The organism is Streptococcus vestibularis (assembly GCF_900636445.1).
In the GTDB taxonomy this organism is placed as follows: domain Bacteria; phylum Bacillota; class Bacilli; order Lactobacillales; family Streptococcaceae; genus Streptococcus; species Streptococcus vestibularis.
On the sequence record NZ_LR134275.1, the window covers coordinates 692,058 to 748,853 of the forward strand.

Below are 56,796 nucleotides of genomic sequence, written 5' to 3' on the forward strand. Positions count from 1 at the left end.
TAGGTGCCATCTAGCCCGTTAGTCTGTTTAGAAGCTTCAGAACTTTGTGAAGGTGAAACCTTACTTGAACTTTGTTGGGTACTAGCAGAGCTTTCAGGTGTTTGAGCTTTCTGGTTTGAGCAGGCTGCTAAAAGACCAAGAACTGCCATAGAGGCAAGAGAAAGTGTGAGTTTTTTGGACAATGTCATAGGCTTTGTCTCCTTTCTTTGATACCTTAAGTATAGCAAACGTTTATACATAAACCAAGCAAAACCCTTTTTCTGAAAATAGATACAACTATCCCTAGCAAATGACTCCCCACTAGCAAGATCATACTCTATTATCCCCATTTAAACTATGCTATGCTGATAAAAAACTATTAAGGAAGGTCCCTAATGACAACAAGCAATCCACGTCGCCAGTGAGAGCGACTTTGGGCAGTAAATAAGTACCTGGTGTTCAGTCATTCAAACAAGATTTACTTAGAAATCCGGAACTATCTCAAGAATGATGAGGTTAGTTTGGATTAGGCTAAGGCCTACATTGACAAATCCCTGGACTTTCCTGAAAAACCTGGTCAATTCGTTAAATCTGGGGCTATTTTAAGAAAAAATCGACTGTCAGCGAAAAGGAAATGTTTATGGTCCAGATGGATAGCTATAAGGTTGCAAGGGAAACTAGGATTTCTAGGGGCTAATCTCGTCCAGTCTCTATTATTTGGGATCATCCATGCGCTTATGTTTATCCAACTAATTGGCGCCCTAAAAGCCATGGCTACTTTTTACCTTCTCACTCATTGAGATAAATATAGCAGAAAATTATCATGGATGAATTAAAAGAAATCAAACTTAAAAACTATTAGTACTTAAATGAGGTCGCCATCAAGGGAGAGATATTCTTCACCGGCTTCTCTCTCATGGAGCTTTTTCCCATTTGTGAAATTGCTAGGAGTAGAGGTATTGACGATATCATCTATAATCGAGTCATCAGTGGTTTGAATACGGATGAATTTCTCCAGCATATCCTTCCCCTGATTTTGGATTTGCAACCGGCCAAGCTTTTCATCAATATGGGTACTAATGTTATGACCTAGGAGACTTATGGAGAGCATTGTTTCCACCATATGATGGCAAATATCAGACAAATTCTGGAGCAAATACTAGCTATATTGCTAAATACCAAGATTTACCTGATAGCTTTTTATCCAGCAAATCTTCATCTGCCTTGTCAGACCCGGGCATCTATCCAGTGGATGAAACTGCGGACCCCTGAAAACCTTGACCGTTCTAATAAGACTCCTGAGGAAATCGCCAAAACCTATGGTTGCCACTTCATTAATTGTAATGCTGAGCTGGTCGACGATATAAAAGAGCAGAAAGCAGAGCATAACTATGACGGCGTTCACCTATATGCCAATGCTTACTGAAAGGTCTATGAAGCTCTTGAGCCCTACCTCTTGGATTAAGAAAATATGATAGAATTTCCAGTTCTTACTCGCTTTTTTCCCTTGATTACAGTACAATAAACGTCAAAAGTGAAAAATTGAAATGGGGTATCCCTATGTGGAAGTGGTTTAAACGACTCATTGTCCTTGTCACTGTGCTCTTTTTTGCAATGGTGGCTCTACTTATTCCGGACAAGATTGACAGTCAAGACCAATTAAAAAATGTATCAACACAAACATCTCTTGTTGATTTAGTCCAGGCTGGTATTGGTGAGACATCCCTATCATCAGGGGACCTTTCAACCGAGATTAATCTGGATAGTAATCAGTTTCGTCAAGTCCTAAAAGCAAGCATAGCTGAATCTAATGATGAGACCCTGAAAAACAGTACCGTAGAGTTGAATGATTCCTATCTAACAGCTAAGGTTCCCGTATCTCTTGGCCCTATCGAATCAACATTTAGCCTTGATTTTACGGTCAGCACTAACAAGGAAGTCATCCTACTAGATTTGTCAGGAGCCCACCTGGGTCGCCTTCCAGTTCCAAAACCACTGGTTCTGCCTTACCTCAAGAAGAGCATTGCCCAGTCCAGCAGTGGTGTTCGCGTGGTTAACAACCAGATTCAGCTCAAGCTTCCTGAAATCGGCTACGAAATTGAGCAAGCCACTATTAACAATAGCAAGATGAAGGTGAAGCTTAACATTCCGATTTCCTTGCCAACAAGTTGGTAATTTAAACTCCTTTGTTCAAAAATGAAATCCAAGACCAAGTCCAATTTGACTTGGCTTTTTACATGAGCAAAGTCGTTAAAGGGAGTAGTATTTATATTTTTTCTAGATTTCGGAATGAAGTGAATAAAGTTGTTTAGATAAAAATAATATTAAATTGATTTTTTAAAACATAGATTATAGCGTTTACAAACACGGTTGTGAATTTTCAGATATTATTGTAAAATATTAGAAAAAAGCATAAGGAGATTCTTAAATGAGCGACTTAGTTTTAGGACTTGATATCGGTATAGGTTCTGTTGGTGTAGGTATCCTTAATAAAGTGACGGGAGAAATTATCCATAAGAATTCACGCATTTTCCCAGCAGCCCAAGCGGAAAATAATGTAGAACGTAGAACAAATCGTCAAGGAAGACGATTGACACGACGTAAAAAACATCGTAGAGTTCGTTTAAATCATCTATTTGAGGAAAGTGGATTAATCACCGATTTTACGAAGGTTTCAATCAATCTTAACCCATATCAATTACGGGTTAAGGGCTTGATCGATGAATTGTCTAATGAAGAATTGTTTATCGCTCTTAAAAATATGGTGAAACACCGTGGGATTAGTTATCTCGATGATGCCAGTGATGACGGAAATTCATCAGTAGGAGACTATGCACAAATTGTTAAGGAAAATAGTAAACAATTAGAAACTAAGACACCGGGACAGATTCAGTTGGAACGCTACCAAAAATATGGTCAATTACGTGGTGATTTTACTGTTGAGGAAGATGGAAAAAAACATCGCTTAATTAATGTCTTTCCTACATCAGCTTATCGTTCAGAAGCCTTAAGGATACTGCAAACCCAAAAAGAATTTAATCCACAGATTACAGATGAATTTATTAATCGTTATCTCGAAATTTTAACTGGAAAACGGAAATATTATCACGGACCAGGTAATGAAAAGTCTCGGACTGATTATGGAAGGTATACTACTAAGAAAGATTCTGAAAATGAGTACATAACTTTAGACAATATTTTTGGTATCCTAATCGGGAAATGTACATTTTATCCAGAAGAGTATAGAGCAGCAAAAGCATCCTACACGGCTCAAGAATTCAATTTGCTAAATGATTTGAACAATCTAACAGTTCCTACTGAAACCAAGAAGTTGAGCGAAGAACAGAAGAATCAAATCATTAATTATGTCAAAAATGAAAAGGCAATGGGGCCAGCGAAACTCTTTAAATATATCGCTAAACTACTTTCTTGCGATGTTGCGGATATCAAGGGATACCGTATCGACAAATCAGATAAGGCTGAGATTCATACTTTCGAAGCCTATCGAAAGATGAAGACGCTTGAAACCATTGATTTTGAGAAAATGTCAAGAGACCAACTTGATAAGTTAGCCTATGTCTTGACATTAAACACTGAGAGGGAAGGTATTCAAGAAGCCTTAGAGCATGAGTTTGCTGATGGTAACTTTATCCAGGAGCAAATTGACGAATTGGTTCAATTCCGCAAAGCAAATAGTTCCATTTTTGGCAAAGGATGGCATAATTTTTCTGTCAAACTGATGATGGAGTTAATCCCAGAATTGTATGCGACGTCAGAAGAGCAAATGACTATCCTGACACGACTTGGGAAACAAAAAACAACTTCGTCTTCAAATAAAACAAAATATATAGATGAAAAACTATTAACTGAAGAAATCTATAATCCTGTTGTTGCTAAGTCTGTTCGCCAAGCTATAAAAATAGTAAATGCAGCAATCAAAGAGTATGGAGACTTTGACAATATTGTCATCGAAATGGCTCGTGAAACAAATGAAGATGATGAAAAGAAAGCTATTCAAAAGATTCAAAAAGCAAACAAAGATGAAAAAGATGCAGCAATGCTTAAGGCTGCCAACCAATATAATGGAAGGGCTGAATTACCACATAGCGTTTTCCACGGTCATAAGCAATTAGCGACTAAAATTCGCCTTTGGCATCAGCAAGGAGAACGTTGCCTTTATACTGGTAAAACAATTTCGATCCATGATTTGATAAATAATCCTAATCAATTTGAAATAGATCATATTTTACCTCTTTCTATCACCTTCGATGACAGTCTTGCTAATAAGGTTTTGGTTTATGCAACTGCTAACCAAGAAAAAGGACAACGAACACCTTATCAGGCTTTAGATAGCATGGATGATGCATGGTCTTTCCGTGAATTAAAAGCTTTTGTACGTGAGTCAAAATCACTTTCAAACAAGAAAAAAGAATACCTTCTTACAGAAGAGGACATTTCAAGATTTGATGTTCGCAAGAAATTTATCGAACGAAATCTTGTAGATACAAGATACGCTTCAAGAGTTGTCCTCAATGCCCTTCAAGAACACTTTAGAGCTCACAAGACTGATACAAAAGTTTCCGTGGTTCGTGGTCAATTCACATCTCAATTGAGACGCCATTGGGGAATTGAGAAGACTCGTGATACTTATCATCACCATGCCGTAGATGCACTGATTATTGCTGCTTCAAGTCAGTTGAATTTGTGGAAAAAACAAAAGAATACCCTTGTAAATTATTCAGAAAACCAACTACTTGATATTGAAACTGGTGAACTTATTAGTGATGATGAGTACAAGGAATCTGTGTTCAAAGCCCCTTACCAACATTTTGTTGATACATTGAAGAGTAAAGAATTTGAAGACAGTATCTTATTCTCATATCAAGTGGATTCTAAGTTTAATCGTAAAATATCAGATGCCACCATTTATGCAACAAGACAGGCTAAAGTAGGAAAAGATAAGAAGGATGAAACTTATGTCTTAGGGAAAATCAAAGATATCTATAGCCAGACTGGCTATGATGCCTTTATAAAGATTTATCAGAAGGATAAGTCAAAATTCCTCATGTATCGTCACGACCCACAAACCTTTGAGAAAGTTATCGAGCCAATTTTAGAGAACTATCCTAATAAGGAAATGAATGAAAAAGGGAAAGAAGTACCATGTAATCCTTTCCTAAAATATAAAGAAGAACATGGCGACTATATTCGTAAATATAGTAAAAAAGGCAATGGTCCTGAAATCAAGAGTCTTAAATACTATGATAGTAAGTTAGGTAATCATATTGATATCACTCCCAAAGATAGTAACAATAAAGTTGTCTTGCAGTCAGTTTCTCCATGGAGAGCGGATGTCTATTTCAATAAGACTACTGGAAAATACGAAATCCTTGGATTAAAATATGCTGATCTACAATTTGAGAAAGGGACAGGAACATATAAGATTTCTCAGGAAAAATACAATGTCATTAAGAAGAAAGAGGGTGTAGATTCTGATTCAGAATTCAAGTTTACACTTTATAAAAACGATTTGTTGCTTATCAAAGATACGGAAACAAAAGAACAGCAGCTATTCCGTTTCTTATCTCGTACTAAACCTAATGTTAAACACTATGTAGAATTAAAACCTTATGATAAACAGAAATTTGAAGGAAATGAATCGTTAATAAATGTACTAGGAGCTGTAGCTAAAGGTGGTCAATGTCAAAAGGGAATAAACAAACCCAATATTTCTATTTACAAAGTAAGAACGGATGTTCTAGGAAATCAGCATATCATCAAAAATGAGGGTGATAAGCCTAAGCTAGATTTTTAATATTAATTGTTAAAAAGTGTTGCAATTATAGTTGTCATATACTATAATAATCGTGTAAGGGACGCCTTACACAGTTACTTAAATCTTGCAGAAGCTACAAAGATAAGGCTTCATGCCGAAATCAACACCCTGTCATTTTATGGCAGGGTGTTTTCGTTATTTAAAAAGGAGAAGAAATGACTTGGAGAGTTGTACATGTCAGTCAAAGTGAGAAGATGCGCTTAAAGCTTGATAACTTATTAGTGCAAAAGATGGGACAAGAGTTTACGGTGCCACTTAGTGATATTTCGATAATAGTTGCAGAAGGTGGAGATACCATTGTTACACTTAGATTATTAAGCGCCCTAAGTAAATATAATATTGCCTTAGTCGTTTGTGATAACGAACATTTACCAACAGGAATTTATCACTCACAAAATGGGCACTTTAGAGCTTACAAACGCTTGAAAGAACAGATGGATTGGTCTCAGAAACAAAAGGACAAGGCATGGCAGATTGTAACTTATTATAAAATCAATAACCAAGAGGATGTCCTAGCCATGTTTGAAAAAAGTCTAGATAACATTAGACTACTTTCAGACTATAAAGAGCAGATAGAACCTGGTGATAGAACGAATAGAGAGGGACATGCTGCCAAGGTCTACTTTAATGAGCTCTTTGGTAAACAATTTGTCAGAGTAACTCAGCAAGAAGCTGATGTCATCAATGCTGGCTTAAACTATGGCTATGCTATTATGAGGGCTCAGATGGCTAGAATAGTGGCGGGTTATGGTTTAAATGGTCTATTAGGGATCTTCCATAAAAATGAATACAATCAGTTTAATTTGGTTGATGACTTGATGGAGCCATTTAGACAGATTGTAGATGTTTGGGTTTATGATAATTTACGAGATCAAGAATTCCTTAAGTATGAGTATAGGTTGGGATTGACAGATTTACTCAATGCTAAAATCAAATATGGCAAAGAGACTTGCTCAGTGACAGTTGCTATGGATAAATATGTCAAAGGCTTTATCAAATATATTTCGGAAAAAGATAGTAGTAAATTTCACTGTCCGGTGGTATCAAGTTTAGAGTGGAGAAAATAAGATGAGGTATGAAGCATTGAGATTATTATGTTTTTTTGATTTGCCCATGGAATCCAAGGATGAAAAAAGAATCTATCGTAATTTTCGTAAAGAATTAATTTCAAATGGGTTTGAAATGTTACAATTTTCGGTCTACTATCGCACTTGTCCTAATAGAAGTTTTGCAAATAAATTTTATAAGAAGTTAAAGATGAGTAATCTACCTGCTGGAAATGTGAGACTTTTGGCGGTTACTGAAAAGCAATTTTCAGAAATGACGTTAATCATAGGTGGCAAAACTAAGCAAGAAGAAATCGTCAGTGATAATAAGTTGGTGGTTATATGAAATTTTTTGTACAACATCCTTACAAAGAACGTATTGAATTGAATATTGGGGTAATCACACAAATTGTTGGTCAGAATAATGAACTCAAATATTATACTTGGCAGATTTTGAGTTGGTATTTTGGTGGAAGAAAATACTCAAGTGAGGACTTAAGTATTTTTGATTATGAAGAGCCTACTATACTTGATGAGACTGGAGAAATAGTGAAGCGAAGTAGCTATCACTATATCGACATTTCAAGTTTTAAGGATTTACTTGAACAGATGGAATATAAGAAAGGCACACTTGCTCACGATTACCTTAGTAAAGTTGTCAATCAAGTGGATATAGTAGCCCATTTGGAGAGAATTAATGAACAAGTAGAGCTTATAGAAGAAACCATGAATCGGCATATAAACTTAAACTGTGGTCAGGTGGAATACCATTTAGAGAATCGCCCTCTAACACTAGACCAACTACTCACAAAAAATTTTAGTCCATTTTTTACCATTGAGAATATGAATCTATCTTTCGAATGGGTTTCAAATACTGATAAACTATCCCTCTTTTTAGAAATGTTAGACCGTCTTCTGTCACAAACAACAGAGAAATATCTCATCCTGCTAAAAAATATTGATAGTTTTATTTCAGAGGACTCATATGATAGTTTTTATAAGCAAATTGATCAGCTAGTCAAAAAGTATCCAAACCTAACCTTTATTTTATTTCCAAGTGACCAAGGCTATCTAAAGATTGATGAGGAAAATAGCAAGTTCGTCAATATTTTATCTGACCAGGTGGAGCATTTGTATGATGTTGAGTTTATGTATGAAAGTGTAGCGAAACATTATCCAAGTAATAATTTTCCAACGAGAGAGGATTTTAGGATATCCTTAGAGACCGTAACGCCTTATTTATTGACAAAAATGCTGAGACAACCTAGTCTCTCAGTTGTTGATTCAGTAATATTGAATATCCTAAATCAGTTGTTTCATTTTAGTTACCGTATAAGATATTCCCAAACATCTGATGAAAAACTTTTACAGAAATTTTTAGAAAGTAAGGATTGACAAGGACAGTTATTGTTTTTATAATCACTATGTGGGTATAAAAACATCAAAATTTCATTTGAGGTTTTTGTACTCTCAAGATTTAAGTAACTGTACAACTTCCCAGTCGTTGATTTTTATTGAATACCCGTTTTTGTACTCTCAAGATTTAAGTAACTGTACAACGGACATCGAACAAGTCAATGCCGTAAGCTTGTTTTTGTACTCTCAAGATTTAAGTAACTGTACAACAATCTTTAACCGGATTGTAGAACCGTTCGGGTTTTTGTACTCTCAAGATTTAAGTAACTGTACAACTGCCTTTAAAATAACTAGATTTTACCATCAGTTTTTGTACTCTCAAGATTTAAGTAACTGTACAACGAGCAAGCACAAGCAAGCTTTACTATCCTGTTTTTGTACTCTCAAGATTTAAGTAACTGTACAACCAGATTGGTTTATCGAACAAGGTCGCAAGTGTTTTTGTACTCTCAAGATTTAAGTAACTGTACAACCAAAAGCTGTTGGTTAACGGTGCTTTGGGCAGTTTTTGTACTCTCAAGATTTAAGTAACTGTACAACCTTGTTTTTCCTCTGGGGTCTCTGCGACTTGTTTTTGTACTCTCAAGATTTAAGTAACTGTACAACGAAATAAACTGCCCAAACATTTTTATTTTCGTTTTTGTACTCTCAAGATTTAAGTAACTGTACAACTGAGTAAGCGACAAGCTAGAAATCAAGTCAGTTTTTGTACTCTCAAGATTTAAGTAACTGTACAGTTCGATTAAACTTAAAAAGCCAGTTCAATTGAACTTGGCTTTTTAAAATACGCGATAGACATAAGGATTGTCAGGCTGTCCGACCTCTTTAACTTCAGTCAAATTGAGGATAGGTAGGCTCTGTTTGAGATTTTGATAGTAATCCACAGTGATGGTACCAGTGACTTTTACCCAGGTATTGTCCTTGAAGGTTTGGTCACTTCCTCTCGTCGCCAGTCCGTAAACACCTGAATCGGCGATACAGTGGATAATACCGAAACGGAAGATGAACTGATAACCCTTGGTCTGTGGGTCATTGTAAACAAAGCCGGTATAGGTGACCTTCTTGCCCACGAAATCGTTAGGATAGAGGTAGATGAGCTCCATGACTTCCATGTAATTTTCCGTGGTAATCTGGATGGTCTCATGTCCCTTGTATTTGGCTAGCTCCTTGGTCATCTCCTTCTCATATGCAGAGGAGGTGAAGTAGGAGCTAGTGTCCGGCTTCAAGTACTGGATGGTCGTTCCCTCTTGGTCGGCCTGATTAGGATCGCTCCCTGCCGCCAGTGGAAAATGATAACCCTTGGCTGATACGGTATTGGCATCCAAGGTCACTGTTGGTACTAAAAGTCCAGTGAGGACTGGAAAGGCTAAGAGAACGATGCTGGCTACCTTGGCTACTCGACCTGACAAATGCGAGTGAACCTTCATCTGCTTCATCCAAACAATGAGTTGAACCACAGCGAGGATAAAGGAAAGCACCATGGAAATGTAGGCCAAGTAGGAGTAGTGGATATTAATGTACTGGTTGAGCTTGCCGGAAACTTGTAAGTACATGACGAGCTCAAAATACCCAGATAAGATGAGAAAACGTAACATTAAATCACCCCCAATAGCAGACAATAAATGATTGTCACCAGACTTGCGGTTCCTACAAAGAGACCAACAAAGCGTGTCTTAAACTGGTGTTTCATCATAATCAAGTTCTTGATATCAACCATAGGACCTATGATGAGAAAGGCAACTGTTGGTGCCACTCCGAAACTAGAGAGCAGCGAAGCCCCGATAAAGGCATCCGCCTCCGAACAAAGCGAGAGGATAAAGGCCAAAAGCATCATGATAAGGATGGCTGTCACCGAATTGTGCCCGATTGTCGTAAGAATACGGGTAGGTAGGTAGGTCTGCATCCCTGCGGCCACCAGGCTCCCGAAAATCAGATAACGTCCAGTGTCGAAAAATTCATCGACAGCATGAACTAGGGCTTGAAAAACTTTCTTACCAGCTGACAAACCACTATAGTCGTGAACATGACTGGTCTTACGATTGTCCTTGAGAATCTGGTCATCCACCACAAAGCCAAGCAAGATTCCCAAAATCATGGCAATCAAGAAAGCCCCAAGGAAACGTAAAATCACGTAGTACCAAGAGTTCCCAAAGGCAGTATAGGTCGCAAAGAGAACGACTGGATTGATGATAGGAGCAGTTGCCATGAACGGAATAGCTGTGTAGCTAGGCACTTTTTTCTCTAAAAAGCGCGTGATAATGGGAACAATCCCACATTCACAAGAAGGGAAAATAAAACCAACCAGAGTTCCAAAGAGAATAGCCAGGACCTTATTTTTAGGGAGGAAGTTTTGGACCTTTTCAGGAGTCACGAAGACCTCGATAAAGCCAGACAGGATACTTCCCAACAAAACGAAGGGCAGGGCTTCGATAATAATCGATAGAAAAACTGCCAGAAGCTGCAAAACGCTATCTGGTAGTTGATGAAAAATAGCCATAAAAATTATTTCTTCTTATCTTCTTGAAGACGTTTGTCCTTCTTAGGATCAGTTCCCGCCTTTTCAAAATCAGGGATAGCCGCAAAAGATGCCATCATGCTTTCAAGTTCATTTGTTTTTTTCTGAATAACTGCCATAAAAATCCTCCGAGTTAAAATAAGATACTAAGGGCGTCATTTCTAAGAGAAAATTAGGGCATCGGCCGAAGAAGCTCTGCTTCTAGGAAGATGTATCTATTTTCCGAAAGAAATAGCCCGAGTTCAGTTGCAATAAGATACTAAGGGCGTTATTTCTGTTAGAAATAGCCCTTAACAATAGGTTTACCTTTCTATTATACTACCTCTTGCTTAAAAATTCTCGCTTCAGCTACAAGGTTTTCTGCCCAAGTAAATCTCCTCTCGTGGTATAATAGAGTTTATGGAAAATCGTAATTTAGAGACATTGGCTCAGGAATTGGGTCTAAAAAAACAACAAGTTGAAACTGTTTTGGAATTGACCGCAGAAGGCAATACCATTCCCTTCATTGCCCGTTACCGTAAGGAAAAAACCGGCAATCTGGATGAAACGCAAATCAAGGCCATCATTGATATGGACAAGTCCTTGACTGCTCTTCAAGACCGCAAGGAAACAGTTCTGGCCAAGATTGAGGCTCAGGGTAAATTGACTGACCAACTCAAGGCAGCCATTGAAGCTGCTGAAAAGTTGGCAGACGTGGAAGAACTCTACCTTCCCTATAAGGAAAAACGCCGCACCAAGGCGACTATTGCTCGTGAAGCAGGTCTTTTTCCATTGGCTCGTCTTATCTTGCAAAATAGTCCCAACCTCAAGGCTGAAGCTGAAAAGTTGACATCTGAAGCCTTTCCAACAGCTGATAAGGCTCTTGCGGGTGCTGTGGATATTTTGGTTGAGGCCTTTTCTGAGGACAATAGCTTGCGATCTTGGACCTACAACGAAATCTGGAACAACAGTGACATCACTTCAACCCTCAAGGATCAATCGCTGGATGAAAAAGAAACTTTCAAGATTTACTATGATTTTGAGGATAAGGTGTCTAAACTTCAAGGTTACCGTACATTAGCCCTTAACCGTGGGGAGAAACTAGGCGTTGTCAAGGTAGCCTTTAAGCACAATCTTGAGAAAATGCACCGTTTTTACAGTGCCCGTTTCAAACAAAAAAATGACTATATCGAGGAAGTCATCAACCAATCTCTCAAGAAGAAAATCATTCCAGCTATGGAGCGTCGTATCCGTAGCGAGTTGACTGAAGCAGCAGAAGATGGTGCGATTCAACTTTTCTCTCAAAACCTTCGAAGCCTTCTCCTAGTCTCACCACTTAAAGGTAAGATGGTTCTTGGGTTTGACCCAGCCTTTCGTACAGGGGCTAAGTTGGCCGTGGTTGACCAAACTGGTAAGCTCATTACAACGCAAGTTATCTATCCAGTGGCTCCAGCCAGTCAGGCCAAGATTGCCCAAGCTAAGAAAGACTTGGCTGACCTCATTAAAAAGCATGCCATTGAGATTATCGCTATCGGTAATGGAACAGCCAGTCGTGAAAGTGAAGCTTTTGTGGCAGAAGTTCTCAAGGATTTTCCAGAGACTTCCTATGTCATTGTCAATGAGAGTGGTGCCTCTGTTTACTCTGCATCAGAGTTGGCCCGCCATGAGTTCCCAGACTTAACGGTCGAAAAACGCTCTGCCATTTCCATTGCCCGTCGTCTTCAAGACCCATTGGCTGAGTTGGTTAAGATTGACCCTAAATCAATCGGAGTAGGCCAATACCAGCATGATGTTAGTCAGAAGAAACTTTCTGAAAATCTTGACTTCGTCGTTGATACCGTGGTTAACCAGGTTGGTGTCAATGTCAATACGGCAAGTAGTACCCTCTTGTCACATGTCTCAGGTCTCAACAAGACTATCTCTGAAAATATCGTCGCCTACCGTGAGGAAAATGGTGAGATTGCATCACGTGCTGAAATCAAAAAGGTCCCACGACTTGGTGCCAAGGCCTTCGAACAAGCTGCAGGTTTCCTTCGTATTCCAAATGCTAAGAATATCTTGGATAATACAGGGGTCCACCCAGAGTCTTACCCAGCGGTAAAAGACCTCTTCAAGCAGTTGGATATCACAGATTTGGACGACTCTGCCAAAGAGAAATTGAAGGCTCTTAATCTTAAAGAAACAGCAGAAGAGCTAGGGCTTGGACAGGAAACCCTTAAAGATATCATCGCTGACCTTTTGAAACCAGGTCGTGACCTCCGTGATGATTTTGAAGCACCAGTGCTTCGTCAGGATGTTCTTGAACTCAAAGACTTGTCAGTCGGACAAAAACTTGAAGGGACAGTCCGAAATGTTGTGGACTTTGGTGCTTTTGTGGATATCGGTGTCCATGAGGATGGTCTTATCCACATCTCTGAGATGAGTAAGAGCTTCGTTAACCATCCAAGTCAGGTCGTTTCTGTTGGGGATTTGGTTACCGTATGGGTATCAAAAGTTGATTTGGAGCATGAAAAACTCAACCTCTCCTTAGTGAATCCACGTGAATCTAACTGATTATGTTAAGACTGTTTCTATAGAAGATTTTGGCTGGGAATTTAAGCATCAAGCCTTGTGGAACAAGCGTCTCCGGACCACTGGAGGGCGGTTCTTTCCCAAGGATGGACACTTAGATTTCAACCCAAAACTCTATGAGGAACATGGTCTTGAGACCTTTCGAAAAATCGTCCGCCACGAACTCTGTCATTATCACCTTTACTTTCAAGGGAAGGGCTACAAGCATGCTGATAGAGATTTCAAGGACTTACTAGCTAAGGTCGATGGCCTTAGATACGCTCCAAAGATGCAAGGTCAAAAGGAGAAGTACTACCTCTATCAGTGCCAATCCTGTGGTCGTATTTACCGTCGCAAACGCCGTGTCAATACACGGAAATTTGGCTGCGGTTTGTGTCGAGGCAAGCTCATTTTTCTAAATCAGTCCTAGGGCTGATTTTTTTAATTTAAAAAAATCATATAATTAAATCAAAGAAATGATGGGAGAAGAAGACCATGTCAAATCGTTTTTATAAGACACGAAAAAATAGACTCGTCGCCGGTGTTGTTGCAGGTTTGGCAGATAAGTTTGGCTGGGACCTAACTCTAGCTCGTATCTTGGCTATCATTCTCATGGTTTCAACACAGTTTGGAATCTTTCTATACTTGGTTTTAGCCTTTCTCCTTCCTTACAAAGAAGATATTTATCCCGAAATCAAACTTAAGGATGGACGTAAACGTAAAAACGCTGAACCTGTAGAAGACGAGTGGAACTGGTAAGCAAATTATAAGAGAAAAGATCTATGATTGGCCTTAGTGCTAGTCATAGGTCTTTTTTGCTTTGAGAACCGCATTGAAAACCTTTTTATGATACAATGAAACTAGTAAATAATCGGAGGAAATAATATGACAGTAACTGTTAAAATGTTGGTTGATAAGCTTAAGCTTAAGGTTGTCTATGGGAACGAAAAACTTTTGTCAAAACCAATAACAACGGCTGATATCTCTCGTCCTGGTTTAGAAATGACGGGTTATTTTGACTATTATTCACCAGAACGACTTCAGTTGGTTGGGATGAAGGAGTGGTCCTACCTTAAAACCATGACTGATAATAACCGTTATTCTGTTTTTGCTAATATGTTTAAAGCGGAAACTCCAGCTGTTATCGTGGCACGTGGTCTTGAGATTCCGGAAGAGATGCTTCAAGCTGCTAAGGAAAATGGTGTAGCAGTTCTTCAAGGACGCAATGGTACATCATCACTTTCAGGTGACATGTCTTGGTATCTCAACTCTCAATTAGCTGAACGTACTAGTGTCCATGGTGTTTTAGTAGATATCTATGGGATGGGTGTTCTCATCCAGGGTGATTCTGGTATCGGTAAGAGTGAAACAGGGCTTGAGTTGGTGAAACGTGGTCACCGTCTTGTCGCTGACGACCGTGTAGATGTTTATGCTAAGGATGAGGAGACTCTCTGGGGTGAGCCCGCAGAAATCCTCCGCCATCTTCTTGAAATTCGTGGGGTTGGTATCATTGATGTCATGAGTCTCTACGGAGCTAGTGCTGTCCGCAATTCATCTCAAGTTCAGTTGGGCATATATCTTGAGAATTTTGAAAATGGCAAGGTCTTTGACCGTCTTGGAAATAGCAATGAAGAGATTGAATTACAGGGCGTTAAGATTCCACGTATCCGCATTCCTGTTAAGACAGGACGTAACGTGTCAGTCGTTATCGAAGCTGCAGCAATGAACTATCGTGCTAAGCAAATGGGATTTGATGCAACCAAAACTTTTAATGACCGTTTGACTAACCTCATTAGTAAGAATGGTGAAGAATAATGTTAGCTACTATTGATCCAATTGCTCTAAGACTTGGTCCAATCAGTATTCATTGGTATGCCATCTGTATTGTATCTGGTCTTTTACTTGCCGTTTATCTGGTTCAGCGTTGGGCTCCTGAAAAGGGAATCGATCCTGAGCATATCTTAGATTTTATTCTTTTAGCCTTTCCTATAGCTATTGTTGGTGCTAGGCTCTACTATGTGATTTTCCAGTGGTCTTATTACAGCCAAAATCCATCGGAAATTTTTGCGATTTGGAATGGTGGAATTGCCATCTATGGTGGCTTGATTGGTGGTGCAGTTGTCCTTTATTGGTTCGCTAAACGTCATGCTATTTCGGTTTTAGATTTTCTAGATATTGCGGCCCCTGGGGTCATGATAGCTCAGAGTATCGGTCGCTGGGGAAATTTTGTCAATCAAGAGGCCTATGGAAAAGCAGTTAGTCATCTGAATTATCTTCCAGAAATTATCCGCCAGCAGATGTTTATTGATGGAAGCTACCGTGTACCTACCTTCCTTTATGAAAGCCTGTGGAATCTAGTTGGTTTTAGCATTATTCTAGGACTACGACGTTTTAATAAGGGATTGCGACAGGGAGATGTGACTTCATTTTACCTTATCTGGTATGGTCTTGGACGTTTTGTCATTGAAGGAATGCGTACGGATAGTCTCATGTTTGCTGGCTTGCGTGTTTCACAATGGGTCAGCATTTCCATCATTATCCTTGGAGCTGTCCTCTTATATTTCCGTAAACAACGTCCAAAAGCAGATTATAAAATGAAAAGCTAGTCATACTGTTCAGACTTTGTTATAATGAAATGAAAATTATAATAACAAAGGTCATAAGAAGCAGGAGTCAAACACTCAGTTTCTTTGAATTAACCTTTTAAGCAGGTCAAAGGAGTCTTAAACTATGGCAGAAATTGCATTTCTTATTATTGCAATCGCACTTGCTGCGTTCCTAATTGCATTAATCCCAACTCTACTTCGCACACGTCATGTTGTCAAAGAAGTTGAAGAAACAGTTGCTGTTCTTCGTACAGATATCAATGTGACCCTTCATCAAACAAATGAAATCTTGGCTAAGGCCAACGTCTTGGTTGAAGATGTTAATGAAAAAGTTCAAACAATTGATCCTCTCTTTGTAGCAGTAGCTGAGCTTTCAGAAAGTGTTTCTGACTTAAATACCGAAGCTCGTTATCTCGGTACTAAGGCAAGTGCAGCAGGAGCAAGTGTCGGTAAAGCAGGCTCAGCCTTTGCTATCGGCAAGATTGCTTCAAAACTATTTGGTAAAAAAGACAAGAAAAAATAAGGAGGTCTTTTCATGAGTAAATTTCTAAATACCCTAATTATTGGCGCAGCATCTGGAGCTGCAGCAGCTTATTTTTTCACAACTGAAAAAGGTAAAGCAGTTAAAGTACGTATTGATGAAGAATTCGCTTCATTCAAAGAAGATCCTAAAGCTTACCAAAATCAAGTGGTGGGAAAAGCTAGTGACTATAAAGAATTGGCAGTCGATACTTTCCAAGATTATAAAACAAAATTTGAAAATGGCGACATCACTGTAGATGATTTGACAAAAGCCGTTCAAGAAAAAACAGCTCAAGTTGCTGACTTTGCAAAAGAGAGCTTTGAACTTATCAAAGAGAAAACAGCTCAAGTAACTCCTGAACAAGCGGATGTTGAAGCAGAAACAAAAGCTATCGTAGATGATATTGTCATTGATATTAAAGATATCTCTGAAGAAGTAGCAGAAGTAAAATAATAAAGAAAGCACATGAGGCTTTCTTTTTTTAATACGAAAAAAACGTTGACCAAGCATTCAACGTTTTTGTGCTTTATAATATTTGATTAGGACATAAATGCCTATCTGACCAATGACGCTAATGGTAATTGCCCAAAAGAAGGCCCAGAAGGAAGCCACCTGTGCTACCAAGAAAAGGAAGGCAACTAGGACTGTTGAAACACAGAAGCTTGAAATACGTCCAAAGAAAATCATATCTTGTAGCTTAATACTATTATTATTTAAACCTTGATAATCTTGATAATTCGTCGTTTGAGGACGCTCAGTCTCGAAATCTTCGATGTGATCAAATTGACGGTGTAAGTTGTCAGCCATGTCTGCCTCCTTTCTATATAAAATACCTAAACCACTTTTCCATGTAGGTTAAAATATTTAGTCAGTATTTCACTATTTAGAATCTCATTAATAATACCATAAAAATTTTATATTGCAAAGTTTTTTTTGATTTTTGTGAAAATTATAGTATTTAAAAACTAATATAAAATATTCAGATACAGCACTTTGAACCTAAAAATTCTAAAAAAATCTAATCATTTGTGCTATAATGTGAGTTATGGAAAAAATAGTGATTACAGCGACTGCTGAGAGCTACGAGCAGGCATGTGAGCTCCTAGAACTTGGCGTAGATCGTATTTACATCGGCGAAAAAGCTTTTGGCCTTCGTTTGCCTAAGCCTTTTTCATTCGCAGAGATGCGAAAGATTGCAGAGCTGGTACATGAGTCTGGCAAGGAATTGACTGTTGCCGTTAACGCCCTCATGCACCAAGGTATGATGGATGCTCTTCCAGACTACCTTGATTTTCTTGAAGAAATCAAGGCAGATTATATCACGGTTGGTGATGCAGGAGTTTTCTACATCTGTAACCGTGATAAACGTCCCTTCAAAATGATTTATGATGCTTCAACCATGGTAACCTCTAGCCGTCAGATTAATTTCTGGGGCAAACAAGCTGGAGCTTCTGAAGCTGTTTTGGCTCGTGAAATTCCGTCTGCGGAACTTTTCGTCATGGCTGAAAATCTTCAAATTCCAGCCGAGGTTTTGGTTTATGGTGCAAGTATCATTCACCATTCAAAACGACCACTTCTTCAAAACTACTACAACTTTATCAAAACGGATGAAGCTGTTACCAAAGAACGTGACCTCTTCCTTTCTGAGCCTGGTGACCCAGATTCGCACTACTCAGTGTATGAGGATATGCACGGGACACATATCTTTGCCAATAATGACCTGGATATGATGACTAAACTTTCAGAGCTCGTTGAACATGGTTTTGACCACTGGAAGTTAGATGGTGTTTATTGCCCAGGTGAAAACTTCGTAAAAATCACTGAGTATTTTGTGAAGGCTCGTGACCTCATCGAGGCTGGCGAATTTTCACAAGATCAAGCCTTCCTCTTTGATGAGGCTATTCATAAATTACACCCAGCCAACCGTGGTTTGGACACAGGTTTCTATGATTATGAACCTGACCGTGTAAAATAAAAATATGTCCTCCTTCGTTTGAGAGTTTTCCATTTTCAGGGAACGAAGGAGACTTCTAAAAACAAAAATCGACAATCTTGCAAATTGGAGAAATTATGACTACAACTAAAAAACGCCCAGAGGTTCTGGTACCTGCTGGGACTTTGGAAAAATTGAAAGTCGCTGTAAATTACGGCGCAGATGCTGTTTTCGTTGGTGGACAAGCCTATGGTTTGCGTAGCCGTGCCGGAAACTTTACCATGGACGAACTTCGTGAAGGTATCGAATACGCTCACGCTCGTGGTGTCGATGTGCACGTTGCTTCGAACATGGTTACCCACGAAGGAAATGAAAAAGGTGCAGGTGAGTGGTTCCGTGAATTGCGTGATATGGGACTCGATGCCGTTATCGTATCTGACCCAGCTTTGATTGAAATCTGTTCAACTTATGCTCCAGGCCTTAACATCCACTTGTCAACGCAAGCATCTGCGACAAACGTTGAAACCTTCCATTTTTGGAAACAGTATGGCTTGACTCGTGTTGTTTTAGCACGTGAGGTTACTATGGAAGAATTGGCTGAAATCCGTAAACGTACGGACCTTGAAATTGAAGCCTTTGTCCATGGTGCTATGTGTATCTCATACTCAGGTCGCTGTACCCTTTCTAACCACATGTCAGACCGTGATGCCAACCGTGGTGGTTGTTCACAGTCATGCCGCTGGAAATATGACCTTTACGACATGCCATTCGGCCAAGAGCGAAAGAGTATCCACGGTGAAGTTCCTGAAGAGTACTCAATGTCAGCCGTTGACATGTGTATGATTGAAAATATTCCAGACCTTATCGATAATGGTGTTGATAGCCTGAAAATCGAAGGTCGTATGAAATCTGTCCACTACGTATCAACAGTTGCCAACTGTTACAAGGCTGCCTGTGACGCTTACATGGAAAGTGCAGAAGCCTTTTATGCCATCAAAGATGATTTGATTAACGAACTCTGGAAAGTTGCCCAACGTGAATTGGCAACAGGTTTCTACTACAAGACTCCAACAGAAAACGAACAACTCTTTGGTGCCCGTCGTAAGATTCCACAATACAAATTCGTTGGTGAAGTCGTAGACTTTGATCCAGCAACTATGACAGCTACAATCCGTCAACGTAACGTTATCCTCGAAGGTGACCACGTTGAATTCTACGGACCAGGCTTTCGTCATTTCGAGTGTGAGATCAAAGATCTTCACGATGCTAATGGTAATAAGATTGACCGTGCACCAAACCCAATGGAACTTCTTACTATTACCGTGCCACAAGAAGTTAAACCTGGTGACATGATTCGTTCAACTAAAGAAGGTTTGATTAACCTCTACCAAAAAGACGGTTCAAGTAAGACTGTTCGTGCCTAATGACGAGAAAAATATATGGTCTCTTGGTAGATAATGAGAGCAGGTGCCAGCATTATCACACAGAATTAGATATTGTTGCCCTAAAATGCTTCGATTGTCTGAAGTATTATGCCTGTTATCAGTGTCATGATAGCTTGGAGGAACATAGATTTCGAGCTTATCCTTGTCAGATCAAGCAGGACAAGGTCCTTATCTGTGGTGTTTGTAGGTACGAAATGACGATCGAGGAATATCAAGAGGTAGTAGCCTGTCCCAATTGTCACAGTGCCTTTAATCCAGCTTGTTCAAAGCACTATGACATTTATTTTGAAAAATAAAAAGATTGAAGATTCTGTTTACACGAACAAAGTCTTCAATCTTTTTTAGTTAAAGTAACTATGATTTTTAAGAGCTTTTAAGACTGGCTTAGTCACCAAAGCGACGATGAGACCTTTAATGAGGTCAGGAATGATAAAAGGTGTTAAACCAACAGCTACAGCTGCAGACCAACCCATCTTTCCAAGAAAGTGCAGGCTGAGGATACCACCGACAAAGACAAGTGAATCTCCCAAAACAAAAGCCAAAAAGCTTTTCCAGATAGGAGTATTAGCATGAGTCAGTACTGATGTGACAAGAGCAAAAAAAGGATAGGCAAGCAGATAGCCAGCTGAAGGACCAAAGAAGGTTTGAAGCCCACCGCCACCTCCTGCAAAAACCGGTAGACCAATGGCACCTAGGATAAGGTAGAGGGTAGCGGCAAGAGTTGCCTCTCTTGGCTTAAGGACGGCAGCAACAAGTCCGACAGCAAAGGTCTGTAGAGTAATGGGAACTGCCCCAATCGGAATGATGATTTGAGCCAGTGCAGCAATGATAGCAGCACCGAAGGCGGGAAGTATGAGTGACAGTGTACGATTTTGTGTCATTTTTAGTTAACCTTTCGTAAATCAATAGTTAACTTATTATAACAAGCACTTCTGAAATAGTCAATCTCATAATAAAACGAGGTTAACAGATAAACTTAACCTCGTTGTGATATGATTTTTAGACGTTTGATTCCTTTTAGTTCAATCATGCTGATAACTTTGTCCTGCTCGATAAAGATAGCCTGACACTGGCTGTCATAACGATTGATGTAGCCTTTATAGATCTTCTGATTAGAAGTCAGCATGACCATTTGGTTATTATCAATAGCACGATAGATATCGTTAATAAGATGATTTTGCATTAGGTGGATAGGTTTGCTGTGACCTGTTTCCACAAACTGATGAAGCTGATGCTTTACCGCTTCTAAAAAGTTTATCATGGTCATTTCCTTCATTTCTTGATAAAATAATTATAGCATGAAAGGTGAAATTTTGTGGATAACTTCTTTCTAAAACACACAATTTTCACAGAGAAAAACGAATAAAGCTAGTGGAGGTAAGCAAATGGCAGAATTTTCATTTGAAATTGAAGAAAAACTCTTGGTCTTATCTGAGAATGACAAGGGCTGGACTAAGGAGCTTAATCGTGTGAGCTTTAACGGAGCACCGGCTAAGTATGACATCCGTACATGGAGTCCAGACCACACCAAGATGGGCAAGGGAATTACCCTTAGCAATGAAGAATTCCAAGTTCTCGTTGACGCCTTTAAAAACTAAAACAAGGTCAGCATGGCGCTGGCCTTATTTTGTTTAAAACGTATCAAAGATAAGTTTGAGATTGAGAATGGTTAGGACAAGAGCGATGGCGTAACCAAGGAAGGTATTCCACTTGGCATTGACGTGTTTTCCCATAAGTGATTTCTTAGAAGTATAGTAAATCAAAGGGAAAATAGAGAACGGCAAGGCAAGTGAGAGGAAAACTTGTGAATAAACCAAGAGTTGATCCAGAGTCTTTTCTTGATCACCGTAGAGAATAGCTACAACGATAACAGGTAGCAAGGCGAAGAGACGTGTGAATAAACGAATTACCCACTGCGGTAACCTCATGTGGAGGAAGCCCTCCATAACAATCTGACCAGTCAAGGTCCCTGTAATTGTAGAATTTTGTCCACTAGCTAAGAGAGCCAAGGCAAAGAGAGTTGAAAGTGTCGAACTAGCTATCGCACCGGCAATCTTGGAGTCCTGAAGAGCATTGTACATTTGCGAGAAGGCTGAAATATCAGAAGCGTGACCAAAGAAGAGAGCAGCCCCCAAAATCAAGAGGAGGGAGTTTACCACAAAGGCCAAAGTCAGCTGGATGTTTGAATCCCAGGTCATGAAACGGACAGCCTTTGTTACATCATCACCATCAGAATGGTTAACCTTACGCGTTTGAGACAAGGACGAGTGCAAATAGAGATTATGTGGCATAACGGTCGCCCCCACAATCCCAAGTGCCAAAGTTAACTGGTTGGTATGTCCAGCGGCATGAGTCTCGAAGAGAGTTGGTGTAGGGAGATAGCCTTCGAGAATTCCCGCAACACTAGGCTCAGACAAGGCTACCAGATAGACAAAGATAACTAGGATTGTCAAAATCAAGGTTGAAACAATAGCTTCGATTTTTTTGAACCCTAGCTTCATGATGAGTAGGAGTAAAAAGACGTCTAGGACTGTCACTAGGATGGCTACCATGATTGGAATACCAAAGAGCAGGTTTAGTGCGATGGCAGAGCCAAGCACCTCAGCCAAATCCGTCGCCATTAAGGCCAGCTCAAGAATCACCCAAAGCGTGTATCGCAACCATTTAGGCGAGTGATAGGCAGTAGCTTGGGCCAAGTCCATCTGGGTCACAATCCCTAATTTTCCGGACATTTGTTGCAACTGCATAGCGATTAATGATGAAATTAAGATGACAAAGAGTAGGCTGTATTTGTAGGTCGCCCCACCGACGACACTGGTAATCCAGTTTCCTGGATCCATGTATCCCACGGCCACAAGTGCCCCAGGTCCCAAGAAAGCCTTAAGGTTTTGCCAAAAACGATTATTATTTGGTGTATCAATTGATTGGTTTACCTCCGAAAGGGAAACCTTTTTTAAAGATGTCATAAACACCTCTTTCTAAGTCACATCTGCACAAGAATAGCCTTATTTCTGAGCAGACTGACAGTTTTATTATAGCACTATGAAGAAGATGTGCAAGGTTTCGAAAGGTATTGACTTTTTAGTCATTAATGTTGTATCCCTACTTTTTATACTAAAGTATAGGAGTACATATATTACTATATGGGGGAGAAAAATAATTGAAAGCATCTCAACTAACAGTGAAGAAAAAGATTACCCTGGCACTCGTAGTTGTCATCGTGGTTGCTTTGCTTATCTTTATCATTAACGTGCAGATGAATCAGCCTGATAACCTACCTGCCAATTACATGGAGCGCCTTAAAAATCCTGGAATGACCGGAGATTACATCGGCCTCTGGAAGTCTCGTTGGCATGAAGAAAACAAAGCCTGGCTTTATCCTGCTAAACAATATGCTATCTATGCAGAAGTAGCTCTAGCTTGTTTATCAGCTTGGATCGCAGCTTCAAAAGCAAAATTTTGGAAATAAGAAAATGCTTCTCTCATTTTGAGAAAAGCGTTTTTCTTATTGTCTGATGTGAGTCTGATATTGACTAAACATCTCATCAATATCATCTTCAACCAAGTGATAGATCTTCCAGTCAAATTCAGTTCTAGCAACATCATCAACCAAGACAGTATAGTAAAAATCCATAAAATCTTCATAAAAATCAGAGATGAAGGGAAGGAGTATGTCACTGATATCAGTTGAATAGAGTTTTTTATCAAGATGTTTAAAGAGATAGTCTGTACCTGTAATCGTTTCATTCTTGAGTTTTTGTATACCCTTAAGATTAAATCCATCACTTTGGGGATTCAGAAAATCATGTTTTGCTAGCCAGGCGACGAAGATACTGAGATGAAAAGCAGCTCTTTTATTAGTCTGTAGCATATCTGAATCCGTTAGCTTTTTTAAGGGATATTATTTTCTTCACAATAAAATACAAGTGCTTGGTAGAAAAAATAATCTGTGCGATCTATGGAAAAGTCGAATTGACTTTCTTCTTTCTTCGTCTCAGAATGTTCAACCACAGTTTATTCTTTCTTAAAAAGGGACTTCAGTTTTTGAACACGTTTATACCTCATATAAAAATATCCCATTATTTGACTAATGGGATATTTTTATTATTTCATCGTTGGGAACAACAAGACATCACGGATGGTTGTTGTATCAGTGAGAAGCATGCAGAGGCGATCGATACCGATTCCGAGTCCACCTGTTGGTGGCATACCGTATTCGAGGGCTTCGACGTAGTCGTAGTCGATACCTGTTGCTTCGTCATCACCGAGTTCTTTAGCAGCAGCTTGTGCTTCGAAACGTGACAATTGATCGATCGGGTCGTTCAATTCGGTGAAGGCATTTCCGTACTCTTTAGTCATGATGAAGAGTTCGAAACGGTCAGTGAAGCGTGGGTCTTCTGGGTTTTTCTTAGCGAGTGGTGATACAGCAACTGGGTGACCGTAAACGAATGTTGGTTGAATCAATGTTTCTTCAACGAATTCTTCGAAGAAGGCGTTGATGATGTGACCAACTTCAGTGTAGTGTTTTTCAACTGGAACATTCTTTTCAGCAGCGATAGCTTTGGCTTCGTCCAAAGTCATATCTTGCCAGAAGTCAACACCAGTGATTTCCTTGATAGCATCAACCATGTGGATACGTTTGAATGGTTCGTTAATCTTGATTTCAGTTCCTTGATAGTTAATAGGTCCGTCACCTTTAACGACTTTAGCAGCGTGTTGGATGATACCTTCAGTCAAGTTCATGATATCGTGGAAGTCAGCGTAAGCTTGGTAAACTTCGATAGATGTGAATTCAGGGTTGTGAGTGGCATCCATACCTTCGTTACGGAAGATACGTCCGATTTCGTAAACACGTTCCATACCACCAACGATGAGGCGTTTGAGGTGGAGCTCAGTCGCGATACGAAGCACCATGTCAATGTTTTGTGCATTGTGGTGTGTAATAAATGGTTTGGCAGCCGCACCCCCAGCTTCATTGTGAAGAACAGGTGTTTCGACTTCAAGAAAACCTTGAGCATCGAGGTAGCGACGGATTTCAGAAATGATTTTTGAACGTGTGACAAAGCGGTCAAAGCTTTCACGGTTAGAAATCAAATCGAGGTAACGTTTACGGTAGATGGTTTCAACGTCTGAAAGTCCGTGGAATTTTTCAGGCAATGGACGAAGAGCTTTAGATAAGTGTGTAATATGAGTAGCCTTGATAGAAAGTTCTCCCATATCTGTACGCATAACTTCACCTTCGACACCGAGGAAGTCACCAAGGTCAGCTTTCTTGAAGATTTCGTAGTTTTCTTCACCGACAGCATCTTTACGTACATAGATTTGGATTTGACCATCGCGATCTTGGATGTGGGCAAAGCCAACTTTACCTTTACCACGCTTAGTCATCAAACGACCTGCGATAGTAGCAGTTTCATTGATTTCGTGCAATTCTTCTTTTGTTTTATCAGCGTATTTTTCTTTTAATTGACCAGATGTAGCTGTACGTTCGAATCGCTTACCAAAAGGATCGACTCCTTGTTCAGCCAAGGCCGCCATTTTTTCACGACGGACAATCTGTTGATCGTTCAATTCTTCCATGTGTTGATTTGACATGTTAGTCCTCCATAAAATAGTCGTAAATATTGTATCATAAATCACCTTCTAAAGATAGGACAAATGACTAAATGTCAGATAAATAAAGGGGAAAGCCCTTTATTTTTAAGAAAAATAGCTAACTTGAATTAATGATTGATTAGGAAGTTATATAATTTATTGACAAATATAATAAAAAAGTGTATAATAGCAGGGTAGGATTCGTATGAAATTAAGGAGAATATACAATGAAAAAGAAAAATTATGTTGGTAAAGCTGTGATGCTTGGCGCTTTACTAGCGCCTATTGGGCTACCTACGGTATCTGTGTTAGCAGATGGCTTTTATCAAAATCAAACAAGTGCTCACGCTGCAGATATTACAAACTGGATTGCCAGCACACCGCAACAAATTACAAATAATTTGACAACTCAGAACATCAATCCACAACAGTTAGATGGTCAAAAATATGTAATTCAATGGGGTGATACCTTGTGGGGAATCTCTCAAGCGACGGGAATCTCTATTGAAAAATTAGCCTACGATAACAATATTCAGAATATTGATCTTATCTTTGCTGGTGATGTCCTTATTTTAAAACGTGATGGTGATGTACCAGCAGGTTATCATGTGACTGGTAATGGTCACCGTTGTGCACATTCTAAGATTGTTATCAACAACTATTATGGCGATAATAACCGAGTGATTATCAATAATAGTACTTTTGTATCTGATGACCACTCTAAGAATACAATGATTTACGCTCCAGATAATTCTGATAACAGCATTTCATTCTCCAATACCAATAATAGCGATAAAGATAAAGATTCTAAAGAAAGTAAGGAGTCATCTTCTTCATCATCAGAATCTAAAGACGCTTCATCAAGTTCAACAAGTTCTTCTTCATCATCAGAATCTAAAGATGCTTCATCAAGCTCAACAAGCTCTTCTGCATCAAGCTCAACAGCAAGTGGCAGTGAAAGTAAAGCAAGTACAGATACTTCTAAAGAGAAAGAATTGACTGAGGATGCTTTCCAAGACAAGGTTCAAGAAGAAGTTTCAAATATTTATCAACAAAAACGCTCAGGTAGACCTACATGGAAATTCTTCTCACATGTAGATGATAAGAATGATCTGAATGCTGATGCTAAGAAGGACACTGAAAGAACAGCGCTTTACCGTCAAGGCGAAACTGCTAAAGATGAAGACATTGCTAATGGTCCTAAAGATGGTGCCAGAACTGAAGCCAATGCCAAAGCACTCGCTGAAAAGATTTACGACACCCTTAACAAGGGTGGCAAAATGTCAGAGCTTATCAAGGCAAAATATGCCCAAATTAAGGTAACTTACAAGGGTGATAAGTGGGCCTTCAATGTTGATGTTTATAAAGAAAGTTCATCATCAAGCACTGAAACATCATCTGAATCAAAAGCTTCATCAAGTGATGATTCTCAAACAGAAACACGCATGAGTTCAAGTTCATCAAGTCGTACTGAAACAGACTCAGAGGCAAATTCCTCTGACCTAACTGGTGACGAATAGAGAGAGGTCAAGCATGTCAAAGAGAAATATCATTATTAGTGTTGTACTTGCTTGCCTCTTGGTTACGGGAGCTGGTTTCAGTGTCTTCTATTACTGGGGGTCACACCATTTGGATAGTGTTGTACCTGGTAAGGTTTACCAATATTCAAGTTCTTTAAATGGTGAGGTTAATAATCGTGTCATGTATGTAGCCTTCCAAGAGGGTGGTAACAAGGCACTAGTGAGTCAGGACCGTACGACAGTGGTTAATGCCGCTAAGAGCCAGACTGATTTTGACAAAGCCTATAGTGACCAAACAGCTAAATGGGAATATAACGTGACAAAAACAACTTTGACTCTCGGTAAAAAAGAGGATGATCAATTGTCACAATGGCAGTACAACAAGGTCTTTGCTTATGGAGACCATTTCACATCAAAGGATTTCTATTACCAGATTGCCAAAGGTGGTCAGGGTGAAGTGAAACAAAAAATGACCTTTAAAGAAATTAAATAATCATCTGATGATAAAAAGATACCTAAGGTTTGGAATATCATGTTTCAAACCTTTTTTCTATCTGAAATACTGGAAATCACGAATAATATTTTCCTAATTTTGCTCAAAAATTGAAATAAGAGGGCAAAAACGGTATAATAAGACTGTTTGGGCAATTTCATGCTAGTCAAAAAACAGATATGCATGACTGCTTATAGACAGTTGACTTAAAGCAACTTTTGCAAGACTTAGTCTTAGGGGCTGACTGCTTCATCAGTTTAGTTATCGGACCTTCTAGTTTGCTAAGTCTCTGGCAAGAGAACGATATAAGAAGGAACGGACAAATGATTACCTCTATTGTTTTTGACGTTGACGATACTATTTACGATCAACAGGCACCTTATCGTATTGCCATGGAAAAATGTTTCCCTGACTTTGATATAACCCATATGAATCAGGCCTACATTCGTTTCCGCCACTATTCTGACATCGGTTTTCCACGTGTAATGGCCGGTGAGTGGACAACCGAATATTTCCGTTTTTGGCGCTGTAAAGAAACACTTTTGGAGTTTGGCTACCGTGAAATTGATGAAGAAACGGGTAACCATTTCCAAGAGGTTTACGAGCATGAGTTGGAAAACATTACTATGCTTGATGAAATGCGCATGACCCTTGATTTCCTCAAGGAAAAAAATGTTCCTATGGGTATTATTACCAATGGACCAACAGAGCATCAACTTAAGAAAGTCAAGAAGTTGGGATTATACGATTACGTGGATCCCAAACGTGTCATCGTCAGTCAGGCGACAGGATTCCAAAAGCCTGAAAAGGAAATCTTCAATCTTGCGGCTGAACAATTTGATATGAATCCATCGACGACTCTCTACGTCGGAGATTCATACGACAATGACGTTATGGGTGCCTTTAACGGCGGCTGGCATTCTATGTGGTTCAACCACCGTGGACGTAGCCTTAAACCAGGTACGAAACCAGTCTTTGACTTGGAAATCGATAGTTTTGAGCAACTCTTTGGAGCTGTGAAAGTCCTTTTCGATCTTCCAAATAATAAATATATCTTTGATATTAACGATAAAGAAAATCCAGTGCTTCAACTGGGTATTAACAATGGTCTTATGATGGCAGCTGAACGTCTTCTTGAGAGCAATATGAGTATTGATAAGGTGGTTATTCTCCTTCGTTTGGATGCGAACCAGGAAAAGATTCTTCGTATGAAATATGGTAGATAAATAAAACGGCCTCGTTAGGCCGTTTTATTGTCTAGAATGTGATAAAGGGAGAAGTGAAATGGTGGAAACGGATAACTTAAAATATGATATTGAAGCACTAAGTACTGAGCGTGATGCTTTGAGAAAAGAGGTAGAAGCGTTCAACGCCAAACGAGATGATCTATTTGAGGGTGTTAGAGATGCGGAGCAGATGAAGCGAGTTGCCTGAGATTCCTATTATGCCTTAGAGGACCATCTTAATGCTGAAGAAAAGCAAAGAGGGTTTGCTAATAACTATCGGGAACATGTTCATAGAACTGTCAAAATAGACGTGGAATTTATTTTGAGTCGAGGTCTTCGTTTTAAGCGTTTATTGTCTGAAGGACAGTATGATCTTGTCTCACAGGAATTAGACGATTTTGAAAATGAACTAGAGGACTTGGCCCGAGACTTTGGTGTCGAATTAGATTGTTTGCCAGATGAACCGAAGTGGAAATAATGGAAGTGAAGCTCTTAAAGTAATAGATTTAAGGGCTTTTTGACTGCTAAAAAGCGACCCTGTTAAGGACCGCTTGTCTTATGAAGTCAGTCAATGATTTAGTTAATCTTGTTTTGTTCATCCATATAAGATGTATCATTCCAACATTTAAGAGTGAAGTGCTCGAAATCATTGGTTTCGAGAATAGTGACAGAAGCATTGTCAAGACCTCCTGCCTTACGAAGAAGACCAGGTTTAAAACCAAGGAGTGTACGGATAGAAGCCGTTAAGTTAGCTCCGTGACCGACGATGAGGACATTTTTAGCCTCACTATCTTTAAGTGTTTTGACAAATTCGGCTACACGTTTGGTTGTCTGGTAGACAGACTCAGCTTGGAAGTCATTAGCACGGAAGTTGGATAGGTTATGACGGAAGGCATCCATTTCTTTGGGATAGATAGCCTGAACGAGTGCAATTTTTCGCCCTTCCAGTTTGCCAAGTTGCCATTCACGCAAAGCTTTAGTGTAGGTAACCTTAGATTTAGGTTTTTGAGACTCCATGATGAGCTCTGTAGTTTTTTTAGCACGTGGTAAGTCACTTGAGAAGACCAAGTCAAAATGTGTGTCACTGAGATAGTGACCTAACTCACGTACTTGTTCGATAGATTCTTTAAGCAAAGGCGAGTCTCCCTTGGAACCTTGAAGGCGGCCTTCCAAGTTCCACTCGGTTTTACCGTGGCGTACAAAATACAGTTTCATGATTACTCCTTAATATCAGCAAATTCAGCATTAACAAAATCAGCAAGTTCTTGACTATTGATACGGATAGAACGCCCAATCTCTCCAGCTGAGACAATAAGAAAACCTGCTTCTTGGGCAGACTGATCGATATAAATGGGAAAATTGTGTTTTTGACGAATTCCCACTGGGTTGTTAGCCCCGTGAACATAGCCAGTTGTTTTTTGGAGATCCTTTTGTGGAATCATTTGAACTTTCTTATTGCCTGAAATTTTAGCTAATTTCTTTTCAGACAGGTGTTCGGTGATAGGGACGATACCAATGACTGGTCCTGTCTTATCCCCTTTAAGGGCTAGGGTTTTATAGATGCTCTCACGAGCCACATCCTCTGGAAGCTCTCCTTCTAAACCATTGAAGGATAAGCTATCATGGTCTATTTTAGCTTTATCAAGAATTTGGTCGACCAAGGTCTTCTTGACTTTGCTTTTCTTAGCCATTATGTTATCTCCTTTTCAAAGTTTTACATTTCTACTTTCCATTATAACACATTCGTCCAAATACGCCTAAGTCAATTGGGGCAAGAATAAAACCAGTGTCTGAAACACTGGTTTTTACTCACTACTTGATGAATTTGTCGAAGTAGTCTTCTTATTTTTAGTTGTTTTTTTCTTAATCTTTCCAAAGAGTTTTTCAAAGGTTTTACGTTTGTTTTTCTCAGGATTGATTTGATTAAGATCTAGGATATTGTCGAAACCAGGGAGGTTTCCTTGTGACGTATACTGGTGAAGGTCATAGTCGATTTCAGTATTTGGCAAAGCCTCATAGTAGCCCGAGTCGACACCATAGGCTGGAATCCAAACGGCATCGAAGTTTTTGGTTGAAACTTCTTGCTCAAGCATGAAATAGGCACCAATATAGAGGCCAATCTTCTCAGCTCCCAGACGTTTGAGTTCAGCACGAAAGGCTTGGACACCTTCCTCCATGTTAGACATGGTTTCCTCTTCAACGTCAATCCAGTAATAGGTAGGTTTGTATGGAGAAGCATTTTTGTAGAAAATACGAGCTTCTTCCTTCATCTCTTTGACGGAAGTACCTTGGGCGTAGGAATAGACGGCAACTGGAACGTCACGTTTTTTGAGTTCTTTGATATGTGTTTTAAAAGATTTGTCAACCCCATTTGAGCTGGCGGCATTGCTATCCTTACTAATCTGTGATCCACCGAAGACGCGGATAATAGCACCAGAAATATGATTTGACAAGACATCGTAATCGATATCCTGAGGAAGTTGCCAACCCGAAAGGTCAATAATGGGATTAAGTATCAGCTCCTCATCGGAACTGTCAGACGTACTACTGGTTGTTGTTTTTGGTGTAGTAGCAGAAGGAATAGCAGATTTCACGTTCTCGAGATGCGCCTGCTGTTTAGACGTATTGTGAATGTTTGCAATAACTAATGCTAATCCTAAAAGAGCTAGAACCACGTAAACAACGATCGGTTTAATTCTTTTTCTCATCACCTCCCATTCTACATTAAATAGCGTAAAAATGCAAAATAGAGTGTTTGTAAATTCTGTGAGAGATATTAAAGTAACTTATTTTTTAAAAGCTTAGTAATACTAGCTCAAACTGATTTAATGAAGGTATTACTAGGTGATTAGTTGTGAATTAAGTGAATATTTCATTTATTTAAGACGGATTTTTAGCCTTATTTGTCGGCTTTTTCCTTAAAACTAGCACCACTAGTGGTATCAGACCAGGCGGCAAGAGCTTGAGCAGAGTTATCCAGATAGGTCTTGAGAGGTTGTTTCAAATCATAAATGGTTTCCCAAAATCCTAGGACCTTTCCTTCGTTGTCGATAGCAGCTTGGTAGGTCTGGATGAGAATTTGATCAAAACTGTCAGTTGGAATCTGATAACTTCTTTCTTTGGTAGGAGACGCTAGAACTTCAGACATGATCCAATCGGGAAGATTTTCAGACTCACGGGGGAAGAAGCTACCGTCAGCACCACCATTGTCATAGAGAAAGGTTCCTGTAGCATCATAGGCTGCTAATTTATAGGGCAGGTGATTCAGTAGTGTTTTTAAATCATTCATACCTTCATCATAGCTTCTTTCAGGAGAAATGGCAATACTTTGGATTGGAGCAGTATCAGGAGATAATAAAGTAAAAGAATACTTGAGGTAATATCATGTCAAAACTTATTTTTTTAGATGTTGACGGGACATTGGTAGATTATCATAATCACATCCCAGAATCAGCCGTAAAGGCTATTCGTCAGGCCCGTGAAAACGGTCATCTGGTATATGTTTGTACTGGTCGTAGCAAGGCAGAAATGCAACCAGAATTATGGGACATTGGCTTGGATGGGACATTGGTGGCAATGGCTCTTATGGGGAGCATCATGGCCAGGTCCTTATGCATGAGCTGATTTCCAAGGAAGACACTGCTAAGGTTGTGGATTGGTTGACCGAACGTTATCTAGCCTTTTATCTTGAGAGCAATAATGGTCTCTTTGCTAGTTCTGATTTTCGTGAGCGATCAAGTGAGACACTTAAGACTTACGCTATTCAAAAGGGGCAATCTGCATAGTCTGTTGAGGGTAAGGAACCAGAAGATTTCATTCATGGACTTGAGTATAGTGGGGAACTCTATCGTGACGAGCTAAACAAGGTCAGTTTCGTTTTGGAATCCTATCAGGACCATCTAGATTCGAAAGAAGCTTTTCCACAGCTTGAGGCCCATACTTGGGGAGGGGAGAGGTGAAACGGCCCTATTTGGTGACTTGGGTGTTAAGGATATTAACAAGGCTCATGCTATTGATGTCATTTTGGAGCATTTGGGAGCCAAGCAATCGGACACTATTGCTTTTGGTGATGCCAAGATTGATATCCCTATGTTGGAATACTGTGAGATTGGTGTTGCCATGGAAAATGGTGGTCCAGAAATCTTAGCTATGGTAGACCTTGTAACAGACGATGTTGAAGCTGATGGCCTCTATAAGGCTTTTGATAAATTAGGCTTGTTGAAATAGAAAAAACTGAGTTCCTTTTGGAGCTCAGTTTGTATTTTATGCTGGTTTACGACCGATAAATTTTTTCAAGAGGTACAAGAGATAGCCGACAGCGATATACCCGGCACTGATGACTAGGACATTTACCAAAACCTTGTTCCAACCAAATTTATTGACATTGATAAAGAAGTAGGCGAAAGGGCTATCTTTGGCACCTGGGATTGGGAGTTTTAGAACCAAGCCATTTAGAAGGGCAAAGGCAAAGTAAGACAGAGGGACCACTGACCAGTAAATTGGTTCACGGAGACGGTAGGCTTTCTTAGCATCGAAAATGAGGGTATCAAGCACCAATCCCCAAGGGACAATATAGTGAACCAAGAAATTGCGGAGGGTCCAGAATTTCTCAGGTTCTGTAATAGGAGCCAAGAGGATGTGATAGATGACTCCAGTGATGAGGATGGCCATGGTTACGCCACCCTTGTAACGCAAGAGTTTTGTGTTAGTCGTCGCATCTCCTTTTTTGAAGTCATAGATGATAAAGAAAATCAAACTAGAAAAGACGAGGATATTGGACAAAACGGTGTAATAGAGTAGCATGCCCCAACCATCATCATGGATTTGGATAGAGACTCCTACCAGTCCACAAAGAGCTAGTAAAATACGGTAAAATCGTGAAATAGTCATAAGCTTCCTTTTCCTAATAAATAATCTCTCTTATCATATCACATTTTTCACTAACAATTTTTTGAAAATTCTAGTAAAATCAAAGTAAGAAAGACTTCAAGGAGATTACTATGTCCAATCTAATCGATTATCTTGAAAAGGTAAAGGAACTTACCTTTGATCAAGAGCCTCTAAATATCTTGGATAAGGTTTGCATCAATGAGATTGGCTACCTGACTTATGAAAAATGGCTCTCAGCAAGTGATTTGAAGGAAACCATCAATTTACATGACTATGCTGAAGGGAAGGACTTAAATCTAGACTACAGCTTCATGGTGACTAAGGAACGGGTAGATTTGGCTGAAGCCATGGTCAGGTCTAGGCGTTTCGCTGGACTTAATCTAAGTGACTACTGTAGTGTCTTGGACAAGGAAGTCGAAAAACAGTTTGCGGCTATGATTTTCAGTCTGCCTGAATTGGACTACCAGCAGATTGTCTTTCGTGGTACCGATGATAGCGTCATTGGTTGGAAGGAGGATTTTCAGTTGACCTACAGTCGGGAAATTCCTGCGCATCGCTCAGCCATGGCCTTTCTGGAGAAGCACTTGCCAAACCTCAGTGGCCATATCGCTGTTTCCGGACACTCCAAGGGTGGCAATCTTGCCCTCTATTCGGCTGTTCAGAGTTCGACTGTCTTGCGTGAGCAAATAGCAGAGCTCTTGCTTCTTGATTCTCCGGGCTTGATGAAGCCCCTCTTAGAGAAGCCTTCTTACCAAGAGTTGAAAGCCAGGATGACAGTTATTAGACCTCAAGATTCTGTTGTGGGGGTTATGCTCTATTGGGATAGGCCTGCCCAGCTAGTCGCAGCAGAAGGCATTGGATTTGCTCAACATAACGCCTTGACTTGGGAGGTTGATTTAGTGGCAAATGATTTTGTTTATGAGGACCAGCCAACAGAGTTGAGTCAACGTTTGGAAGAAACCTTCCAAGAGTGGATTGAGACCTTGCCAAATCAAGAACTCAAGCAGGTCTGTGATTTATTCTTTGATACCATTCTTGATTCTGGAATTGAGAGTCTAGACGATATTAGTATCAAAACTCTCCCTAAGATAGGTCAGTTGTTGCAAGAATTTGGCAACCTTACTGACCAACATCTTACTGACCAACAAAAAAAGATTCTTCAAGATGGTTTCAACCAATTACTCTGGATATTTTGGAAGTCAGGGAACAAGAAATCTAGCCTGCCCAAGCTTGAACTTCCTGATTTTATCAAGAAGTTGGGGGAATTGACAAATAACGATTAGGGTCAGCTGAACTATAGGAGTGGAGGATATCATGCCTAAAAACGTACTTATTACAGGATCAACATCAGGAATTGGCGAAGCAACGGCGCGTGCCTTTGCTAAAGAGGGGGAAAATGTCATCCTAACAGGTCGCCGTGTGGAGCGTCTTCAAGCCTTGAAAGAAGAGCTCCAAGCAACCTATCCCAATCAAAAAGTTTGGACTTTTGCACTGGATGTTACCGATATGGACATGGTCAAGGATGTTTGCCAAGCCATTCTCAAAAGTGTGGGGCAAGTCCATGTCTTGGTCAATAATGCAGGCCTGGCACTAGGCCTAACAGCCTATCAAGATTATGAAGAGTGGGATCTACTGACCATGCTCGACACCAATGTCAAGGGCTTGATGATGGTGACACGTCAGATTTTGCCAAGTATGGTTGCTGCCAATGAGGGCCATATCATCAATATGGGCTCTACAGCAGGCATCTATGCCTACGCGGGCGCCGCCGTTTACTCAGCTACCAAGGCCGCAGTGAAAACTTTCAGTGATGGTTTGCGTATTGATACCATTACCACAGATATCAAGGTGACAACCATTCAGCCCGGTATCGTTGAGACGGATTTTTCACAAGTTCGCTTTCACGGTGATAAGGACAAGGCAGCCAAGGTCTACCAAGGTTTGGAAGCCCTCCAAGCCCAAGATATTGCGGAAGCAGTCCTCTACGTCACCAAACAACCACGACGTGTCCAGATTTCAGACATGACCATCATGGCTAACCAGCAAGCCACAGGGTTTACGATTCATAGGGGGGAATAAATAGATGATAAAAACATGACCTTCGGGCCGTGTTTTTTTGTTTGAATTTTCCCAAAACTATGAAAGAAACTCTGAAAATGCTATAATGTAAGGGATTACGACAGGACGGAGAGGTGAAACAATGGTTTCTAGAAGAGAGTTTTCAGAATTAACTAGGGTTCAGATTCCAGCAGCCTTACACTTAATGCGTTTGGGGTATACATATCTTCCTCATAATGGTAAGGAGATTATGGGAAGAGATCCTGAAACAAATATTTTAATTTCAATCTTTAGAGAGCAATTTTTAAAGTTCAACAATTATGCAACTGATTTGGATGTTGAAAGAGAACTTAATAATATCAAGATTGAATTAGATCAAAATGATTTAGGACGTGCTTTTTATAAACGTATAGTAAGTAATAGTGGTCCAACTTATATTGACTGGGAAAACCCTGAAAGTAATACATTTCACCTTGCTTTAGAGGTAACCTGTCAAAATGGAGGAGACGAGTTTAGACCTGATATTGTCATTTTTATAAATGGCTTGCCACTTTCATATATTGAAGTGAAACAACCTAATGCCATTCGTGATGGTAAGACTGCTATTCGATCTGAGCAATCACGAACAGCCGTTAGATTTGAGAATAGGAGATTTCGTCGTTTCAATAATATTACCCAATTGCTTTCATTCTCAGATAATTTACCTTATATCAGTGGTCAAGGTCAACAAAAGCAAGGGTCCTTTTACTGTTCAAATGCATTCTCAAAAACTAAATTCAATGCATTTAAGGAAGAAAGAGAAGAGGAACTAATTTATTCTATACGTTCATTAGGTGAAGAGGAGATTGACGCAGTATTAAAAGATGTTAATCGATTTGCCTTGAAATCTCAGCCAGAATTTAAGACAAATCAAGATCCAAGTACACCTTGTAATACATTTATCTCATCACTCTATCAAAAGGAAAGATTATTGTTTTTGCTTCGCTATGGATTAGCTTATGTAGAAGAACGCTCAAAAGATGGCACTATTCAGTTGCAAAAACATGTGATGCGTTATCCACAGTTTTTTGCAACAAAAGCAATTGAGGATGCAATTGGAAAAGGAGTGAAGAAAGGTGTCATCTGGCATACACAAGGGTCTGGAAAAACTGCCTTGTCTTATTTTAATATCAGGTACCTTACAAATTATTTCTCAAAACAGGAAATTGTTCCTCAGTTTTATTTTGTAGTTGACCGCTTAGATCTTGCAGACCAAGCTACGCGAGAGTTTACGAAACGTGGCTTGAAAGTAAAAAGGATTAACCGTCCACAAGAATTGAATGAAAAGCATGATGCTTATCAAGTTGCTGTCGTCAATATTCAGAAATTTAAGGATAATTCAGATTTAACGGATCATTCAGGCTACGATTTAAATCGTCAAAATATCTATTTTATTGATGAAGCTCACCGTTCATATAATGAGAAAGGCTCCTATCTCCCAAATCTATACAATGCAGATAAAAATGCTATTAAGATTGCACTGACTGGAACGCCCCTAATAACATATAAAAAAGATGGTAAAACCAAGGAAAGTCATGCAACGACACGTGATATTTTTGGTGATTACATCCATAAATACTACTACAATCAATCGATTGATGATGGTTTTACACTTCGTCTGATGCGTGAAGATATTGAAACCTCTTATAAAGAGACTCTTCAAACCATCAATGAAGAAATCTTGCGTGGAGATCTTTCAAAAGATGATATTTTTGCTCATCCACGTTATGTCTCACCAATGTTGGATTTCATTCTGGAAGATTTCAATAGAGCACGTGATGTTGTCTTCGATGATGATTCCATCGGTGGAATGATTGTTTGTGATTCATCTAAGCAAGCTCGTGAGATTGAAAAGCAATTAGAAGAACGCAGAAGTCGTGGGGAGACAAATATCACATCAGCTTTAATCCTTCATGATGAAGGTGACAAAGAATACAAGAAAGATCGTGTAGAAAGCTATAAAGAAGGTAAAATTGATCTTGTTATTGTGTATTCGATGTTACTAACAGGATTTGATGCACCTAGGTTGAAAAGATTGTACTTAGGTCGCAAAATCAAGGCTCATAACTTACTTCAAACATTGACACGTGTTAATCGTCCATATAAGGATTATCAATTTGGATATGTGATTGACTTTGCGGATATTTCGAAAGAATTTGATAAAACCAATCGTGCGTATTTGGAGGAGCTCAATCAGGAGTATGATCTAAAAAACACAGGAGAAGATGTTGAAAATGTTTTTGGTTCCCTCTTTGTTTCAGCTGACGAAATTAGTAAACAACTTGAGAAATCAGAGACAATTTTGATGAATTATCCAACTGAGAATCTAGAGTTCTTCTCTCAAACAATTGATGAAGTGAGGGATAGACATCAACTTATCGAGTTACGAAAAGCGCTAGAAGCGATGAAGCAATTTTATAATGTTGCTCGACTTTTAGGACATCGTGAACTTCTAAGTAAGATTGACATTAACCATGTATCGACTTTGTTGAACGTGATTTCAAGACGTTTACTTAACCTCTCACTTATGGAAAAACCTGACGAATTTTCAAGTCGAACCTTGCTTAATCTAGCAATGTCTGATACGACATTTAGTTTCGTTAAAATCGCAGAAGAGGAGTTACGACTAGCAGCGAATGATCTCTACGAGCTTCGTAAAAGAGTGGCAGGTGGGATTAACGGTCGTCCAGATGAAAAAGACCCTGAATGGGTAAATCTCTATGAGGAATTCCGTAGAATCATGAAGAAACATATGATTTATGAGCAGGAAGGCCTCACAATGGAGAATATCAAAGAAACTCAGACTGAGTATCAAAATCTGTTTGACGCATTTGAAGATTATAAGAGCCGAATTCGACGACTAGCTATGAATTTCAATGGCGATGAAATGGCAGCTCGATCTTTCAAGCATGTTACCAACTCAACTGTGGTAAGTGAATTTCCAGTTATCTTCCATGTGATTAAAGGCTCAAAAGCCAATTTAGATTATCAAATTGGTCTAAATCAAGGTGTCCTTGATAACAATGATTTTTTAAAACGAATGATTCGTGAACAGGCACGCAAAGAAATGAAAAGTACAGAATCAGCAGGAAATGAAAAGTTGACAAAACAAGACTTCAATAATCTTGTTGAATCTTTATTTGAAGAATACGAACAGGAATATCAAAACTAATGAATGAACACTATAAGGTCCAAGTCCAAGACTTGGTAGACGATTTGAAAGCAGTCTTTACCCACGCTGGTTTAGGTGGTGAAGCAGGAGAGTACAAGCTCCTTACTCAATCTTTCTTGTACAAATTCTTGAATGACAAGTTTCTCTATGAAGCTCAAAATGTCGATTCGGAAAACACTTATGAGTATCTAGTATCTATGAGTGAAGAGGATTATGATTGGCTCCTAGAGGATATAGGAACGTCAACAGCTTGGATGAAGCCAAACCAATTCATCGAAACGCTCCATCGCAAGCAAAATGAATCTGATTTTTATGAGACGTTTGAAAACACACTCAACCAAATTGCCATTGACAACAACGATATCTTCTCTGTCCATACAGAAGGGGATACAACGGTTCGTCTTTTTGATGAGCGCCTGATTACCGATAACATTTCAGATTCAAGTAAGCGAAATGAAGTGGCTAAGGCGATTATCAATCTGTTGGCTAAGGTCAAATTCAATCAAGATATTTTTTCTCAAGGTTTTGACTTTTTCTCTACTCTCTTTGAGTACATGATTAAGGACTACAACAAAGACGGTGGTGGAAAGTATGCCGAGTACTACACACCCCATTCTGTTGCTAAGATTATCGCAGAGATCCTAGTAGGTAATGACAAACCTCAAAATGTGCGTATCTATGACCCATCTGCTGGTTCTGGAACCTTACTTATGAATCTCGCCAGTCGTATTGGTGTGGATAAGGCAACTGTATATAGTCAGGATATCTCACAAAAATCATCCAATCTGCTTCGTCTCAATCTAATCTTGAATGGACTTCAACACTCCATCCATAATATCGTTGAAGGCAATACCATTTTACGTAATCGTCATCCTGAAAAGATGGACTATATTGTCTCCAATCCTCCGTTCAAACTGGACTTTTCAAAATGGCGGGACCAAGTAGAGACTTTGCCAGAAGCTAGTGAGCGTTTCTTTGCAGGTGTGCCTAAAACTCTACCAAAATCTAAGGACAAGATGGCTATCTATGAGCTCTTTATCCAGCATATCATTTACTCCTTGAAGCCAGATGGCCAAGCAGCCGTTGTTTTGCCTACAGGATTTATTACGGCGCAAAATGGCATTGATAAGAAAATCCGTCAACACTTGGTAGACAATCAAATGATGGCAGGTGTCGTTTCCATGCCGTCCAATATCTTTGCGACGACAGGTACCAAAGTTTCCATCCTCTTTATCGATAAGAAAAACAAGGGCGATGTCGTCCTCATCGATGCTTCGAACCTCGGAACCAAGATCAAGGAAGGCAAGAACCAAAAAACTGTGCTGTCTCCTGAGGAAGAGCAGAAGATTGTCGAGACCTTTATCAAGAAGGAAGCCGTCGAGGACTTTTCTGTCACTGTCTCATATGAGGATATCAAAGAGAAAAACTACTCTCTCAGCGCAGGCCAGTACTTTGACATCAAGATTGACTATGTAGATATCACAGCAGAAGAGTTTGAAGCCAAGATGGCCGCCTTTCAAAGCAAACTCTCAGACCTCTTCCAGCAATCGCATGCATTGGAGAAGGAGATTGAAGAGCAATTGAAGGGGTTGAAGTATGAGTAAGTTGTCTAATGTATCATGTTATGTAACGGAAAAGATTTCTGTTGATAGTATTGATATTTCGGAGTATATTACAACAGATAATTTATTACAAAATAAAAAAGGGAGAGTAATAGCAGAAAAGTTACCCACTCAAAAAGTAACAAGATTCAAGAAAAATGATATTTTGATAGCAAATATACGTCCTTATTTAAAGAAAATTTGGCAAGCTGACATTGATGGAGGAGCATCATCTGATGTTTTAGTAGTTCGTCCTAATGATGTGATTGACTATAATTTTTTATACTATGCTTTGACTCAAGATTCGTTCTTTGAATATGTAATGAAGGGATCGAAAGGCACAAAAATGCCTCGTGGAGATAAGAGCCAAATCATGAATTTTGTTATCCCAGATTTAGAAATTGATGAACAAATAAAAATTGGTAAATTACTGAAGAGTATTGACCAAAAAATCCAAATCAACAACCAAATCAACCAAGAGTTGGAAGCTATGGCTAAGACCCTCTATGATTACTGGTTTGTGCAGTTTGATTTCCCAGACCAGAATGGCAAACCTTACAAATCATCAGGTGGAAAGATGGTCTATAACCCAGAACTCAAACGCGAAATCCCAGAGGGGTGGGGAGTTGAGAGTGTTGGTAACTTATTAGATAAAGTTACTAAAGCTGAAAAGATTGAAAATAATTCGATTGAATTTATTGGGGAAATACCTGTTATCGATCAGAGTCAAAAATTTATTGCAGGTTTTACGAATAATGAAAATGCCTTACTACAAGCTCAAGATGGGCATGTAATATTTGGTGATCACACTAGAGTAGTAAAATATATAAATTTTGATTATGCTAGAGGAGCTGATGGCACTCAAGTCTTAATTTCAAATAATGAGAATATTTCAAATGTATTACTTTATCACATGATTGAAGATTTTGATTTATCAAATTATGGATATGCTAGACATTTCAAATTTCTAAAAGAGAAAACTGTTATAGTTCCTGATAAAGAAGTATCGTCAAAATTTGAAACACAAGCAAATGTTATTTACGAAAAGATTAAGAACAATATTTTTGAAAACCAAGAACTCACCCAACTTCGCGATTGGCTCTTGCCAATGCTGATGAATGGGCAGGTGAAGGTGGAGTAGAGGATACAATTGTTAGAATTTTGAAGTTGAAAGAATTTGAGGGGAAATAAATGTCAGAGCTTACTTTTTCAATTTGGAAACCATTTATTGAAAGTGATCAAAGGGGGGAGAGGTGGTTACAACCTATTTTAAAGACATTTGATAAGTTGACTCCATGCAACTTACAACATGATAATGGGTTATACCATATAGAGGTTGATAAAAATAATCACTTTGTTTTTTTAGTAATAGAATCTGGAAAGTTAGAGCCAAGAGATACTACTGTAACGGACTACTATACGAATCAAAAACGGGAAAATCCCAAATCAGAAACAGAGTTGGAATTTTTGAAGCAATTTTTTGTCTTATTTGATTTAGATAATAATTTATTGTATTTTTCGGATGTAAGACACCGTAATTTGCTAGAAAAAATTCTCAAAGATACAACGGAAGTTAAGTTTAACATAAAGGGGTTTTATGAAGATAAAGAGGAGTTTTTTAAAATATTATCTAGTGTTGATGAAATTCAGTTTACTTCAAAAAATGATATTTTTTCATCTTTATCAGAAAAACGTGAAGCTCTATCTGATTTATTTGATACCGATGGCTTGGATGATTTAACGTTGAATGTAAAGCTATCTGGGATGAAAATAAATAAAATCAAAACATTTATCAAAAAAATTGTAAAAGAATCTGAGAATCATCAACTATCAGGTATCTTAATTCGAGGAAATGACGAAGCAGGATTTGAACATGTTTTTAATCGTGGTACGTTTATCAAAAAAATTACAATAAATGTCGAAAAACAACAAGCAACTGGGAAATTTTTAGGAGCAGAGGTAAAAGATATTTTGCTCAAAGAAATAGAGAGCCTGTCAAATGAGTAAGTTACGAAAAAAAGATAGAGTTATTTCTGGTTGTATTTTAGTGATTAGTTTGTTTATATCATATTTACTAAGGAATTATATTCTACTAAGTCATAGTGATACGGTATCATTTATTTCTGTAATCACAGGTTTCTTACTTTCCGCGATTGCTATATTGTATTCTTCTCCTATACGATCTGTATTGTATGATAAGAACTCAAACGAATACTCTTCAAAATGGGAAGAGATAATTGTTAGGTATTTCTATACATTTGTTGTTAGTTTATTATATATGGTGGAGTTATCTTTAGAAGTTAAATGTATTCCAGATTTTATAAATGTTGGTTTTTTACTAAGTATTGTAATCGTAATAATTGTAGTTACTAAAGGGCTATTTGAATTGCTTTTAGTTGAGATAAATGATTAATTTTCTTCATGTGAGTTTTCGCAGTTATTATATCTTTAATCATGTTACTGAGTTTTATGTGTTTGTATTTAATATTCTAGCCAAATCAACCTTTGGCTGGTTTTTATTTTCTTTGCATGATATAATTAAATTACCAAAAAGGTAATTTAAATCGAACGGAAAGGAATTTATGAAGCTTATCTATACAAATAAAACTGTTAAGAAACAGTGCACTGAGCTAAGGCGAGCGAAAAAGGATTTTTCAGATAGGGTTGCATTAAGGTTGCATCAGTTGATTAACCTTTTGGAAGCATCGGATTCTTTAGCTAGTATGACGGCTTTTCCTAAGTATCATTTTCACCAATTAAAGGGAAAGAGAAATGGACAGTTTGCTTTAGATATAGATGGTCGAAGGAGTTCCTATCGTTTGATTTTAGGATTTCGGGAGGAAGATCTGGAGAAGGTATTTTCTAGTCCGGTAGAAATCGAAATCATGAAAATAGAGGAGGTTAGCAATCATTATGAGTAAAAAAGTTGTTGAGTACAAAGACCTGATTGCTTTTCATCCGGGTCAGTATGTTGAAGACTTAATTGAGGACTATAACGTAACTCAGAAAGAATTTGCGGAGCGTTTGGGAGTCTCTGCCAAGACTGTCAGCAAGCTAGTTAATGCTGAGGAGTCTATTAGTAAGGAGACAGCTCATAAGTTAGCCAAGTTAAGTGGTGTTTCTATGCAGACTTGGCTCAACCTTCAAAGCATTTATGATGTGAAAGTGGCTGAAATTGTAGAACAAAGAGAGCTTGATCAAGGCCGAGAGAAGGAAATCTGCGAGATGATTGACTTTAAGTATTTTAAACAAAAAGGCTACGTTCCAGAGAAGCGCTATAGTATCGGTGAAAAGATTACAGAGCTTCGGAAGATTCTAGAAGTATCGAGTCTAGAATATCTCCTGACTTTTAACCATTTAGTGAGTTATCGTAATACACGTGACTTTACCGAAAAGAGTATCGTTAATTCCAATATCATGTTAGAGTTAGCATCTAAAAAAGCTCGTAATAAAACGACTATAAAGCTTAATCGCAGAAAGTTAGAGAGAAGCTTACCGACTTTGAGAGAATTGACGAGACAAGATCCAAAGGATTTTGCTCAAGAATTGACCGATATCTTGTTAGAGTGTGGGGTTGTCTTAGTGGGACTTCCTGCTTTAGCAAATGCCAATTTAAATGGTGCAACAAAGAAGTTTGGAAATGGTAGTGTCTTGTTGTTATTAACTGATCGTAATAAAGCATCGGATATTTTTTGGTTTTCACTTTTCCATGAGATTGGGCATATTCTGCAGAATGACTTTTCGTCTGATGAAGAAGCTAGCGACTCTTATCGACGTTCTGAGGAACAAGCAGACCAATTTGCGAAAGATTTACTAATTGCTCCTCAAGAATATCAAAGATTCATAGATGAGGCTTGCTTTGATAAACAAGCGATTAAGAAATTTGCTGATGAGATTGGTATTCATCCTAGCATTGTTTTAGGTCGCTTGCAGAATGATGAGTATTTGGGTTATGATCAATTTAGAGACTTGAAAGTGAACTATTATTTAGTTTCTTAATGGATCTTATAGTGCAATCAAAGGCTTTTTCCGAATAATAGAAGTAGAGGGGACAACCCTCTATTTTTGACTAAGGAGAAGTAGATGGAAAAAAGACACAAGCATGTCTCACCGACCTTGGATATTATGGCCAAGAAGATTTTTAGTCTGCCTGAAGTGACGGTGGCATTTATTCGAGATATTTTAGATTTGGATGTTGTAGATGCTCAGATTTTGGAGGGAACACAGCTTCATAAAAAGGACTTTGATGAGGATGAGCTCTTTTCAACCTCGGTGGATGTTCGAGCTAAGCTGAATGATGGAACTGAGGTTATCATTGAGATTCAGGTGCGTAAGCAGCATTATTTTCTCAATCGTTTTCATTATTATTTGGCTAACCAGCTGGTGGAAAATGTGCAGCAATTACGCCAACAAGGACAGACACACAAGATGTATGAGCAGATGGAGCCGATCTATGGTATAGCCATCTTGGAGAAGACCTTGTTGCCAGATGAGGAGTCCCCGATTAATACTTATTGGATGGCCAATAGTCGAACGGGGAGGCCTTTGAATGCCTACTATAAGGATGGAAAACAGCAGAACCTTCTTCAGATTGCCTTTTTAGAGTTGGATAAGTATAATAAAGATAAGCATATCAGGGATGAAGGGCGGCAGTGGCTAGAGTTCTTTGGAAATCTCCCATTTTCAATGGCACCTAGTCAAGCGGTCACGCATGCCGATTCATTACTGGATTCATCCAGCTGGACACAGGAGGAAAAGGCGATGATTGATGAACGCATACGTATTCAAGAAAATTATGACATGACCATGGAAACAGCAATTGATGAAGCGCGTGAAGAAGGCATGGAACGAGGTCGTCATGAGGAGCGCTTAGAGTTGATTCGTAAGATGCTCTCAAAAGGCCTACCTCTAGAAGTTGTATCAGATGTGACTGGTCTATCGCTTGAAGAACTAGAGGTATTGTGATCGTAAGATCTAGCCGATTAAATCATTTTTTTGAACAGAAAGAGGTATTTTTGCCTCTTTCTTATTTTTTGCTGTTTAACATTTGTAATACTAAAACATTCGAAAAATAATACTTTGAATCGTAAAATTAAAAAAGACTATCAAACGTTTGGCAGAAATCTGAGAAAAAGGATTTCAGGTATTTCCCAAATTTAATTTGATAGTTCTTACTAAATAGGGCTTTTTAAGGACTTGTTAAAATGGATTACTTAGCCTTTTATTTTGTTTTGAATTTAAAAACAGCATCATTAAATATATTTAATATTTGAGATTATCTGTTTCTAGTTTCAAGAATAGCTTGGGACTAAAATGGAGAGATTGTGAAAGTTGTCAGTCTTTTGCCAAATACTCAGGTCGCCTAGAACAACGACCTAAAAACCACTGTAACAAGCAGTCAGTTTACCTCAGAAGATATTCGCTTTAATTTCTTTTGAATGAGAAATCTGTGGATGTAATCTCAAGTAAAGTCATGGCGGTTATGGCATCTGAAACATTAGCTTCAGAAGCAGCTTCGTTTGCAAGCTCTGAAGATGTTGTCAAAGAGATTGGCAGTGATTTGTCAGAATTGGCGGAAGGCAAGAAGGATGACACACCTAAAAATATCGCCCGTATTTATAAAGTAATCGAGGCTAATCAGGTAGTTAAGTCTTCTGAAAGTCAGGGTGATTCTTCCAAAGAAAAAGGAAAATCTCAGACTTCAATGATTCTCTTCCTTGTCGGAGTTGCTGTTACACTAAGTATATCTACAATTTATTTTACTAAACAAGGTAAGAAAGCAGGGAAATAATAGGGAAGAAACATCCAGTTAGATAGGTGTTTTTACGTATGCCTAGCAATACCAACAAAGCAAATGTCGTTACAATGACAGAAGCAGATGCACTAGCCCAAGGAAAACGATACACGTCGAAAGAGTAATACAAAAGCTGGACATCTTGTCCAGTTTTTTTGTAAAACGGCTCACATTTTACCACTTTTATCTGAAAATTTGATATACTGAGACTATTAAAGATACTTGTAAGAGAAGTCGTACGGACTTTTTTAGGTATAAGAAAGGAATAAAAATATGATTTGGATTATTATTGCCATTATTGTTGTTCTTGTGATTTTTGTTATTGCAAGTTATAACGGCTTGGTTAAGAGCCGTATGCAAACCAAGGAGGCGTGGAGTCAAATTGATGTTCAATTGAAACGTCGTAATGACCTCCTTCCTAACTTGATTGAAACGGTTAAAGGTTACGCTAAATATGAAGGTTCAACGCTTGAAAAAGTAGCAGAACTTCGTAATCAGGTAGCAGCTGCGACTTCTCCTGCACAAGCTATGCGTGCCAGTGATGAATTGACTCGTCAGGTTTCTGGAATCTTTGCGGTAGCTGAAAGTTACCCTGATCTTAAGGCTAGTGCCAACTTCAGCCAGCTTCAAGAAGAGTTGACGAACACTGAAAATAAAATTGCCTATTCGCGTCAACTTTATAACAGTGTGACAAGTAACTACAATGTGAAATTGGAAACATTCCCAAGCAATGTTATTGCCAAGATGTTTAGCTTTAAGGCTGCTGAATTCCTTGAAACACCAGAAGAAGAAAAAGCTGTGCCTAAAGTTGATTTCAGTGGACTAGGTAACTAATATGTTATTTGATCAGATTGCTCGAAATAAGAGAAAGACTTGGCTTTTGCTTCTGGTCTTTTTCCTCTTGTTGGGCCTTGTTGGCTACGGTGTCGGCTATCTTTGGTTAGGTTCAGGATTTGGTGGTCTGATTCTTGCCTTAGTTATTGGTTTTATCTATGCCGTTACCATGATTTTCCAATCAACTAATGTCGTTATGGCTATGAACGGTGCACGAGAGGTTGATGAACAAACAGCTCCAAACCTTTATCATGTGGTCGAGGACATGGCTATGGTGGCCCAAATCCCAATGCCACGTGTCTTTATTGTCGATGATCCTTCAATGAATGCTTTTGCAACTGGATCAAGCCCTAAGAACGCGGCAGTAGCTGCTACGACAGGTCTTCTTGCGGTTATGAATCGTGAGGAACTTGAAGGAGTTATTGGACATGAAGTGAGTCATATTCGCAACTACGATATCCGCATCTCTACCATAGCAGTTGCCTTAGCATCTGCCATTACCATGCTAGCTGGGATGGCTCGTAATATGATGTTCTGGGGTGGAGGCCGTCGTAGAAATGATGATGACCGTAATGGAAGTAGCGGTTTGGAAATTATTCTTCTCATTATTTCTTTGATTGCCATTATTCTGGCGCCTTTGGCAGCTACCTTGGTTCAGTTGGCTATTTCACGCCAGCGTGAATTTTTAGCTGATGCTTCTAGCGTCGAATTGACACGTAACCCACAAGGTATGATTAACGCTCTGCTCAAACTTGATAATAGTGCGCCAATGCAACATCACGTGGATGATGCTAGCGCAGCCCTCTTTATCAATGACCCTAAAAAGGAATCTGGTTTGCAGAAGCTCTTTTATACCCATCCACCAATTTCAGAACGGGTGGAACGTTTGAAACAAATGTAATACGGGAGAGGCTAATCGTGTGATTGGTCTCTTTCTTTTAGCAGTTATTTTCTTTTTTTATTAAATAAGTAAGTATTATACCTAGCCAAGTCAACATATTTCTGGCATAATAGATATATGAAACTAACGATTCAACGAATGGCTCGGATAGCTATTCTGTCAGCTCTGGCAGTAGGATTGCGGTCAGCATTTATAGGGTTGCCAAATATTCAGCCTATTACAGCTATGTTTTTTGTGGCTGTTCTTTATTTGGGGTTACTAGATGGTCTCTTGATTATGGCTTTGACCATGTTAATTTCAGGATTCATCTTTGGCTTTGGTCCCTGGGTCTTTAATCAGATCCTTGCTTTCGGGGTCTTAATGGCTCTTTGGAGTTTAATTGCGCCAAGACTATCGCTAGTTTGTCAGATTGTTGTAGTCACAATCTTTGCTTTTCTCTATGGGGTGCTTCTTGACTATGGTTATGGTCTCTTGTTTAAGAGTGGTCTAACTTTTGTTATCTCTGGTCTTCTATACGACACCTATCACGCTGCATCGACATTATTATTTTATCCATTTATTCAGTCTATTTTTAGGAGATTTTTGAAATGAAAAAATTATTGATATATTTAGCTCTTGCCTTTTCTCTTGTTACTTTAGCTGCTTGTGGAAAAAATGAGGCTGCTAAACCTACTAGTAGCACAAACAATCATCAGTCTAAGGTTCAAGGTCAGGTTACTTTGATTTTAAAAACTGAAAAGGAAAGTAAGAAAAAATCTGTAGAATTCAAAAAAGGTGATACGGTCCTTGATGTTTTAAAAGAAATATATCCTGTTCAAGAAAATGATGGTTTTATTACTGAAATTGATGGAATTTCTCAAGACAAGGAGAAGGGGATTTATTGGATGTTTGATGTCAATGGAAAAATCGGTGAGAAAGCCGCTAATCAACTTAAAGTTCAAGATGGTGATGAAATCAAATTCTATCAAGAAAAGTATAATTAAGATTTTAGACTCTAATTCAGAGTCTTTTTTTATAAAGTTCGGAAATAGGTCTAATAATTTTTCAAAAAAGTCGGAAAATTGCAAAATAACTGACGATTTACAGAAAAATAGTTTACTTTTGTTTTAAAAGTGATATCATAAAAGGGTACTACATAAAGTAAGGAGAATACGGTTTGGCTTTTAACAAATTGGAAAGCAGTAACAACCAGGAAATCATCTCTGAAGAAGTTGGTATCTTGAAAGAATTGTTGGATGATGCAACACTAGGAATGGCTGGAGAGCAAGGCCTCACAACTATCCAACATTTGGTTGAACTTTATGATGAAGGTGACTATGTGGCCCTTACACAAGCCATTTCAGAAATGACAAATGACGATATGGTCGTTGCATCACGTTATTTCTCTTTGTTACCTCTCTTGATTAATATCTCTGAGGACGTGGATTTGGCTTATGAAGTCAACCACAAAAATAATATTGATGAATCTTATTTAGGTAAGTTGTCTGAAACCTTTGATGTTGTCGCTGAAAGCGACAATGCGCGTGACATTCTTGAAAATGTTAATGTCGTGCCGGTATTGACAGCTCACCCAACTCAGGTTCAACGTAAAACCATGCTTGAATTGACTAACCACATTCACGAACTTCTCCGTAAACATCGTGATGTTAAGGCTGGTCTTATTAACAAGGATAAATGGTATGCGGATTTGCGTCGTTATGTAGAAATTATGATGCAAACGGATATCATTCGTGAGAAGAAACTTAAGGTTAAAAACGAAATCACTAACGTTATGGAGTATTACAACTCCTCATTGATTAAGGCGATTACCAACTTATCGCATGAATTCAAACGTTTAGCGGTTGAAAAAGGTATCGAACTTAATAATCCAACACCTATTACAATGGGAATGTGGATTGGTGGTGACCGTGACGGGAACCCATTTGTAACGGCAGAAACTCTTAAACTTTCTGCGACAGTACAAAGTGAAGTTATCCTCAATTACTATATTGAAAAAGTTGATAACCTTTACCGCTCATTCTCACTCTCATCACGTTTGACTGAAGTTTCAGAAACAGTAGCAGAAATGGCGAAACTTTCTCCAGATACATCTGTTTATCGTGAAAATGAACCATACCGTCGTGCTTTTAGTTACATTCAATCTAAATTGATTCAGACGTTTCTTTTCTTCAAAGAAGGTAACTTTAGCAAGGAAAGAGTTGCTAAGCGTCTTTCTGAAAATGTTCGTCTTGGCTCAGTCTCAACAGGCGAAGTAGTAGCTGATTTTGTGCAAGAACGTCTCAGCCAAAGTCTTCAAGCTGTCTCACAACAAACTACCGAGTTTTATGAAACAGCTGAAGCTTTCCATGATGATCTTTTGGCAATTAAAAATTCACTTCTCGAAAATGATGATTCTGTCTTGATTTCCGGTGATTTCGAAGAGCTTCTTCAAGCCGTTGAAGTCTTTGGATTTTACCTTGCAACAATTGATATGCGTCAGGATTCAAGCGTTCATGAAGCTTGTGTGGCAGAGTTGCTTAAATCTGCAAACATTGTTGACAACTATAGTGAATTGACAGAGGTTGAAAAGGTTGCTGTTCTTCTCAAAGAATTGCAAGAAGATCCACGTACCTTATCATCAACAAATGTATCTAAGTCTGAAACACTTGAAAAAGAATTGGCTATCTTCCGCACTGCTCGTCTTTTGAAGGACTATATTGGTGAAGAAGTCATCAAACAACATATCATCTCTCACACTGAGAGCGTCTCAGATATGTTTGAGTTAGCCATCCTTCTTAAAGAAGTTGGTTTAGTTGATACTGAGCGTGCGCGTGTCCAAATCGTTCCACTGTTTGAAACCATCGAAGATTTGGAAAACTCTAATGAAATCATGAAACAATACCTTGGTTATGATATTGTTAAACGATGGATTAAGAACAGTAATAACTACCAAGAAATCATGTTGGGTTACTCAGACTCAAACAAAGATGGTGGTTACCTGTCTTCGGGTTGGACGCTCTACAAAGCTCAAAATGAATTGACCAAGATTGGTGAAGAGCGTGGCATTAAAATTACTTTCTTCCATGGCCGTGGTGGTACAGTTGGTCGTGGTGGTGGCCCATCTTACGATGCTATTACATCTCAACCATTTGGTACTATTAAAGACCGTATCCGTTTGACAGAGCAAGGTGAGGTTATCGGTAATAAATATGGTAATAAGGATGCAGCATACTACAATCTTGAGATGCTTGTTTCAGCTGCTCTTGACCGTATGGTGACACGTCAAATTGCCGATCCAGAAGAATTGGTTGATTTCCGTGAGGTTATGGACGGAATCGTTCACGATTCAAATGTTATTTATCGTGACCTTGTCTTTGGAAATGAACATTTTTATGATTACTTCTTTGAAGCAAGTCCAATTAAAGAAGTATCAAGTTTAAATATCGGTTCTCGTCCAGCAGCTCGTAAGACTATTACTGAGATTTCAGGGCTTCGTGCCATTCCTTGGGTATTCTCATGGTCACAAAACCGTATCATGTTCCCAGGTTGGTATGGTGTGGGTTCTGCCTTTAATCACTATATTAAAGCCGAAGAAGGAAACCTTGAAAAACTTCAACACATGTTTGAAACATGGCCATTCTTCCGTTCACTTTTGTCTAACGTGGATATGGTGCTTTCAAAATCAGATATGAATATTGCCTTCCACTATGCACAGTTGGCAGAGAGTGAAGAAGTTCGTAGTGTCTTTAACATCATTTTGGATGAGTGGCAGCTAACTAAGAATGTCATTCTTGCGATTGAAAAACATGATGACTTCCTTGACGAAAGCCCATCTCTTAAAGCAAGTTTAGATTTCCGCTTGCCATACTTCAACGTCTTGAACTACATCCAAATTGAATTGATTAAACGTCTTCGTAATAATAATCTGACTGATGACGAAATTAGTCTTATTCATATTACTATCAACGGTATTGCAACAGGACTTCGTAACTCTGGTTAATAAAGTGAAGTTCATCGCTTCGGTGGTGAGCTTTTTGTTATAATGAAAATTCTGATATAATATAACCATGATTGCTATGGAAACGATTGAAAAGCTGAACAGAGAAAAACTCCCTATGATAACTGTCTTGGCTGGCGAGGATTTAGGTCAGTATAGTCAAGCTAAAGAAAAATTTTTAAAACAAATTGGATTTGATCCAAGTGACTTGACCTATTCCTATTTTGATATGTCCGAGACTGATTATCAGGATGCTGAACTCGATTTGGAAAGTATGCCTTTTTTTGCAGATGAAAAGGTAGTTATTTTTGATCATTTCGAAGATATGACTACTGCTAAAAAGTCTTATCTAGATGAAAAAGCATTGAAACGTCTTGAAAATTATCTTCAATCACCTGTAGAAACAACACGTCTTGTCTTAATGGCTTCTGGAAAGCTCGATGGGAAGCGTCGGTTGGTTAAACTCCTAAAACGTGATGCTTTGGTACTTGAAGCTAACCCTTTAAAGGATGCCGAGCTTAGAACTTATTTTCAAAAACAGGCACATCAAGAGGGACTCATTTTTGAAAAAGGGGTTTTTGAGGAGCTCTTAATCAAGTCAAGTTTTGATTTTTCAGATGTTCAGAAAAATCTGGCGTTTTTAAAAGGCTATAAAACTGAAGGGAATATCTCATCGCAAGACATTGCGGAGGCTATTCCTAAAAGTTTGCAAGATAACATTTTTGATATGACTCAACTTCTTTTAAGAGGACAGATTCAGGGTGTTCGTGAATTGGTTCATGATTTACGATTGCAAGGAGAAGATGAGATTAAGTTGATTGCTGTTATGTTGGGCCAATTCCGTACCTATCTACAAGTCAAATTGTTATCTGCTCAAGGCAAAAGCGAGCAACAAATTGTTTCAAGTCTTTCAGACTATCTAAGTCGGAAAGTTAATCCATTTCAGGTTCGCTATGCTATAAGAGATAGCCGTCATTTATCAGTTGCATTTTTAAAGACAACGATTAAGATTCTGGTTGAGACAGACTACCAGATAAAAACAGGAACTTTAGATAAAGATTATTTATTTGATTTAGCACTTTTAAAAATAGCGTCAAACCGCTAAAAAATGGAGCTTTCCAAGATTTTGTAAGCAAAATTTTTGAAAGCTCTATCATTTTACGGTAAAATAAAGAAAAAATGAAAAGAGGACCCTTACTATGGCTATTATCCTTCCTGATCTTCCTTACGCTTACGATGCTTTGGAACCATACATTGATGCTGAAACAATGACTCTGCACCACGACAAACACCATGCAACTTACGTGGCAAATGCTAATGCTGCGCTTGAAAAATATCCTGAAATTGGTGAGGACCTTGAAGCGCTTTTGGCTGATGTAGAAAAAATTCCAGCAGACATCCGTCAAGCACTTATTAACAATGGTGGTGGACATCTTAATCACGCACTATTCTGGGAACTTTTGTCACCAGAAAAACAAGAACCAACTGCAGAAGTAGCAGCCGCTATTAACGAAGCATTCGGTTCATTTGAAGCTTTCCAAGAAGTTTTCACTGCGGCAGCGACAACTCGTTTTGGTTCAGGTTGGGCATGGCTTGTGGTTAATGCAGAAGGTAAACTTGAAGTTGTTTCAACTGCCAACCAAGATACACCTATCTCAGACGGTAAAAAACCAATCTTGGCACTTGATGTTTGGGAACATGCTTACTATCTAAACTACCGTAACGTACGTCCAAACTACATCAAAGCTTTCTTTGAAATCATCAATTGGAATAAAGTTGCTGAGCTTTACGCAGCAGCTAAATAAGTCTAGAATCATCCTCAGTCTTGAGGGTGTTTTTTTGTAATATGGTTGTAAAATCTCCTTGCTTTTTAGGTTATTATAGCTTAAACTATTACTATTATGAAAAAAAAGAAAAAATATTCAAGTGAAAAGTATGGTGGAAGCCGCCGAAAAACTAAATACAAGAAGAAAGATTCGGTAAAACAAGACCTTCAAAAAGACGTTAAGAGAGATAGCAAAGATAGTAAAAAAGATGTCGAAAGAAGCGACGAGAAGAATAACAAAAAAGATAAGAAAAAGGTTTCTAAAAAATCAGTAGAAAAGAAACCAGTTGAGGAAACATCGGTACCAGTAGGACACAAGGGAAAAGAAGAAAAAACTGAAACCTTATCACTTAGAAGCAAACGCTCTAAAAAATCTAGATCAAAATTATCCCGTGATGATAAAAAACCTTATCTTATCTTATCTCTTCTGGGTGCAGTGGTTATTCTTGTATTTGTTGCTATGCTTGCCTTAGCAGGACGAGGAAAACAGGCTGGTCACACTGGGAACCTTGGGAACATTTTTGGTTCTAACTCTAAGATAACTAAAAAAGAGGAAAAGGTAACTCCAACCAACAAGTCATCTGAAGCTAAAAAAGCAGTCATGGAAGCAGATGCAGATACGATGTATTCTAATGGTTTGTATTATGATTATGCCAACATGACATTGAACCAAGTGGTTGAAGCTTTTATGGCTGATCAGGGGATTGAGTCTAGCCAAATCGCTTTCTCATATAAAAATACCAAGACAAATGAGCAATTCTCTATGAATGATACTCAGCCAATGACTGCAGGATCGACCTACAAATTGCCACTAAACATGCTTGTCATGGATCAGGTTAATAAAGGAAAACTTTCTTTAACTGAACGTTTTGATATTACTAATACTGAGTATGAGTATCAAGGCGAACACGATAATTATGTTGCTGCTTTCGGTGGTTCAATGACTATTCCAGAAATGCAAGAGTATTCTCTTGTTTACTCTGAAAATACTCCAGCCTATGCTTTGGCGGAACGCCTTGGTGGTATGGAAAAATTCTATGGCATGCTTGATAAATATGGTAAATCAAAAGGTGAAGTGAAAACTATCCAAATGCATGGTAATAAGACAACGACGGATTATTACATCCAAGTTTTGGATTACCTTTGGAAACACCAAGATAATTACAAGGATATTCTCCACTACATTGGTGAGTCATTCCCTAATGAGTACTACAAGACATATCTTCCTAATCTGACAATTTATCAAAAACCAGGTTATGTCCGTGAAGCACTCAACGTTGATGCTATCGTTATGGAAGATACACCTTATATGGTTGCAATCTATACCCGTTACCTCGGTGGTTCAACTGAGGAATCAGATGAAATTAGTGGTTGGGGTCTTCAACAATTGGGAATGCTCTCTTATGTTATTAATGAGTGGCACCGTGTTAATATGAATTAATACTGAAAAAGCCGAAATAATCGGCTTTTTTCTATACTATTACATGAAGGTAAGAATTAGAACACTCACAAAGAGAAATGGGACAAAAGCTACTGTTTCATTAGGGTTTCTACGTACTAGGAAGTACGTAAGCCCAAATAGGCAAGCTAGTTCAATAGCTAATAGTATTTTGGAAAATGGGAAAATGAGGGAGACACTGGCCAAATAGAGAAAATCACCTTCACCAATATTTAAACGTTTGAAATACGATAGGGCGGCTAAACTTATTCCTAAGGTAAAAGTGAGGTAGTGGTTTCCCAAACAAAGGAGAGCTAGTGTTCCAAGAACCCAAATTAGAAGGGGATATGATTTATTTTTTAAATCAAAAATAGTTACACAAAGACTGAAAAGAAGCAAATAGGTTCTTCCGAAATCTAGGTAGTCATAGAAATAAAGAAGAAGTATTCCTCCACAAAACAATTCCAAGAAGAGGTAACGGTATGGGATAGAGCTTTGGCATAACCGACATCTGAATCTTAAGAAAAGTTGCGATAGGATAGGAATCATTTCGAAAAAACGTAACGGATGCCCACACTGATTGCAATGGCTTCTGGGAAAAATAATCGACTTCTCAGGAAAACGATCACAAATCAATCCAATAAACGAGCCTAAAGAGGCACCAAGAAAAAAATATAAAATACTAAGCATACCTAACTATTCGAAAAAAGACAGAAAAAGCATTTCACTTGCATCTTATTTAGAAATATTCTAAAATATAGATATAAACGATAATAATTCTAAATAAGGAGAAAGAATATGGCACATTCAATTAAAGAAACAATCAATGAAACAGTTAATCATCAAGCAGAGACACCAACAAATACAAAAACCAAAGCAGTATTAAATCAAGCAGTTGCCGATTTGTCTGTAGCAGCTTCTATTGTGCATCAAGTTCATTGGTATATGCGTGGTCCTGGTTTCCTTTATCTTCACCCAAAAATGGATGAATTGATGGATAGTTTGAATGCCCATCTTGATGAGATTAGTGAACGTTTGATTACTATTGGTGGTGAACCTTACTCAACTTTGGTAGAGTTTTCATCTAATTCAGGTTTGACTGAAACTACTGGTACATTTGATAAATCAATGTCTGATCAAATTCAGTTATTGGTTGATACATATAAATACTTGTCTGTCTTGTTCCAAGTTGGTTTGGATATCACAGATGAAGAAGGAGATGCTCCTTCAAATGATATCTTTACAGCCGCAAAATCAGAAATTGATAAGACTATCTGGATGTTGACTGCTGAACTTGGACAAGCACCAGGCTTGAAATAATCAAATTTTGAGTTAAGATGATTGTCAAGAGTTCCTCTAAAAGTGTATAATAGACACAAAATACTTTTAGAAGAAGGGAGGCGGCGATATGTCTGAGCATCGACATAGTCTAGGTGTTTATGAAGATGTCCTGAATCAGTTAAAAGCTAAAGGAATTCGATTGACCGAATCTCGTAAAGCTGTTATCCGCTATTTAATGATGTCTGATCAACATCCTAGTGCTGATGTGATATATTATGACCTTCTCCCTGATAATCCGGGTATGAGTTTGGCGACGGTCTATAAC

At 38.6% G+C, this 56,796-nt stretch carries 61 protein-coding genes, 2 pseudogenes and 1 CRISPR repeat array (2 of these 64 running past the window's edge); of the genes and pseudogenes, 46 read left to right on the forward strand and 17 right to left on the reverse strand.

Annotated features, from left to right (window positions below; all coding sequences use genetic code 11):
* Positions 1-188, reverse strand: partial view of an SP_0198 family lipoprotein gene (locus EL076_RS03540; RefSeq protein WP_126429289.1) — the beginning only. The gene continues 232 nt to the left of window position 1, outside the view; only the first 188 of its 420 coding nucleotides appear in the window; its start codon is at positions 186-188; the stop codon falls past the left edge of the window.
* Between the two features lie 656 nt (positions 189-844).
* Entirely contained in the window at positions 845-1,090 is a 246-nt protein-coding gene (locus tag EL076_RS10225; protein ID WP_232009672.1) for a hypothetical protein, read from the reverse strand.
* Between the two features lie 12 nt (positions 1,091-1,102).
* On the opposite strand from EL076_RS10225, the gene EL076_RS10230 reads away from it, so the two are divergent.
* From EL076_RS10230 to csn2-St, 6 genes are all read left to right on the forward strand, one after another.
* Positions 1,103-1,405, forward strand: coding sequence for an SGNH/GDSL hydrolase family protein (locus EL076_RS10230; protein ID WP_164555391.1), 303 nt, complete (start codon positions 1,103-1,105; stop codon positions 1,403-1,405).
* A gap of 134 nt (positions 1,406-1,539) precedes the next feature.
* Entirely contained in the window at positions 1,540-2,154 is a 615-nt protein-coding gene (locus EL076_RS03560) for a DUF2140 domain-containing protein (protein ID WP_126429291.1), read from the forward strand.
* A 253-nt stretch (positions 2,155-2,407) separates the two neighbouring features.
* A complete protein-coding gene (gene cas9, locus EL076_RS03565; protein ID WP_126429293.1) occupies positions 2,408-5,794 on the forward strand; it encodes a type II CRISPR RNA-guided endonuclease Cas9 in 3,387 nt (1,128 codons plus the stop codon).
* 176 nt (positions 5,795-5,970) lie between these two features.
* The gene (gene cas1, locus EL076_RS03570; protein ID WP_003097497.1) at positions 5,971-6,882 is read left to right on the forward strand and encodes a type II CRISPR-associated endonuclease Cas1; all 912 of its coding nucleotides are present in this window, start codon (positions 5,971-5,973) and stop codon (positions 6,880-6,882) included.
* A 1-nt stretch (position 6,883) separates the two neighbouring features.
* Positions 6,884-7,207, forward strand: coding sequence for a CRISPR-associated endonuclease Cas2 (cas2, locus tag EL076_RS03575; protein ID WP_002946754.1), 324 nt, complete (start codon positions 6,884-6,886; stop codon positions 7,205-7,207).
* On the forward strand, positions 7,204-8,256 hold the full coding sequence (csn2-St, locus tag EL076_RS03580; RefSeq protein WP_126429295.1) for a CRISPR-associated protein Csn2-St: 1,053 nt from the start codon (positions 7,204-7,206) through the stop codon (positions 8,254-8,256). The genes cas2 and csn2-St overlap by 4 nt, the downstream gene beginning before the upstream one ends.
* Positions 8,257-8,319: 63 nt before the next feature.
* Positions 8,320-9,015: a CRISPR direct-repeat array (repeat unit 36 nt; unit sequence GTTTTTGTACTCTCAAGATTTAAGTAACTGTACAAC).
* Positions 9,016-9,056: 41 nt separating this feature from the next.
* On the opposite strand, the gene EL076_RS03585 is transcribed toward csn2-St, so the two are convergent.
* From EL076_RS03585 to EL076_RS10400, 3 genes are read right to left on the reverse strand one after another with little or no spacing between them, the layout of a single operon-like run.
* Complete coding sequence (locus EL076_RS03585) at positions 9,057-9,872, reverse strand: TIGR03943 family putative permease subunit (RefSeq protein ID WP_117646833.1); 816 nt, start codon at positions 9,870-9,872, stop codon at positions 9,057-9,059.
* The gene (locus EL076_RS03590; RefSeq protein WP_048788550.1) at positions 9,872-10,774 is read right to left on the reverse strand and encodes a permease; all 903 of its coding nucleotides are present in this window, start codon (positions 10,772-10,774) and stop codon (positions 9,872-9,874) included. Before EL076_RS03590 ends, EL076_RS03585 begins: the two co-directional genes overlap by 1 nt.
* A 5-nt stretch (positions 10,775-10,779) precedes the next feature.
* The gene (locus tag EL076_RS10400) at positions 10,780-10,911 is read right to left on the reverse strand and encodes an SPJ_0845 family protein (RefSeq protein ID WP_002885949.1); all 132 of its coding nucleotides are present in this window, start codon (positions 10,909-10,911) and stop codon (positions 10,780-10,782) included.
* Between the two features lie 280 nt (positions 10,912-11,191).
* Here EL076_RS10400 and EL076_RS03595 point away from each other — a divergent pair, with 280 nt between their 5' ends.
* From EL076_RS03595 to EL076_RS03625, 7 genes are all read left to right on the forward strand, one after another.
* Positions 11,192-13,324: a Tex family protein gene (locus EL076_RS03595; RefSeq protein WP_126429297.1), complete on the forward strand. Its 2,133-nt coding sequence runs from the start codon at positions 11,192-11,194 to the stop codon at positions 13,322-13,324.
* Entirely contained in the window at positions 13,311-13,751 is a 441-nt protein-coding gene (locus tag EL076_RS03600; RefSeq protein ID WP_117646834.1) for a SprT family protein, read from the forward strand. Before EL076_RS03595 ends, EL076_RS03600 begins: the two co-directional genes overlap by 14 nt.
* Before the next feature lie 65 nt (positions 13,752-13,816).
* On the forward strand, positions 13,817-14,080 hold the full coding sequence (locus EL076_RS03605; protein WP_048788548.1) for a PspC domain-containing protein: 264 nt from the start codon (positions 13,817-13,819) through the stop codon (positions 14,078-14,080).
* Positions 14,081-14,206: 126 nt separating this feature from the next.
* Positions 14,207-15,136, forward strand: coding sequence for an HPr(Ser) kinase/phosphatase (gene hprK, locus EL076_RS03610; RefSeq protein WP_003093297.1), 930 nt, complete (start codon positions 14,207-14,209; stop codon positions 15,134-15,136).
* Positions 15,136-15,927, forward strand: coding sequence for a prolipoprotein diacylglyceryl transferase (lgt, locus tag EL076_RS03615; protein ID WP_126429300.1), 792 nt, complete (start codon positions 15,136-15,138; stop codon positions 15,925-15,927). Before hprK ends, lgt begins: the two co-directional genes overlap by 1 nt.
* A 124-nt stretch (positions 15,928-16,051) precedes the next feature.
* The gene (locus EL076_RS03620; protein ID WP_126429302.1) at positions 16,052-16,450 is read left to right on the forward strand and encodes a DUF948 domain-containing protein; all 399 of its coding nucleotides are present in this window, start codon (positions 16,052-16,054) and stop codon (positions 16,448-16,450) included.
* Positions 16,451-16,462: 12 nt separating this feature from the next.
* Positions 16,463-16,903, forward strand: a complete 441-nt coding sequence (locus tag EL076_RS03625) for a YtxH domain-containing protein (RefSeq protein ID WP_126429304.1) — start codon at positions 16,463-16,465, stop codon at positions 16,901-16,903.
* Between the two features lie 57 nt (positions 16,904-16,960).
* On the opposite strand, the gene EL076_RS03630 is transcribed toward EL076_RS03625, so the two are convergent.
* Positions 16,961-17,257, reverse strand: a complete 297-nt coding sequence (locus EL076_RS03630; protein ID WP_126429306.1) for a DUF3270 domain-containing protein — start codon at positions 17,255-17,257, stop codon at positions 16,961-16,963.
* Positions 17,258-17,495: 238 nt separating this feature from the next.
* Between EL076_RS03630 and EL076_RS03635 the strand changes: the two genes are divergently transcribed.
* The 3 genes from EL076_RS03635 to EL076_RS03645 all read left to right on the forward strand — a co-directional run bounded on the left by EL076_RS03635 (position 17,496) and on the right by EL076_RS03645 (position 20,124).
* Complete coding sequence (locus EL076_RS03635) at positions 17,496-18,425, forward strand: peptidase U32 family protein (RefSeq protein WP_048788546.1); 930 nt, start codon at positions 17,496-17,498, stop codon at positions 18,423-18,425.
* Positions 18,426-18,520: 95 nt separating this feature from the next.
* The gene (locus EL076_RS03640; RefSeq protein WP_003094356.1) at positions 18,521-19,807 is read left to right on the forward strand and encodes a peptidase U32 family protein; all 1,287 of its coding nucleotides are present in this window, start codon (positions 18,521-18,523) and stop codon (positions 19,805-19,807) included.
* Positions 19,807-20,124 carry a CHY zinc finger protein gene (locus EL076_RS03645; protein ID WP_081448737.1) on the forward strand — a complete coding sequence of 106 codons (318 nt, stop codon included), beginning with the start codon at positions 19,807-19,809 and terminating at the stop codon, positions 20,122-20,124. The genes EL076_RS03640 and EL076_RS03645 overlap by 1 nt, the downstream gene beginning before the upstream one ends.
* Positions 20,125-20,169: 45 nt before the next feature.
* On the opposite strand, the gene EL076_RS03650 is transcribed toward EL076_RS03645, so the two are convergent.
* Together EL076_RS03650 and EL076_RS03655 are read right to left on the reverse strand one after the other, a co-directional pair.
* The gene (locus EL076_RS03650) at positions 20,170-20,709 is read right to left on the reverse strand and encodes a biotin transporter BioY (protein WP_048788545.1); all 540 of its coding nucleotides are present in this window, start codon (positions 20,707-20,709) and stop codon (positions 20,170-20,172) included.
* A gap of 95 nt (positions 20,710-20,804) precedes the next feature.
* Positions 20,805-21,089, reverse strand: a complete 285-nt coding sequence (locus EL076_RS03655) for a hypothetical protein (RefSeq protein WP_126429307.1) — start codon at positions 21,087-21,089, stop codon at positions 20,805-20,807.
* Positions 21,090-21,213: 124 nt separating this feature from the next.
* On the opposite strand from EL076_RS03655, the gene EL076_RS03660 reads away from it, so the two are divergent.
* Complete coding sequence (locus EL076_RS03660) at positions 21,214-21,426, forward strand: YdbC family protein (protein WP_002886106.1); 213 nt, start codon at positions 21,214-21,216, stop codon at positions 21,424-21,426.
* 33 nt (positions 21,427-21,459) lie between these two features.
* On the opposite strand, the gene EL076_RS03665 is transcribed toward EL076_RS03660, so the two are convergent.
* A complete protein-coding gene (locus EL076_RS03665; protein ID WP_126429308.1) occupies positions 21,460-22,794 on the reverse strand; it encodes an Nramp family divalent metal transporter in 1,335 nt (444 codons plus the stop codon).
* Positions 22,795-22,988: 194 nt separating this feature from the next.
* Between EL076_RS03665 and EL076_RS03670 the strand changes: the two genes are divergently transcribed.
* Positions 22,989-23,297, forward strand: a complete 309-nt coding sequence (locus EL076_RS03670) for a hypothetical protein (protein ID WP_126429310.1) — start codon at positions 22,989-22,991, stop codon at positions 23,295-23,297.
* A 36-nt stretch (positions 23,298-23,333) separates the two neighbouring features.
* Here the strand turns inward: EL076_RS03670 and EL076_RS03675 are convergent, their stop codons facing one another.
* The gene (locus tag EL076_RS03675; RefSeq protein WP_003094184.1) at positions 23,334-23,699 is read right to left on the reverse strand and encodes a DUF7832 domain-containing protein; all 366 of its coding nucleotides are present in this window, start codon (positions 23,697-23,699) and stop codon (positions 23,334-23,336) included.
* 233 nt (positions 23,700-23,932) lie between these two features.
* A complete protein-coding gene (gene lysS, locus EL076_RS03680; protein ID WP_003094420.1) occupies positions 23,933-25,423 on the reverse strand; it encodes a lysine--tRNA ligase in 1,491 nt (496 codons plus the stop codon).
* A 227-nt stretch (positions 25,424-25,650) separates the two neighbouring features.
* Between lysS and EL076_RS03685 the strand changes: the two genes are divergently transcribed.
* From EL076_RS03685 to EL076_RS09955, 5 genes are all read left to right on the forward strand, one after another.
* Positions 25,651-26,943 (forward strand): LysM peptidoglycan-binding domain-containing protein, encoded by a 1,293-nt coding sequence (locus tag EL076_RS03685; RefSeq protein ID WP_003097476.1) that lies wholly within the window; start codon positions 25,651-25,653, stop codon positions 26,941-26,943.
* Positions 26,944-26,956: 13 nt separating this feature from the next.
* Complete coding sequence (locus EL076_RS03690; RefSeq protein WP_002952755.1) at positions 26,957-27,436, forward strand: hypothetical protein; 480 nt, start codon at positions 26,957-26,959, stop codon at positions 27,434-27,436.
* A gap of 323 nt (positions 27,437-27,759) precedes the next feature.
* Positions 27,760-28,662 (forward strand): HAD family hydrolase, encoded by a 903-nt coding sequence (locus EL076_RS03695; RefSeq protein WP_003097475.1) that lies wholly within the window; start codon positions 27,760-27,762, stop codon positions 28,660-28,662.
* A 58-nt stretch (positions 28,663-28,720) separates the two neighbouring features.
* Positions 28,721-28,870 (forward strand): hypothetical protein, encoded by a 150-nt coding sequence (locus tag EL076_RS09950; protein ID WP_003093815.1) that lies wholly within the window; start codon positions 28,721-28,723, stop codon positions 28,868-28,870.
* A 102-nt stretch (positions 28,871-28,972) separates the two neighbouring features.
* Positions 28,973-29,140 (forward strand): hypothetical protein, encoded by a 168-nt coding sequence (locus EL076_RS09955; protein ID WP_003097474.1) that lies wholly within the window; start codon positions 28,973-28,975, stop codon positions 29,138-29,140.
* A 98-nt stretch (positions 29,141-29,238) separates the two neighbouring features.
* Here the strand turns inward: EL076_RS09955 and EL076_RS03700 are convergent, their stop codons facing one another.
* The 4 genes from EL076_RS03700 to EL076_RS03715 form a co-directional block, all read right to left on the reverse strand.
* The gene (locus EL076_RS03700; RefSeq protein ID WP_003097473.1) at positions 29,239-29,877 is read right to left on the reverse strand and encodes a histidine phosphatase family protein; all 639 of its coding nucleotides are present in this window, start codon (positions 29,875-29,877) and stop codon (positions 29,239-29,241) included.
* 2 nt (positions 29,878-29,879) lie between these two features.
* Positions 29,880-30,353, reverse strand: coding sequence for an aminoacyl-tRNA deacylase (locus tag EL076_RS03705; RefSeq protein ID WP_003097472.1), 474 nt, complete (start codon positions 30,351-30,353; stop codon positions 29,880-29,882).
* 114 nt (positions 30,354-30,467) lie between these two features.
* Positions 30,468-31,370, reverse strand: coding sequence for a glycoside hydrolase family 25 protein (locus EL076_RS03710; RefSeq protein WP_003097471.1), 903 nt, complete (start codon positions 31,368-31,370; stop codon positions 30,468-30,470).
* Between the two features lie 191 nt (positions 31,371-31,561).
* Entirely contained in the window at positions 31,562-31,951 is a 390-nt protein-coding gene (locus EL076_RS03715) for a hypothetical protein (RefSeq protein ID WP_003097470.1), read from the reverse strand.
* A 95-nt stretch (positions 31,952-32,046) separates the two neighbouring features.
* On the opposite strand from EL076_RS03715, the pseudogene EL076_RS03720 reads away from it, so the two are divergent.
* Positions 32,047-32,889: pseudogene (locus tag EL076_RS03720) on the forward strand (HAD family hydrolase).
* A gap of 36 nt (positions 32,890-32,925) precedes the next feature.
* On the opposite strand, the gene EL076_RS03725 reads toward EL076_RS03720, so the two are convergent.
* A complete protein-coding gene (locus EL076_RS03725) occupies positions 32,926-33,552 on the reverse strand; it encodes a Pr6Pr family membrane protein (protein ID WP_002890606.1) in 627 nt (208 codons plus the stop codon).
* 110 nt (positions 33,553-33,662) lie between these two features.
* Between EL076_RS03725 and EL076_RS03730 the strand changes: the two genes are divergently transcribed.
* The 20 genes and pseudogenes from EL076_RS03730 (at position 33,663) to EL076_RS03825 (ending at position 55,193) form a co-directional block, all read left to right on the forward strand.
* On the forward strand, positions 33,663-34,835 hold the full coding sequence (locus EL076_RS03730; RefSeq protein ID WP_003097467.1) for an Mbeg1-like protein: 1,173 nt from the start codon (positions 33,663-33,665) through the stop codon (positions 34,833-34,835).
* A 31-nt stretch (positions 34,836-34,866) separates the two neighbouring features.
* Entirely contained in the window at positions 34,867-35,631 is a 765-nt protein-coding gene (locus EL076_RS03735) for an SDR family NAD(P)-dependent oxidoreductase (RefSeq protein ID WP_003097466.1), read from the forward strand.
* A gap of 121 nt (positions 35,632-35,752) precedes the next feature.
* Complete coding sequence (locus tag EL076_RS03740) at positions 35,753-38,821, forward strand: type I restriction endonuclease (RefSeq protein WP_126429311.1); 3,069 nt, start codon at positions 35,753-35,755, stop codon at positions 38,819-38,821.
* A complete protein-coding gene (locus EL076_RS03745; RefSeq protein ID WP_003097464.1) occupies positions 38,821-40,425 on the forward strand; it encodes an HsdM family class I SAM-dependent methyltransferase in 1,605 nt (534 codons plus the stop codon). The genes EL076_RS03740 and EL076_RS03745 overlap by 1 nt, the downstream gene beginning before the upstream one ends.
* Complete coding sequence (locus tag EL076_RS03750) at positions 40,418-41,563, forward strand: restriction endonuclease subunit S (protein ID WP_003097463.1); 1,146 nt, start codon at positions 40,418-40,420, stop codon at positions 41,561-41,563. The genes EL076_RS03745 and EL076_RS03750 overlap by 8 nt, the downstream gene beginning before the upstream one ends.
* A gap of 50 nt (positions 41,564-41,613) precedes the next feature.
* Positions 41,614-42,429, forward strand: a complete 816-nt coding sequence (locus EL076_RS03755; protein ID WP_003097462.1) for a hypothetical protein — start codon at positions 41,614-41,616, stop codon at positions 42,427-42,429.
* The gene (locus EL076_RS03760; RefSeq protein WP_003097461.1) at positions 42,422-42,835 is read left to right on the forward strand and encodes a hypothetical protein; all 414 of its coding nucleotides are present in this window, start codon (positions 42,422-42,424) and stop codon (positions 42,833-42,835) included. The genes EL076_RS03755 and EL076_RS03760 overlap by 8 nt, the downstream gene beginning before the upstream one ends.
* Before the next feature lie 169 nt (positions 42,836-43,004).
* On the forward strand, positions 43,005-43,343 hold the full coding sequence (locus EL076_RS03765) for a type II toxin-antitoxin system RelE/ParE family toxin (RefSeq protein ID WP_003097460.1): 339 nt from the start codon (positions 43,005-43,007) through the stop codon (positions 43,341-43,343).
* On the forward strand, positions 43,336-44,421 hold the full coding sequence (locus tag EL076_RS03770) for a HigA family addiction module antitoxin (RefSeq protein ID WP_003097459.1): 1,086 nt from the start codon (positions 43,336-43,338) through the stop codon (positions 44,419-44,421). Before EL076_RS03765 ends, EL076_RS03770 begins: the two co-directional genes overlap by 8 nt.
* Positions 44,422-44,505: 84 nt before the next feature.
* Entirely contained in the window at positions 44,506-45,387 is an 882-nt protein-coding gene (locus EL076_RS03775; protein ID WP_003097458.1) for an Rpn family recombination-promoting nuclease/putative transposase, read from the forward strand.
* Between the two features lie 469 nt (positions 45,388-45,856).
* Entirely contained in the window at positions 45,857-46,213 is a 357-nt protein-coding gene (locus EL076_RS03780; protein ID WP_232009675.1) for a hypothetical protein, read from the forward strand.
* Positions 46,214-46,251: 38 nt separating this feature from the next.
* Positions 46,252-46,341: pseudogene (locus EL076_RS10235) on the forward strand (deoxyribonuclease); the annotation flags it as partial.
* Positions 46,342-46,489: 148 nt separating this feature from the next.
* On the forward strand, positions 46,490-47,050 hold the full coding sequence (locus tag EL076_RS03790) for a LemA family protein (protein WP_003097456.1): 561 nt from the start codon (positions 46,490-46,492) through the stop codon (positions 47,048-47,050).
* 1 nt (position 47,051) lies between these two features.
* Positions 47,052-47,951: a zinc metalloprotease HtpX gene (htpX, locus tag EL076_RS03795; RefSeq protein ID WP_002890638.1), complete on the forward strand. Its 900-nt coding sequence runs from the start codon at positions 47,052-47,054 to the stop codon at positions 47,949-47,951.
* Between the two features lie 117 nt (positions 47,952-48,068).
* Positions 48,069-48,542 carry a hypothetical protein gene (locus tag EL076_RS03800; RefSeq protein ID WP_126429314.1) on the forward strand — a complete coding sequence of 158 codons (474 nt, stop codon included), beginning with the start codon at positions 48,069-48,071 and terminating at the stop codon, positions 48,540-48,542.
* Positions 48,539-48,934 carry a DUF4430 domain-containing protein gene (locus EL076_RS03805; RefSeq protein ID WP_003093538.1) on the forward strand — a complete coding sequence of 132 codons (396 nt, stop codon included), beginning with the start codon at positions 48,539-48,541 and terminating at the stop codon, positions 48,932-48,934. The genes EL076_RS03800 and EL076_RS03805 overlap by 4 nt, the downstream gene beginning before the upstream one ends.
* Before the next feature lie 173 nt (positions 48,935-49,107).
* On the forward strand, positions 49,108-51,930 hold the full coding sequence (ppc, locus tag EL076_RS03810; RefSeq protein WP_126429316.1) for a phosphoenolpyruvate carboxylase: 2,823 nt from the start codon (positions 49,108-49,110) through the stop codon (positions 51,928-51,930).
* Between the two features lie 67 nt (positions 51,931-51,997).
* The gene (gene holA / locus EL076_RS03815) at positions 51,998-53,032 is read left to right on the forward strand and encodes a DNA polymerase III subunit delta (protein ID WP_003097453.1); all 1,035 of its coding nucleotides are present in this window, start codon (positions 51,998-52,000) and stop codon (positions 53,030-53,032) included.
* 94 nt (positions 53,033-53,126) lie between these two features.
* A complete protein-coding gene (sodA, locus tag EL076_RS03820; RefSeq protein WP_048788523.1) occupies positions 53,127-53,732 on the forward strand; it encodes a superoxide dismutase SodA in 606 nt (201 codons plus the stop codon).
* A 96-nt stretch (positions 53,733-53,828) separates the two neighbouring features.
* A complete protein-coding gene (locus tag EL076_RS03825; protein ID WP_126429318.1) occupies positions 53,829-55,193 on the forward strand; it encodes a serine hydrolase in 1,365 nt (454 codons plus the stop codon).
* A 39-nt stretch (positions 55,194-55,232) separates the two neighbouring features.
* Here the strand turns inward: EL076_RS03825 and EL076_RS03830 are convergent, their stop codons facing one another.
* Complete coding sequence (locus EL076_RS03830; RefSeq protein ID WP_003097450.1) at positions 55,233-55,880, reverse strand: prepilin peptidase; 648 nt, start codon at positions 55,878-55,880, stop codon at positions 55,233-55,235.
* A 108-nt stretch (positions 55,881-55,988) separates the two neighbouring features.
* Between EL076_RS03830 and EL076_RS03835 the strand changes: the two genes are divergently transcribed.
* Positions 55,989-56,510: a Dps family protein gene (locus EL076_RS03835; protein ID WP_003093383.1), complete on the forward strand. Its 522-nt coding sequence runs from the start codon at positions 55,989-55,991 to the stop codon at positions 56,508-56,510.
* Between the two features lie 88 nt (positions 56,511-56,598).
* Positions 56,599-56,796, forward strand: partial view of a Fur family transcriptional regulator gene (locus tag EL076_RS03840; protein ID WP_003097449.1) — the 5' portion only. It continues 240 nt past the right edge of the window; the window shows 198 of its 438 coding nt (coding positions 1-198); its start codon is at positions 56,599-56,601; its stop codon lies beyond the right edge, outside the window.

Bases quoted from the DNA above. Each gene is read 5' to 3' on its own strand.
- EL076_RS10225 (WP_232009672.1), bottom strand. From the start codon at position 1,090: ATGCTCTCCATAAGTCTCCTAGGTCATAACATTAGTACCCATATTGAT.
- EL076_RS10230 (WP_164555391.1), top strand. From the start codon at position 1,103: ATGATGGCAAATATCAGACAAATTCTGGAGCAAATACTAGCTATATTG.
- EL076_RS03560 (WP_126429291.1), top strand. From the start codon at position 1,540: ATGTGGAAGTGGTTTAAACGACTCATTGTCCTTGTCACTGTGCTCTTT.
- cas9 (WP_126429293.1), top strand. From the start codon at position 2,408: ATGAGCGACTTAGTTTTAGGACTTGATATCGGTATAGGTTCTGTTGGT.
- cas1 (WP_003097497.1), top strand. From the start codon at position 5,971: ATGACTTGGAGAGTTGTACATGTCAGTCAAAGTGAGAAGATGCGCTTA.
- cas2 (WP_002946754.1), top strand. From the start codon at position 6,884: ATGAGGTATGAAGCATTGAGATTATTATGTTTTTTTGATTTGCCCATG.
- csn2-St (WP_126429295.1), top strand. From the start codon at position 7,204: ATGAAATTTTTTGTACAACATCCTTACAAAGAACGTATTGAATTGAAT.
- EL076_RS03585 (WP_117646833.1), bottom strand. From the start codon at position 9,872: ATGTTACGTTTTCTCATCTTATCTGGGTATTTTGAGCTCGTCATGTAC.
- EL076_RS03590 (WP_048788550.1), bottom strand. From the start codon at position 10,774: ATGGCTATTTTTCATCAACTACCAGATAGCGTTTTGCAGCTTCTGGCA.
- EL076_RS10400 (WP_002885949.1), bottom strand. From the start codon at position 10,911: ATGGCAGTTATTCAGAAAAAAACAAATGAACTTGAAAGCATGATGGCA.
- EL076_RS03595 (WP_126429297.1), top strand. From the start codon at position 11,192: ATGGAAAATCGTAATTTAGAGACATTGGCTCAGGAATTGGGTCTAAAA.
- EL076_RS03605 (WP_048788548.1), top strand. From the start codon at position 13,817: ATGTCAAATCGTTTTTATAAGACACGAAAAAATAGACTCGTCGCCGGT.
- hprK (WP_003093297.1), top strand. From the start codon at position 14,207: ATGACAGTAACTGTTAAAATGTTGGTTGATAAGCTTAAGCTTAAGGTT.
- lgt (WP_126429300.1), top strand. From the start codon at position 15,136: ATGTTAGCTACTATTGATCCAATTGCTCTAAGACTTGGTCCAATCAGT.
- EL076_RS03620 (WP_126429302.1), top strand. From the start codon at position 16,052: ATGGCAGAAATTGCATTTCTTATTATTGCAATCGCACTTGCTGCGTTC.
- EL076_RS03625 (WP_126429304.1), top strand. From the start codon at position 16,463: ATGAGTAAATTTCTAAATACCCTAATTATTGGCGCAGCATCTGGAGCT.
- EL076_RS03630 (WP_126429306.1), bottom strand. From the start codon at position 17,257: ATGGCTGACAACTTACACCGTCAATTTGATCACATCGAAGATTTCGAG.
- EL076_RS03635 (WP_048788546.1), top strand. From the start codon at position 17,496: ATGGAAAAAATAGTGATTACAGCGACTGCTGAGAGCTACGAGCAGGCA.
- EL076_RS03640 (WP_003094356.1), top strand. From the start codon at position 18,521: ATGACTACAACTAAAAAACGCCCAGAGGTTCTGGTACCTGCTGGGACT.
- EL076_RS03645 (WP_081448737.1), top strand. From the start codon at position 19,807: ATGACGAGAAAAATATATGGTCTCTTGGTAGATAATGAGAGCAGGTGC.
- EL076_RS03650 (WP_048788545.1), bottom strand. From the start codon at position 20,709: ATGACACAAAATCGTACACTGTCACTCATACTTCCCGCCTTCGGTGCT.
- EL076_RS03655 (WP_126429307.1), bottom strand. From the start codon at position 21,089: ATGATAAACTTTTTAGAAGCGGTAAAGCATCAGCTTCATCAGTTTGTG.
- EL076_RS03660 (WP_002886106.1), top strand. From the start codon at position 21,214: ATGGCAGAATTTTCATTTGAAATTGAAGAAAAACTCTTGGTCTTATCT.
- EL076_RS03665 (WP_126429308.1), bottom strand. From the start codon at position 22,794: ATGACATCTTTAAAAAAGGTTTCCCTTTCGGAGGTAAACCAATCAATT.
- EL076_RS03675 (WP_003094184.1), bottom strand. From the start codon at position 23,699: ATGCTACAGACTAATAAAAGAGCTGCTTTTCATCTCAGTATCTTCGTC.
- lysS (WP_003094420.1), bottom strand. From the start codon at position 25,423: ATGTCAAATCAACACATGGAAGAATTGAACGATCAACAGATTGTCCGT.
- EL076_RS03685 (WP_003097476.1), top strand. From the start codon at position 25,651: ATGAAAAAGAAAAATTATGTTGGTAAAGCTGTGATGCTTGGCGCTTTA.
- EL076_RS03690 (WP_002952755.1), top strand. From the start codon at position 26,957: ATGTCAAAGAGAAATATCATTATTAGTGTTGTACTTGCTTGCCTCTTG.
- EL076_RS03695 (WP_003097475.1), top strand. From the start codon at position 27,760: ATGATTACCTCTATTGTTTTTGACGTTGACGATACTATTTACGATCAA.
- EL076_RS09950 (WP_003093815.1), top strand. From the start codon at position 28,721: ATGGTGGAAACGGATAACTTAAAATATGATATTGAAGCACTAAGTACT.
- EL076_RS03700 (WP_003097473.1), bottom strand. From the start codon at position 29,877: ATGAAACTGTATTTTGTACGCCACGGTAAAACCGAGTGGAACTTGGAA.
- EL076_RS03705 (WP_003097472.1), bottom strand. From the start codon at position 30,353: ATGGCTAAGAAAAGCAAAGTCAAGAAGACCTTGGTCGACCAAATTCTT.
- EL076_RS03710 (WP_003097471.1), bottom strand. From the start codon at position 31,370: ATGAGAAAAAGAATTAAACCGATCGTTGTTTACGTGGTTCTAGCTCTT.
- EL076_RS03715 (WP_003097470.1), bottom strand. From the start codon at position 31,951: ATGAATGATTTAAAAACACTACTGAATCACCTGCCCTATAAATTAGCA.
- EL076_RS03725 (WP_002890606.1), bottom strand. From the start codon at position 33,552: ATGACTATTTCACGATTTTACCGTATTTTACTAGCTCTTTGTGGACTG.
- EL076_RS03730 (WP_003097467.1), top strand. From the start codon at position 33,663: ATGTCCAATCTAATCGATTATCTTGAAAAGGTAAAGGAACTTACCTTT.
- EL076_RS03735 (WP_003097466.1), top strand. From the start codon at position 34,867: ATGCCTAAAAACGTACTTATTACAGGATCAACATCAGGAATTGGCGAA.
- EL076_RS03740 (WP_126429311.1), top strand. From the start codon at position 35,753: ATGGTTTCTAGAAGAGAGTTTTCAGAATTAACTAGGGTTCAGATTCCA.
- EL076_RS03745 (WP_003097464.1), top strand. From the start codon at position 38,821: ATGAATGAACACTATAAGGTCCAAGTCCAAGACTTGGTAGACGATTTG.
- EL076_RS03750 (WP_003097463.1), top strand. From the start codon at position 40,418: ATGAGTAAGTTGTCTAATGTATCATGTTATGTAACGGAAAAGATTTCT.
- EL076_RS03755 (WP_003097462.1), top strand. From the start codon at position 41,614: ATGTCAGAGCTTACTTTTTCAATTTGGAAACCATTTATTGAAAGTGAT.
- EL076_RS03760 (WP_003097461.1), top strand. From the start codon at position 42,422: ATGAGTAAGTTACGAAAAAAAGATAGAGTTATTTCTGGTTGTATTTTA.
- EL076_RS03765 (WP_003097460.1), top strand. From the start codon at position 43,005: ATGAAGCTTATCTATACAAATAAAACTGTTAAGAAACAGTGCACTGAG.
- EL076_RS03770 (WP_003097459.1), top strand. From the start codon at position 43,336: ATGAGTAAAAAAGTTGTTGAGTACAAAGACCTGATTGCTTTTCATCCG.
- EL076_RS03775 (WP_003097458.1), top strand. From the start codon at position 44,506: ATGGAAAAAAGACACAAGCATGTCTCACCGACCTTGGATATTATGGCC.
- EL076_RS03790 (WP_003097456.1), top strand. From the start codon at position 46,490: ATGATTTGGATTATTATTGCCATTATTGTTGTTCTTGTGATTTTTGTT.
- htpX (WP_002890638.1), top strand. From the start codon at position 47,052: ATGTTATTTGATCAGATTGCTCGAAATAAGAGAAAGACTTGGCTTTTG.
- EL076_RS03800 (WP_126429314.1), top strand. From the start codon at position 48,069: ATGAAACTAACGATTCAACGAATGGCTCGGATAGCTATTCTGTCAGCT.
- EL076_RS03805 (WP_003093538.1), top strand. From the start codon at position 48,539: ATGAAAAAATTATTGATATATTTAGCTCTTGCCTTTTCTCTTGTTACT.
- holA (WP_003097453.1), top strand. From the start codon at position 51,998: ATGATTGCTATGGAAACGATTGAAAAGCTGAACAGAGAAAAACTCCCT.
- sodA (WP_048788523.1), top strand. From the start codon at position 53,127: ATGGCTATTATCCTTCCTGATCTTCCTTACGCTTACGATGCTTTGGAA.
- EL076_RS03825 (WP_126429318.1), top strand. From the start codon at position 53,829: ATGAAAAAAAAGAAAAAATATTCAAGTGAAAAGTATGGTGGAAGCCGC.
- EL076_RS03830 (WP_003097450.1), bottom strand. From the start codon at position 55,880: ATGCTTAGTATTTTATATTTTTTTCTTGGTGCCTCTTTAGGCTCGTTT.
- EL076_RS03835 (WP_003093383.1), top strand. From the start codon at position 55,989: ATGGCACATTCAATTAAAGAAACAATCAATGAAACAGTTAATCATCAA.